This is a genomic window from Streptomyces sp. NPDC018693 (assembly GCF_044391385.1).
Taxonomy (GTDB): Bacteria; Actinomycetota; Actinomycetes; order Streptomycetales; family Streptomycetaceae; genus Streptomyces.
The window spans coordinates 83,785-132,847 of sequence record NZ_JBIRZZ010000007.1; the positions used below are offsets into that span (position 1 = coordinate 83,785).

The window sequence follows — 49,063 nt, forward strand, 5'->3', positions numbered from 1 at the left end:
GGGTGGGTGCGCAGCCCGGCGCTGCGGGGTGCCGCTGCGCCCACCCGTGCCGCCCCAGCGGCACGACTGCCCGCAGCTACGGCAGCGGCACGACTGCCCGCAGCTGTGCCAGGAGGCGTCAGGGGCGGGCGATGGGGGCCAGGGTGGCGTTGGTGAGGGCGGTGAGGGTCTTCGGGGAGAGTTCCACTTCCAGGCCGCGGCGGCCTGCGGAGACGCAGATGGTGGCGTGCGACTCGGCCGAGGTGTCCAGGACCGTGGGGAGTTTCCTGCGCTGGCCGAGGGGGGAGATGCCGCCGCGGACGTAGCCCGTGGTGCGTTCCGCGAGGGTGGGGTCCGCCATGGCCGCCTTCTTGCCGCCGACCGCCGCCGCCAGGGCCTTGAGGTCCAGGGAACCGGCGACCGGGACCACCGCCACGGTCAGGGTGCCGTCCACGTCGGCCACCAGGGTCTTGAAGACACGGTCGGGGGAGACGCCCATCGCCTCGGCCGCCTCCTCGCCGTAGGACGGATGGCTCGGGTCGTGGTCGTAGGAGTGGACCGTGAAGTCCGCCCCCGCCGCCGTGAGCGCCACCGTCGCGGGCGTACCACCGGACTGCTGCTTCTTCGACTTCTTCGCCACGTTCCCCAGCCGTTCCGAAATTCTTAATTCAGGCTCGTAGGGCCGCGCGTCAGATCCGACGCGGGCAACGACGGCAGACTACGGATGATCGCCGTCTCGGAGCGAAGGAGTTTCAGTTCGTCCCGCAGGCGGGAGGCCGTGTCGGGGGCCTGCAGCAACCGCTGCTTGGCGGGGGTGTCGAGCATCATCGCGGCGGCGACCAGGTACGAGACCACCGACGGCTCGTCGGGCAGCTCCGCGCCGGTCGACAGCGAGCGCTCCCGCGCGCCGGCGAGGCGCTTCTGGTACTGGCGGAACGCGCGCAGAACCCCCTTGGCGAGGGCGCCCGCCTCGTCGCCCGGCTCCTCCGGCAGCTCCTCCAGCTCAGCCGTGAGGAAGGCACCCGAGGCGTCCACCGACAGCAGCCGCACCCGCCGCGTCCCCGTCGCCAGCACCTCGAAGGTGCCGTCGGCATGCTCCCGGACGGTCGCCGCGTCCGCGACGCACCCCACGGAGTGGAACGCCTTGACCGGGTCCGGGCCGAAGCCCGCCGCCGGGCCGCGCTGCGGCAGCGCCGTCGGGTCCGGCATGCCGGGCGCGCTCGGCGCGACCTCGTGGCCGTCGCGGATGGCCACGACGGCGAACCGGCGCGGTTCCTCCTCGGGGGTCTTCAGCAGCTCGCGCATCATGGCGCGATAGCGCTCCTCGAAGACGTTCAGCGGAAGCACCAGACCCGGGAACAGCACCGAGTTCAGGGGGAAGAGCGGCAGACGGACGGTGGTCACGAGGTCAGAGCCTAGTGGTCCGGGGCGGCGCGGTGGTGCGGGGAGTGGGCGGCCAGGTGCTCCTGGTGACCGCCGGCCGGCCGGGGATGCCAGACGGGCAGGCCCCGCACGATCTCCTCACGGACGGTCAGGAAGTGGCCCAGCGGGTCGTCCGACACCCGGTCCCAGGGGAAGGAGGTGGCGTACGGGCCGAGCAGCCGCAGCTGCACCAGGGCGTCGTCGCGGCGGCCCAGCCGGGTCAGGACGTACACCAGGACGTTGCGGATCCCGGCCGGTCCGGGGTCGGCCGACGGGAGGCCGGCGGAGAGCACGATCGCCCGGTCGGCGGCCGCGTGCAGCCGCGCACGCGCCACCGCGGGGCCACAGCCGTCCGTCAGATAGGCGAAGGCCGCCTGCAGGGGCAGGGCCTGCACCAGGTGGTCGGCCGGCACGTCCTGTGCCGCGCGGTCGGCGAAGTCGAAGCACTCGCGGTGCGAGCCGTGCCAGTACGTGGCCAGATAGCGCAGGGCGGCCACATGGCAGCCGTAGTGGTGGGGCGCCCGGCGGACCGCCGCCTCCCACAGCTCGCCGAAGTACTTGTGGCCGGCCCGCGCCCCGCGCGCGTGGTCCAGCGCGATCCGCCACGGCACGGGATCGCTGTCGTACACCTGGGCGGCCGCCGTGATCAGCGGGCTCACCTCGCGCAGCAGTTCGGCCCGGGCCGGTGAACGCCAGGCGCGGGCCACCGCGAGCTGGGCGGCGACCAGCAGCACGTCCGGATCGTGCGGGGCGTCGGCCCGCCACTGCGTGAACCAGTCGGGGCGCGCGTGCGCGAAGGAGGCCAGGCGTACGGCGTACCGGTCGCGGTTCTCCCACTCGCCCCGCGCGCGCGTGGCGGCGAGCAGTTCGGCGGCGGTCCCGTATCCGTCCTGTCCGGCCGCGACCAGCGCGGGCCCGAGGCGGTCGTCCGGCGCGTCGAGCAGTACCTCGTCGTCGGCCGGCAGCCCGGAGGCGACGAGGTGCGGCACGGCCTTGGGCGCGCGGGCCGCGCGGATGAACGGGGGCAGCAGAGCCATGGTGTCGACCATTGAAAAGGCGCTGGTCGGAGTAGCGCCAGAGGGAAAAGCGAAGCCATGGAAAGTTGTACGACCCAAGGTCAAGGCCCGGTAAAAGGTGAGTCCCTCTCAGCCCTTCGGCCACACCCTCCCAGCCGGGCCCACGCTCAGCCCACGTCTGTCGGCCACACCCTCTCAGCCACGCCGCAGCAGCCGGGTCGCCCCCGCCGCCACCGTCGTCGCCAGGATCCAGCCCAGCAGGATCATCGCCGCCGACAGCCACTGCCAGCCGCCGCGCAGTTCCCAGCGGCCGGCCTGGCCCAGGTCGATGACCGGCAGCAGCAGGTCCAGCACGAACAGGGCGGGATTCCAGACCTGGTTGCGGTCCGGGTCGGCCGGCGGATGGCTGGCGCGGGCGAAGGCCACCGTGCCCGCCGCCCACAGCACGGCCATCCAGACGGCGGCCCGGCCCGGCCGGTACCCGTAGGCGACGGTCCAGTCCTGCGCGTACCCCCAGAGCTTCCCGGCCGGCGGCAGGGTGGTCCGGCGGTGGCGCTGCCTGGCGAGCAGCACCTCACGCGCGTCCTCGTCCTCCCCGGCCGCCCGCAGCACCGCCGCCAGCCGCTCGTACGGCTCCGGGTTGTACTCGGCGGTCGCCGCCGCCACCCACCTCAGCCGCACCTCCAGCGGGAACGGGCCCTGCGGCACCAGGTTCTCGTAGGAGAAGCCGCCCATGTGCAGCCGGCCGGGGCCCGGCCAGGCGCTCGCCCGGTCCACCAGATTGACCACCCGCGCCCCGGACAGCACGACCTTGCCGCGCTGCGGCCGCTCCCCGAGGAAGCGCAGCTCGGGCGTCTGCACCCGGCGCAGCGACAGCTCCTGGGCGTCGCTGAACACGAACCGGGCATCCTGCAGGTCGACCGCGTCCCCGAACCGCCCGTCGTCCAGCCGCGCCCCGCCCCGGCACTCGAACCGCTGGATCCGCGTCCCCTGCGCCGGTGTCGCCCCGCTCGGCGACTGCCCGCCCACACCCGCCGGCGTCAGATACAGCGTGCGCTCCACGGTCAGCTGCGGCGCGTTCAGCGCGAACCGCCCCTGCGGGTCGGCCAGCCGGGCCCCGCGCAGGCTCAGCGACACGCCGACCTTGGCGCTGCGCAGGCTCAGCTCGCCGTGCGTCTCCAGCAGTTCGGCCTGCAGATCCTGCCCCACGGTCATCCCGTCGCCGGCGATGGACCGGCCTGCCCGGTCGCGGTGCACGACGGCCATGTTGAGCAGCAGGTCCGTGCCGATCTGCGCGTCGGTGAGCCGGATGCCGTGCAGGAAGCGGCAGCGCGGCAGGTGCAGATCGCCCTCGGTGTGCAGCCGGGCGGCCTCCAGGCGCGGCACCGTGCAGTCCACCAGCCGCAGGGTCGTCAACCGGGCCTCCGGCAGCAGCACCTCCCGCTCGAAACGGCAGCGCTTCATTTCCACGTACGGCACGACCGTGCCGCCCGCCAGGTCGAGGGAGCCGCTGATCCGTACTCCGACCAGCTTCAGCGCCGACACCCGGCCGGCGAGCGCGGGCGGCCCGTCCAGCAGCAGCCAGGCGATGATCCGGGCCCGCACGGTCCGCTCCGGGCCCCACGGCCGCCCGCCGTGCGGGTCGTCCACGAGCGCGTCGCCGCTGCTCAGGTCATACACGCTGCCGTTGCGGAATGCCTGCCACATGCCGGCCTCGGCCGCGGTCAGGTCGTCCGGCAGCTCTCCGGCCCGGAGGCCGGCCCCCTCGGTCACGTCCGTCACTTCCTCCCCGGTTCCTCGCAGATCCGTCTGCTCGCACATGCGTTCATGCCCGCTGCGTGACGATCTGAACACACCGCGTGAAGCTGATCTTCCGGGTTTCGGCCACGTTCTGTATCAGCCATTGGAACGCGCGGACGGCTTGTCACAGCCGTCTGCGAGAATTGACACCGTGCTGCAACGACTCTCTATGGCCCGAATCGATCTGCGCGGCGACGCCCTTCCCGAGGGCCCCGCCCTGCGCGACCTGCTGCCCCGAGCCGACTTCGACGTTCAGGCCGCCCTGGAGAAGGTGCGTCCGATCTGCGAGGCCGTGCATCATCGGGGCGACGCGGCGCTGATCGACTTCGCCGAGAAGTTCGACGGCGTGAAGCTCGACCAGATCCGGGTCCCGCCCGCGGCCCTCACCCGCGCCCTGGAGGAACTCGACCCGGCCGTGCGCGCGGCCCTGGAGGAGTCCATCCGCCGCGCCCGTCTCGTCCACCGCGCACAGCGCCGTACGACCCACACGACCCAGGTCGTGCCCGGCGGCTCGGTGACCGAGAAGTGGGTTCCCGTCGAGCGCGTCGGGCTGTACGCGCCGGGGGGCCGGTCCGTCTACCCGTCGTCCGTCGTCATGAACGTCGTCCCGGCCCAGGAGGCCGGCGTCGAGTCCGTCGCGCTGGCCTCTCCCGCCCAGGCCGAGTTCGGTGGCCTGCCGCACCCGACGATCCTCGCCGCCTGCGCCCTGCTCGGCGTCGACGAGGTCTACGCCGCCGGTGGCGCGACCGCCGTCGCGATGTTCGCCTACGGCACCGAGTCCTGCCCGCCCGCCAACATGGTCACCGGCCCCGGCAACATCTGGGTGGCCGCCGCCAAGCGCTACTTCACCGGCAAGATCGGCATCGACGCCGAGGCCGGCCCGACCGAGATCGCGATCCTCGCGGACGACACCGCCGACCCGGTGCACCTCGCCGCCGACCTGATCAGCCAGGCCGAGCACGACCCGCTCGCGGCCGCCGTGCTGGTCACCGACTCCGTCCAGGTGGCGGAGGCCGTGGAGAAGGAGCTGGAGACCCAGGTCGCGGCCAGCAAGCACATCGACGACCGGATCGTGCCCGCGCTGAAGGGCAGGCAGTCCGCGATCGTCCTCGTCGACGGCGTCGAGGAGGGCCTGCGGGTCGTCGACGCGTACGGCGCCGAGCACCTGGAGATCCAGACGGCTCAGGCGTCCGAGCTCGCCGACCGCGTCAGGAACGCCGGCGCGATCTTCATCGGCCCCTGGGCGCCCGTCTCCCTCGGCGACTACGCGGCGGGCTCCAACCACGTCCTGCCCACCGGCGGCTGCGCCTGCCACTCCTCCGGCCTGTCCGTGCAGTCCTTCCTGCGCGGCATCCACATCGTCGACTACACGCGGGACGCGCTGGCCGAGGTCGCGCACCACGTGGTGACGCTGGCCGAGGCGGAGGACCTGCCGGCGCACGGCGCGGCGATCAAGGCCCGGTTTGTCGGAGACGAACAAATGTCGCGTGGTGGGAAGGTGCCCGAGAGCAAGTGAACGACGTAAGGATCGACGACCTTCCCGTACGGGACGAGCTGCGCGGCAAGTCCCCCTACGGCGCGCCCCAGCTGGACGTGCCCGTACGGCTGAACACCAACGAGAACCCGTACCCGCTGCCCGAGCCGCTGGTCGAGCGGATCGCCGAGCGCGTGCGGGAAGCGGCCCGGCACCTCAACCGCTACCCGGACCGGGACGCCGTCGAGCTGCGCACCCGGCTCGCCGAGTACCTGACGGACACGTCCGGTCACGAGGTGGGCCCGGCCAATGTGTGGGCGGCCAACGGCTCCAACGAGGTCATCCAGCAGCTGCTGCAGACCTTCGGCGGACCGGGCCGTACGGCGATCGGCTTCGAGCCGTCGTACTCGATGCACTCGCTCATCGCGCGCGGCACGGGCACCGGCTGGATCTCGGGCCCGCGGGGCGACGACTTCACCATCGACCTCGACGCGGCCCGCGCGGCCATCGCCGAGCACCGCCCGGACGTCGTCTTCATCACCACCCCCAACAACCCCACCGGCACCGCCGTCCCGCCGGAGACGGTCGTCGCGCTGTACGAGGCCGCGCAGGCCGCGAAGCCGTCGATGGTGATCGCGGACGAGGCGTACATCGAGTTCAGCCACGGCGACTCGCTGCTGCCGCTGCTCGAAGGACGGCCGAATCTCGTCGTCTCCCGCACCATGTCGAAGGCGTTCGGCGCGGCCGGGCTGCGGCTCGGCTATCTCGCCGCGCACCCGGCGGTCGTGGACGCCGTCCAGCTCGTACGGCTGCCGTACCACCTGTCGGCCGTCACCCAGGCGACCGCCCTGGCCGCCCTGGAGCACACCGACACGCTGCTGAAGTACGTCGAGCAGCTGAAGGCCGAGCGGGACCGGCTGGTCAGCGAGCTGCTCGCGATCGGCTACGAGGTCACGGCGTCCGACGCCAACTTCGTCCAGTTCGGCCGGTTCGACGACGCCCACGCCGTCTGGCGGCAGATCCTCGACCGGGGCGTCCTGGTCCGGGACAACGGCGTGCCCGGGTGGCTGCGGGTCACCGCCGGCACCCCCGAAGAGAACGACGCGTTCCTCGACGCGGTCCGTCAGCTGAAGAAGGAGAGCGCATGAACCGCGTAGGACGCGTGGAGCGGGTCACCAAGGAGACCTCGGTCCTCGTCGAGATCAACCTCGACGGCACCGGCCAGGTCGATGTGTCGACCGGCGTCGGCTTCTACGACCACATGCTCGACCAGCTCGGTCGGCACGGTCTGTTCGACCTGACCGTGAAGACCGAGGGCGACCTGCACATCGACTCCCACCACACCATCGAGGACACCGCCCTCGCGCTGGGCGCCGCCTTCAAGCAGGCCCTCGGCGACAAGGTGGGCATCTACCGCTTCGGCAACTGCACGGTCCCGCTGGACGAGTCGCTGGCCCAGGTGACCGTCGACCTCTCCGGCCGCCCGTACCTCGTGCACACCGAGCCCGAGAACATGGCGCCGATGATCGGCGAGTACGACACCACCATGACCCGGCACATCCTGGAGTCCTTCGTCGCCCAGGCCCAGATCGCGCTGCACGTGCACGTGCCCTACGGGCGCAACGCGCACCACATCGTGGAGTGCCAGTTCAAGGCGCTGGCGCGGGCCCTGCGGTACGCGTCCGAGCGCGACCCGCGCGCGGCCGGCATCCTCCCGTCCACGAAGGGCGCATTGTGAGCGACGCACGCGCGGCCACCGGGCCGCAGACGGCGACGATGGCCGCACCGCTGCGCCGCGCGGGCGGAGAAGCGAACGGAGGCGCACTGTGAACGGCCTGTCGACCGTCCTGATCGTCGTCGGTCTCTTCCTCGTCGGCGGAATCATCTCCTTCGTCAGGCAGGAGATGCCGAAGAGCCTCGTCGTGCTGCTGTCCATCGGTGCCGCGATGTGTCTCGTCGCCGGTGTCCTGAGGCTGGAGGTGTGGAATTGAGCGCTTCGCCGAAGAGCCAGAAGAAGGTCGTCGTCTTCGACTACGGCTTCGGAAACGTCCGCTCCGCCGAGCGCGCCCTCGCGCGCACCGGGGCCGCCGTCGAGATAACCCGTGACTACGACCGGGCCATGAACGCCGACGGGCTGCTGGTCCCCGGCGTCGGCGCCTTCGCCGCCTGCATGAAGGGCCTGAAGGAGGCCCGCGGTGACTGGATCATCGAGCGGCGCCTGTCCGGCGGCCGCCCGGTGATGGGCATCTGCGTCGGCATGCAGATCCTGTTCGCGCGTGGCATCGAGCACGGCGTGGAGAGCGAGGGCCTCGACGAGTGGCCCGGCGCGGTCGAACCGCTCCAGGCCGACGTCGTGCCCCACATGGGCTGGAACACCGTCGACGCCCCGGCCGACTCCGAGCTCTTCGCCGGCCTCGACGCGGACGCCCGCTTCTACTTCGTGCACTCCTACGCCGTCCACGACTGGACTCTGGAGACGCACAACGCCGTGATGCACGCCCCCAAGGTGACCTGGTCGACGCACGGCAAGCCCTTCGTGGCCGCCGTGGAGAACGGCGCCCTGTGGGCCACGCAGTTCCACCCCGAGAAGTCCGGCGACGCCGGAGCCCAGCTCCTCACCAACTGGATCGGAACACTGTGAGCAAGCTCGAACTCCTCCCCGCCGTGGACGTCCGTGACGGTCAGGCCGTCCGCCTGGTGCACGGCGAGTCCGGCACGGAGACGTCGTACGGCTCTCCCCTGGAGGCCGCCCTCGCCTGGCAGCGGGCGGGCGCCGAGTGGCTGCACCTGGTCGACCTGGACGCCGCGTTCGGCACCGGCGACAACCGTGAGCTGATCGCCGAGGTCACCAAGGCGATGGACATCAAGGTGGAGCTGTCCGGCGGCATCCGCGACGACGCCTCGCTGGCCGCCGCCCTCGCCACCGGCTGCACCCGCGTCAACCTGGGCACGGCCGCCCTGGAGACCCCGGAGTGGGTCGCCAAGGTCATCGCCGAGCACGGCGACAAGATCGCCGTCGGCCTCGACGTGCGCGGCACCACCCTGCGCGGCCGTGGCTGGACCCGCGACGGCGGCGACCTCTACGAGACGCTGGAGCGGCTCAACGGCGAGGGCTGCGCGCGGTACGTGGTCACCGACATCGCCAAGGACGGCACGCTCCAGGGGCCCAACCTGGAGCTGCTGAAGAACGTCTGCGCGGCCACCGACCGGCCGGTCGTGGCCTCCGGCGGCGTGTCGTCCCTGGACGACCTGCGTGCCCTCGCCGGGCTGGTACCCCTCGGTGTCGAGGGTGCCATCGTCGGGAAGGCGCTGTACGCGAAGGCGTTCACCCTGGAAGAGGCTTTGGAGGCTGTGTCGCGATGACGTCCGAAGCCGTACGGCGTGTGCAGAGCGGAAGTCCCTGGGAAGAGTCCTTCGGTTTCGCACGCGCCGTCGCGGTGGGCGACCGTGTGCTGGTGGCGGGCACCACGTCCTTCAAGGGCAGGGTGCTGTACGGGGAGGGCGACCCGTACGAGCAGGCGAGGGTGGCCTTCACCAGCGCCCTCGAGGCCATCGGCGAGCTCGGGCTCGGCGTCGGGCACGTGATCCGTACGCGCATGTATCTGACCCATGCCCGGGACGTGGACGCCGTGGGCCGCGCGCACAAGGAGCTGTTCGACTCCGTGCGGCCGGTCTCGACCCTGCTGGTCGTGGAGGGCTTCGTCGACCCGCGCATCCTGGTCGAAGTAGAACTTGAGGCATACAGAGGAGCCGTGGATTCATGACCCTGGCGGTCCGAGTCATCCCCTGCCTGGACGTGGACAACGGCCGGGTCGTCAAGGGTGTCAACTTCCAGAACCTGCGCGACGCGGGCGACCCCGTCGAGATGGCCAAGGTGTACGACGCCGAGGGCGCCGACGAGCTGACGTTCCTGGACATCACCGCGTCGTCGGGCAACCGCGAGACCACGTACGACGTGGTGCGCCGCACCGCCGAGCAGGTGTTCATCCCGCTGACCGTCGGCGGCGGCGTCCGCACGCCCGAGGACGTCGACAAGCTGCTGCGGGCCGGCGCCGACAAGGTGGGCGTCAACACCGCCGCGATCGCGCGCCCGGAGCTGATCCGGGAGATCGCCGAGCGGTTCGGCAGCCAGGTGCTGGTGCTGTCGGTGGACGCCCGGCGCACCGAGTCGGGAGCCTTCGAGGTCACCACCCACGGCGGCCGCCGGGGCACCGGCATCGACGCCGTCGAGTGGGCGCACCGGGCCGCCGAGCTGGGCGCCGGCGAGATCCTGCTGAACTCGATGGACGCGGACGGCACCAAGGACGGCTACGACCTGGAGATGATCCAGGCCGTGCGCAGGCATGTGACGGTACCGGTGATCGCGTCCGGCGGCGCCGGCAAGCTCGCCGACTTCGCGCCGGCCATCGAGGCGGGCGCGGACGCGGTGCTGGCGGCGTCCGTGTTCCACTTCGGCGACCTGCGGATCGGCGAAGTGAAGCAGGCGCTGAAGGAGGCGGGCCACCCCGTCCGCTGAGCGAGCCCGAGCCCCGGTCGTGGGTGGCCGGGGCTTTCTCACGGGAGGATGCGAAAGAGAAGTTGCGCAAAATCTATTGTGCAAGTTTCCTTTCGCATCTACCCTGAGGGCATGACAGACAGGGAGAGAGACCGCCGGATCACGGACGTGGGCACGCTCAAGGCACTTGCCCACCCGCTGCGGATGAAGCTGTACCGGGCCCTGACCATCGCCCGCACCGCGACCGCCTCACAGCTCGCCGAACAGGTCGACGAGGCCGTCTCCCTGGTGAGCTACCACCTGCGCAAACTCGCCGAGCACGAGCTGATCGAGGAGGCCGGGACGCAGAGCGCCGACGGCCGCGAACGCTGGTGGCAGCCCGCGTCCGAGGGGCTCAGCGTCCATGACGAGGACTTCCGGGACGCCCCGGAGAAGGCCGCCGCGCACACCGCCGCCAGCCGCCTCTTCTTCGAGCAGCGCGCCGACATGTACCGGCGCTTCCTCGACGAGCGCGCCCACTGGGGCGCCGCCTGGAACACGGCCTCCGACTCCTCCGAATGGCTGCTCCGGCTCACCCCCGACGAACTCGCCGAGCTGTCCAAGAAGATGTACGCCCTCGTGCGCACGTACGAGGAGCGCGGGCGCGCCGCCGTCGCCGCCGGTGACACCGAGGGCCGCGAGAACGTCGCGGTGCACACGTACGGCTTCCCCTTCCGGACCTGAGAGGACCCCCGTGCCGTCGACGCGCTCCGTCGCCGGGCGCGCTCCCGCCGTGGAACGCGCCGCACACCGCGATCCCAACGTCCTGCGCTGGCTCGGCGGATACGCCTCGTCCGCCATCGGCGACAACGTGTACTTCATCGCCCTGTCCTGGGCCGCCGTCCAGTCCGGTACGCCCGCCCAGGCCGGGCTCGTCACCGCTGCCGGCGCGCTGCCGCGCGCCGTGCTGATGCTGGGCGGGGGAGTGGTGGCCGACCGGTACGGGCCGCGCCGGGTGGTCCTCGGCAGCACCGGGGTGCGCTGCGTCCTCGTCCTCGCGGCGGCCGGGCTGCTCCTCGCCACCAGCCCCGGGCTGTGGGCGCTGGGTGCGGTGGCCGTCCTGTTCGGCGTCGTCGACGCCGTGTTCCTGCCCGCCGCCGGCGCCCTGCCCGCACGTATCACCGGGCGCGGCCAGCTCGCCCGCGTGCAGGGCATGCGCGGACTCGCCACCCGGCTCGCCAACGTCCTCGGCGGCCCCCTCGGCGGCCTCGGCGTCGCTCTGGGCGGCACCGCCGGCGCCTTCGGCCTCGCGACTCTCCTGATTGGCATGTCCCTGCCCTTGCTGCTGGCGGTGCGGGTCGGGCCACTGCCGCCGGATGACGTACGCGCGCGTGTCGGAGTCCTAGGTGAGGCGCGGGACGGGTCGCTGCCGCCGGAAGACGGCCCCGCCCGTGACGGCGTCCTGGCCGAGTTGCGCGACGGGCTGCGGCACATCCGGCGGGACCCGGTGTTGCGCCCGCTGGTGCTCGCCGCCGCGCTCAGCGACCTCGGCTTCGTCGGCCCTATGAACTTCGGCCTGGTTCTTCTCGCCGACCAGCGCGGCTGGGGCTCCGCCGGCATGGGCTGGGTGCTCGCCGGCTTCGGCGCCGGTGCCGGCGCGGCCTCGCTGCTGCTCACCTGGCGCGGCAGGGTACCCCGGGCCGGAGCGGTGACCGCCGCCTCCACCCTGCTCGCGGCCGTGGCCATCGGGGCGCTCGCCCAGGTGACGTCCGTCCTCGCCGCCACCGCCGTCGCCCTGCTCATCGGCCTGTCCGCCGGCCTGTCCGGCGCCCTGTGCGGCGCGCTCGTGCAGGCCAGGGCCGGTGCCGCCTACCTAGGCCGGGTCACCGCCGTCTGCACGCTGGTCGGCTTCGGCGTCGCCCCGCTCACCTTCCCCGTGGTCGGCTGGACCGTCGCCCTGTGGGGCACCGGCCCGGTCTTCGCGGTCTGCGCGGCGGTCAGCGGCCTCGGCGGGGTCGTCGTCCTGTGCGCCCCGGCGCTGTGGCGCGCCGAACTGCCCCGCTGACGCTTCACAGGGCCCCTCAGATGCCGAGCTGCTTGCTGCCGTGCAGCTTCTCGATCGCCTCGGCGTCACCGTCCAGGTCCACCTTGGCGGCGTTCTGCCGGCCGTACAGGAACAGCAGCAGCTCCGACGGCTCGCCGGTCACCGTGACCACCGGAGTGCCCCGGTTGGCGACCGCCGTACGCCCGTCCGGGCGGCGCAGCACCAGTCCGGTCGGGGCGCCGCGGCCCATCAGCCGGGACGTGCGCTCCAGCCGCGTCCACAGGGCGTCCTGGAACACCGGGTCGAGGTCGCGCGGCGTCCAGTCCGGCTGGGCACGGCGGACGTCCTCGGTGTGGACGTAGAACTCGATCGTGTTCGACATCTCCTCGACCTGCTTCAGCGCGAACGGCGAGAAGCGCGGCGGGCCGGTACGGATCAGCTGGATCAGCTCCTCGTACGGCTTGGCGGCGAACTCCTCCATCGCCCTGTCCAGACGGGAGGCGAGCTGCTTGATGAGGATGCCCGCGGCGGCGTCCGGGCGGCGCTCACGGACCACCACGTGCGCGGCCAGGTCGCGGGTCTGCCAGCCCTCGCAGAGGGTCGGCGCCTCAGGACCGGCGGTTTCCAAGAGATCGGCGAGAAGGAGCCGTTCACGCTTGGCGAAGGTCGACATGCAGTCAGCCTACGACCACCTACTCGGTCCGCCCAGTGGACACCGCCCCGTCACGGTCAGTGCCGCGCGGCACAATGGCACCCATGACCAGCAGGACCGGTATGCCCGCCCGTCGCCCGACCACCGCCCCTCAACAAGGCGCTTCGCGCCACGGTGCGCCCCCCAGCAGCCTTGATCCGGAGATCGCCGCGCGCCTCAGGCGCAGCCCCGACGGCCTCCTGCCCGCCATCGCCCAGCAGTTCGACACCGGAGAGGTGCTGATGCTCGGCTGGATGGACGACGAGGCGCTGCACCGCACCCTGACCACCGGCCGCTGCACGTACTGGTCCCGCAGCCGCCAGGAGTACTGGGTCAAGGGCGATACCTCCGGCCACTTCCAGTGGGTGAAGTCCGTCGCCCTGGACTGCGACGCCGACACCGTCCTCGTCCAGGTCGACCAGGTGGGTGCCGCCTGCCACACCGGCGCCCGCACCTGCTTCGACGCCGACGTGCTGCTGGGGGACGCCCCCAGCGGCCCGGCCGCCCCGGATCAGTAAGGTCAGCCGCCATGGACCTCGAGACCTTCCGCAAGCTGGCCACCGACCGCCGGGTCATCCCGGTCACCCGCAAACTCCTCGTCGACGGCGACACCCCCGTCGCGCTCTACCGCAAGCTCGCCGCCGAGCGCCCCGGCACCTTCCTGCTGGAGTCCGCGGAGAACGGCCGCTCGTGGTCCCGCTACTCCTTCGTGGGCGTGCACTCCGCCGCCACCCTGACGGCCCGCGACGGCCAGGCCCACTGGCTCGGAGCCCCACCCGTCGGCGTCCCCGTCGACGGCGACCCGCTGGCCGCCCTGCGCGCCACCATCGAGGCCCTGCACACCCCGCACCAGGAGGGCCTGCCGCCCTTCACCGGCGGCATGGTCGGCTACCTGGGCTACGACATCGTGCGCCGCCTGGAGAAGATCGGCCCCGGCGAACACGACGACCTGCGGCTCCCCGAGCTGACCATGCTGCTCACCAGCGACCTCGCCGTCATGGACCACTGGGAGGGCTCGGTCCTGCTGATCGCCAACGCGATCAACCACAACGACCTCGACACCGGCGTCGACGAGGCGTACACCGACGCCGTGGCCCGCCTCGACGCCATGGAGGCCGACCTGTCCCGGCCGGTCGCCCAGCCGCCCGCCGTCCTCCCGCCCTCGGAGCTGCCCGAGTACACCGCCCGCTGGGGCGGGGAGGACTTCCAGGGGGCCGTCGAGGACATCAAGGAGCGCATCCGGGCCGGCGAGGCGTTCCAGGTCGTCCCCTCCCAGCGCTTCGAGACGCCGTGCACGGCGAGCGCGCTCGACGTCTACCGGGTGCTGCGGGCCACCAACCCCTCCCCGTACATGTACCTGTTCCGCTTCCCCCACGGGGACGGAGATGCCTTCGACGTCGTCGGCTCCTCGCCCGAGGCCCTCGTCAAGGTCGAGGACGGCACCGCGATGGTCCACCCCATCGCCGGCACCCGGCACCGCGGCGCCACCCCCGCCGAGGACCAGGCCCTCGCCGACGAACTGCTCGCCGACCCCAAGGAGCGCGCCGAGCACCTCATGCTCGTCGACCTCGGCCGCAACGACCTCGGGCGGGTCTGCGAGCCCGGCTCGGTCGAGGTCGTGGACTTCATGTCCATCGAGCGGTACTCGCACGTGATGCACATCGTCTCCACGGTCACCGGACGCGTCGCGCGCGGCCGCACCGCCTTCGACGTCCTCACCGCCTGCTTCCCGGCCGGCACCCTCTCCGGCGCGCCCAAGCCGCGCGCCATGCAGATCATCGACGAACTGGAGCCGTCCCGGCGCGGCCTGTACGGCGGCTGCGTCGGCTACCTCGACTTCGCGGGCGACTCCGACACCGCCATCGCCATCCGCACCGCCCTGCTGCGCGACGGCACCGCCTACGTCCAGGCCGGCGCCGGCATCGTCGCCGACTCCGACCCGGTCGCCGAGGACCAGGAGTGCCGCAACAAGGCGGCGGCGGTGCTGCGCGCCGTGCACACCGCCAACCGACTCGGGAAATAGGCCGCTTCCCGGAAAATGGGGCGCGTATCACGTGAGCCCCGGGTGATGGTCCGCCCGGGGTTCAAGCGATAGTGGGTACGTGACTGCTGTACCTCACCCCCCTTCCGAAGCCGCCGCCTCCGCCCGGACCGGCCGCCGGACCCTCGCCGTCGCCCTGCTGTGCGGGGCGCTCGGCGCGGCCGTGGCGCTGCTCGCCACCCGGCAGCGCTGGGCGGAGGGCACCGCGACGGTGGCCGGCGGCGCCTTCCCCCTCACCGCCAAGGGCAGCGACGTCACCGGTGTCCCGGCGGCGCTCGCCATAGTGGGCCTGGCCGCCCTCGTCGCCGTCTTCGCCGTCCGCCGCACCGGCCGCCTCGTGGTCTCCGCGCTGCTCGCCCTGTCCGGCGTCGGCATCGTCACCGCGGCCCTGCTCGGCGCCACCGACAGCTCCGCCCTCGACGAGAAGGCCGCCCAGGCGTCCGGCGACACCTCCTCCACCGTGGCCGCCTTCAGCCACACCGGCTGGCCGTACGCCGCGGCCGCCGGCGGCGCCCTGATCCTGCTGGCCGGACTGCTCGCCCTGCGCTACGGCCGGCTGTGGCCCGCCATGTCCGGCCGCTACGAGCGCGGCGGCGCCCCCCGCCCGCGCCGCGCGGCCCGGCCTGCCGACCCCGAGCGGCCCGAGGAGATGTGGAAGGCCCTGGACCGAGGCGAGGACCCGACCGGCATGGATCCCGCCTGAACGCGGGACCTACGGCCCGGCCGACGGTCCCGATGTGGCGCATCAGACGTCAACAGGAACCACCCCGACCGTCCCGCACACGCACGCGTACGGGACAATGGACCCCGAGCGTCCCGCTCGGACCCACACGAAGCAACGAGGAGCAAGCAATGGCGGGCAGCAGCCACGGTCACACCCCGGCCGCCTGGACCGGTGTCATCATCGCCTTCATCGGTTTCTGCGCCGGGGGCGCCTTCATGGTGATGGCCAACCCGGTCGGCTTCTGGGCGAGCATGGTGGTGGTGCTCCTCGGTGGTGTCGTCGGCATGATCATGCGCGCCATGGGCCTGGGCCAGCCGAAAGAGGCCCACGCGGCGCCGCAGCCGGTAGCCACGCGCGAGCCGGCCGTCGCCGAGAGCTGATCACCCAGCCTTCCATGAGGGGCGGCCGGTCCCCCGACCGGCCGCCCCTCACGCGCGTCCCCGTCCCGCACCCGGCAGAATGCGAGGCGTGAACGCAACCCTGGCCGGGCGGCTCGCCCTTCCCCTGGGCACCCTCGCGGCCGTCGCCGGCGCCTTCGCGTACGTCGGGGCGGTCGACCCCAACGAGCCCGGCCACTACCCGGTCTGCCCGCTCCTGCGTGTCACCGGCATCTACTGTCCCGGCTGCGGCGGGCTGCGCAGCGCGCACGCCTTCGCCCACGGCGATCTCGCCGCCGCCCTGCAGAACAACGCGTTCGCCGTGCTCGCCTTCCTGGGACTCGCGGCGCTGTGGACCGTCTGGGTGGTCCACACGGTGCGCGGCCGGCCGCTGCGGATCGACCTCGGCCCGGTGCCCCTGTGGAGCCTCGGCGTGTTCCTGCTGGTCTTCACGGTTGTCCGGAACCTGCCCTTCGGCGGCTGGCTTGCTCCTTGATCACCGGGCGAACGTCCAGGTAGTGGGACCGTCGTCGGCCGGATGCGGGGCCCGCGCCCCGCTGCGGATACCATCGCAGTGACCATGGGTTTTCCCTGGGTCGCTGGAACTGTCCACCGTCTGGAAGGGGGCCGCTCGCGTGAGTGTGCTCGACGAGATCATCGACGGAGTCCGGGCCGACCTCGCGGAGCGGCAGGCGCGCGTCAGCCTCGACGAGCTCAAGGAGCGCGCGGCCAAGGCACCCGCCGCCAAGGACGGCGTGGCCGCCCTGCGCGGCGACGGCGTCAAGGTCATCTGCGAGGTCAAGCGCTCCAGCCCGTCCAAGGGCGCGCTGGCCGCGATCGCCGACCCGGCCGGCCTCGCCGCGGACTACGAGGCGGGCGGCGCGGCCGTCATCTCCGTCCTCACCGAACAGCGCCGCTTCGGCGGCTCGCTGGCCGACCTGGAGGCGGTCCGCGCGCGGGTGGACATCCCCGTCCTGCGCAAGGACTTCATCGTCACGTCGTACCAGCTGTGGGAGGCCCGCGCGTACGGTGCCGACCTCGCCCTGCTGATCGTGGCCGCCCTCGACCAGCCGGCCCTGGAGTCGCTGATCGAGCGCGCCGTCTCCATCGGCCTCACCCCGCTCGTCGAGGTCCATGACGAGGAGGAGGTCGACCGCGCGGTGGACGCGGGCGCCAAGGTCATCGGCGTCAACGCGCGCAACCTCAAGACCCTGGAGGTCGACCGCTCCACCTTCGAGCGCGTCGCCCCCGAGATCCCGGCCGGCATCGTCAAGGTCGCCGAGTCCGGCGTCCGCGGCCCGCACGACCTCATCGCCTACGCCAACGCCGGCGCCGACGCGGTCCTGGTCGGCGAGTCCCTGGTGACCGGCCGCGACCCGAAGACGGCGGTCGCCGACCTGGTCGCGGCGGGCGAACATCCGGCACTGCGCCACGGCCGCGGCTGACCGGACGGTAGGCTGAGCGCCGATGACGTACTCGACCACCCTGTCCGTAGCCCGGGACCCGTACGCCCGCCTCGCGCGCGGCTGCCGCCCCCGAGGCTGCCGCGCGCCCGCAAGACGTGTCCACGGCCGACGGGTGCGGTACGTCATCGGCGACGAGCCTGGACAGATCAACGGCCGTCGATGGCAGCGCCCCCTTCAGGGGCGCGGGGCTCTGTTGATTTGCGGCTACCGCCGCGCGGGCGCGACAAGCCACTGACGGCCCGCAGCCAGACAAACCCCGCCCCCACGGCGATTGGTGTCTTTCCACAATCTCACCGTGAGGTTTCCGCATGCCCAGCAACTTCTTCATTCCCGACCCGGAGGGCCAAGTCCCCAGCCCCGAAGGCTACTTCGGCGCCTTCGGCGGCAAGTTCATCCCGGAGGCCCTCGTCGCCGCCGTGGACGAGGTCGCCGTCGAGTACGACAAGGCCAAGCACGACCCCGAGTTCGCCCGAGAGCTCGACGACCTGCTGGTGCACTACACCGGCCGTCCGTCGGCGCTCACCGAGGTACCTCGCTTCGCCGAACACGCCGGAGGCGCTCGCCTCTTCCTCAAGCGTGAGGACCTCAACCACACCGGCTCCCACAAGATCAACAACGTGCTCGGCCAGGCCCTGCTCACCCGGCGCATGGGCAAGACCCGCGTGATCGCCGAGACCGGCGCCGGCCAGCACGGCGTCGCCACGGCCACCGCCTGCGCGCTGTTCGGCCTCGACTGCACCATCTACATGGGTGAGATCGACACCCAGCGGCAGGCCCTCAACGTGGCCCGGATGCGCATGCTCGGCGCCGAGGTCATCGCCGTGAAGTCCGGCAGCCGCACCCTGAAGGACGCCATCAACGAGGCGTTCCGCGACTGGGTCGCCAACGTCGACCACACCCACTACCTGTTCGGCACCGTCGCGGGCCCTCACCCCTTCCCGGCGATGGTCCGCGACTTCCACCGCGTCATCGGTGTGGAGGCCCGCCGCCAGCTCCTGGAGCGGGCCGGCCGGCTGCCCGACGCCGCCATCGCCTGCGTCGGCGGCGGCTCCAACGCCATCGGCCTCTTCCACGCCTTCGTCCCGGACACCGACGTACGTCTCATCGGCTGTGAACCGGCCGGCCACGGCGTCGAGACCGGGGAGCACGCGGCGACCCTCACCGCCGGCGAGCCCGGCATCCTGCACGGCTCCCGCTCCTACGTCCTGCAGGACGACGAGGGCCAGATCACCGAGCCGTACTCCATCTCGGCGGGCCTGGACTACCCGGGCATCGGCCCCGAGCACTCCTACCTCAAGGACAGCGGCCGCGCCGAGTACCGCGCGGTCACCGACGACGCGGCCATGCAGGCGCTGCGCCTGCTGTCGCGCACCGAGGGCATCATCCCGGCCATCGAGTCCGCGCACGCGCTCGCCGGTGCGCTGGAGGTCGGCCGGGAGCTGGGCAAGGACGGCCTGATCGTCGTCAACCTGTCCGGCCGCGGCGACAAGGACATGGACACGGCCGCCCGCTACTTCGGCCTGTACGACACCGACGCCGAGGTCGCGGCCAACGCCGCCGACACCGCCGAGATCGAGGGGGACGCCAAGTGAGCGGAAACATCCAACTGCTGGCCGACACCCTCGCGGCCGCCAGGACCGAAGGCCGTTCCGCGCTCATCGCCTACCTGCCGGCCGGGTTCCCGACCGTCGACGGCGGTATCGAGGCGATCAGGGCCGCCTTCGACGGCGGCGCCGACGTCGTCGAGGTGGGTCTGCCGCACAGCGACCCCGTCCTCGACGGCCCCGTCATCCAGACCGCCGACGACATCGCCCTGCGCGGCGGGGTGCGCATCGCGGACGTCATGCGCACGGTCCGGGAGGCGCACGGGGCCACCGGGAAGCCGGTGCTCGTCATGACGTACTGGAACCCCATCGACCGCTACGGCGTGGAGCGGTTCACCGCCGAGCTGGCCGAGGCGGGCGGCGCCGGGTGCATCCTGCCCGACCTGCCCGTGCAGGAGTCGGCGCTGTGGAGGGAGCACGCCGAGAAGCACGGCCTCGCGACGGTCTTCGTGGTGGCGCCCAGCAGCAAGGACGAGCGGCTCGCACAGATCACCGCGGCGGGCAGCGGCTTCGTCTACGCCGCCTCCCTGATGGGTGTCACCGGCACCCGGGAGTCGGTCGGCGCGCAGGCCCAGGACCTGGTCGAACGCACCCGCGCGACCGGCACAGAGCTGCCCGTCTGCGTCGGCCTCGGCGTCTCCAACGCGGCCCAGGCCGCCGAGGTGGCCGGCTTCGCCGACGGCGTGATCGTCGGCTCGGCCTTCGTCAAGCGGATGCTGGACGCCCCCGACCACGCGGCCGGCATCGAGGCCGTCCGCGCGCTGGCGGGCGAGCTGGCGAAGGGCGTGCGCGGCGAGCTCTGAGGCACGTCACCCGAAGGGGTGGACCTGGGGCCGGGGAGGCGCGGTGCGCCTCCCCGGTTCGTTTCCGGGGTGTGAGCGAGAAGAATCGTGACGGAAAGCGCACCGCCAGGGAGCGGCTGGCGGCCGAGCGTGACAAGCAGAAAGCGGCGGAGAAGCGCCGGCGGGCACTGATCGTGGGTGCGAGCGTCGTCTGTGTGCTGGGCCTGGCGGCCGTGATCGGTGTCGTCGCGGCGAACGCCGGCAAGGACGACGGCGGCGACAGCGCGGGCGGCCCGGTCGTCGCCCCCTCGGGCGCGCAGGGCGAGGACGCCCTGGCGATCCCGGTCGGCAAGGACGACGCCCCATCCACGCTCACCGTGTGGGAGGACTTCCGCTGCCCCGCCTGCAAGAGCTTCGAGGACACCTACCGCTCGACGATCCACGAGCTGACCGACGCCGGCAAACTCAAGGTGGAGTACCACCTGGCGACCATCATCGACGGCAACATGGGCGGCTCCGGCTCCCGCACGGCGGCCAACGCCGCGGCCTGCGCCCAGGACGCCGGGAAGTTCGCCGCCTACCACGACGTGCTGTATGTGAACCAGCCCGCAGAGACCGACGACGCCTTCAGTGAGAACAGCAGGCTGCTGGAGCTGGCCGGCCAGGTCGACGGCCTGGACACGCCCGCGTTCCGCACCTGCGTCGAGGACGGCACGCACAACAGCTGGGTCGCCAAGTCCAACGACGCCTTCCGCGCCGGTGGTTTCACCGGCACACCGACCGTGCTGCTGAACGGCGAGAACATCTACCAGGACCAGACGATGACGCCGGCCAAGCTGAAGCAGATGGTCGAGGAGGCCGCCCAGGGCTGAGTGCCCGCGCCCCCTGCCCGTTATGGACCCGTAGCCGGGCCGCCTGCCCCGGGCCCGGCCCGGCAGGGTAGCGTCGACCTTGCCATGGAACTTGCCTACATTCCCAGTCCGTCGCGCGGGGTGCTGTATCTCGGCCCCCTTCCGCTGCGCGGCTATGCGTTCTGCATCATCATCGGCGTCTTCGTCGCGGTCTGGCTCGGCAACAGACGCTGGATCGCCCGCGGCGGGCGGGCCGGCACGGTGGCCGACATCGCGGTCTGGGCGGTGCCCTTCGGCCTGATCGGCGGCCGGCTCTACCACGTGATCACGGACTACGAGCTGTACTTCAGCGAGGGCCGGGACTGGGTGGACGCCTTCAAGATCTGGGAGGGCGGCCTCGGTATCTGGGGCGCGATCGCGCTCGGCGCGGTCGGCGCGTGGATCGGCTGCCGCCGCCGGGGCATCCCGATGCCGGCCTACGCCGACGCCGTCGCGCCCGGCATCGCGCTCGCCCAGGCGATCGGGCGCTGGGGCAACTGGTTCAACCAGGAGCTGTACGGGCGGGAGACCGACCTCCCGTGGGCCGTGCACATCACCTCCTCCGCGGACGGCCGGGTGCCGGGCTACTACCACCCGACGTTCCTCTACGAGTCCCTGTGGTGCATCGGCGTCGCCGTGCTGATCATCTGGGCCGACCGGCGCTTCAAGCTGGGCCACGGGCGGGCGTTCGCGCTGTACGTCGCCGCGTACTGCGCGGGGCGGTTCTGGGTCGAGTACCTGCGCGTCGACGAGGCCCACGAGATCCTCGGCCTGCGGCTCAACAACTGGACCTCCCTGCTGGTGTTCCTGCTCGCGGTGACGTACATCGTCGTGTCGGCGAAGAAGCGGCCGGGGCGGGAGGAGATCGTCGAGCCGGGGGCTGTCGAGCAGGCGGCTCAGGAGAAGACCGAGGATTCAGAGTCCGACTCCGAGTCCGACTCGGAAGCTGAGGCCGAGACCGAGACCGGCTCCGACTCCGAGTCCGACTCCGAGGTGAAGGACGAGGCGGAGTCCACCAGCGGCAAGAAGAGTTGACGGCTGGTTCTACGGCGGTGAGGGCGTCCGGAGGTGTCCGGGCGCCCTCTGCGCGTGTCAGCGGTGGTGAGCGAGTGACAGGGTGCGGCGGGCCGCGGTGACCACCGCCGCGTCGACGAAGGTGCCGTCGGCAAGCGCCTGGGCGCCCTCCTCCGCCTCCGCCGCCTTGATGATCTGTTCCGCCTCGTCGATCTCCTCCGGGGTGGGGAGGTAGGCGCGTTCGATCACCGGGAGCTGGCGGGGGTGGATGGCGGACCGGCCCAGGAAGCCCAGGGTGCGGCCGTGGGCGCAGCTGGCGGCCAGGGTGTCCAGGTCGCGGGTGTCGGGGTGGACCGACTGGGGCGGTGGGGGCAGGGCCGCCGCCCGGGCCGCGACCACGACCCGGGAGCGGGGGTAGGCGAGGCCATGGTCGTCGCGGACGCCGAGGTCGGCCCGTAGGTCGGCCTCACCGAGGGCGATGCCGCTGACGCGGGGGTGGGCCGAGGCGATGGCGTAGGCGTGTTCGACGCCCAGGGCGGATTCCAGGAGGGCGTAGAGGGACGGGGCGTCGCCGTCCGTGGGGGTGACGGTCTGGGCGGTGCGGGTGATCTGGTGCGGGGTGGTCACCTTGGGCAGGCGCAGACCCGACAGGCCCGGGAGGGGGGCCAGGGTGTCCAGGTCGGCGGTGGCGTGCGGGCCGTCCAGGGCGTTGACGCGGACGTGGACCGGGACGGGCTGGGGGTCCGCGAGGCGTTCCGCGGTGGCCGCCCGCGCGTACTCCTTGCGGTCGGCGGCGACCGCGTCCTCCAGGTCGATGATCAGGACGTCGGCGCCCGCGGTGAGCGCCCTGGAGACCATCTGCGGACGGTCACCGGGGACGTACAGCCAGGTCAGGGGGTGTCTCACAGGGCGCCCTCCGTGCGCAGGGCGGCCTGCTCGGCCGGGGTGAGGCCCAGTTCGGTGAGGACGGCCTCGGTGTCCGCGCCGTGCGGGCGGCCGGCCCAGCGGATCGCGCCGGGGGTGTCGGACAGCCGGAAGAGGACGTTCTGCATGCGGAGCGGGCCGAGGTCGGGGTCGTCGAGGGTGGTGAGCGTGGAGAGGGCCGCGTACTGGGGGTCGGTCATCACGTCCCGTACGTCCTGGACGGGCGCGACGGCGGCCTGAGCCTTCTCGAAGGCCGCGAGGACCTCGTCGCGCGGGCGGGCGGCGATCCAGGTGCCGACCGCCTCGTCGAGGACGTCCGCGTGGGCGGCCCGTTCGGCGCCGGTGGCGAACCACGGCTCGTCGATCAGGTCGGGGCGGCCGACCAGGCGCAGCACGCGTTCCGCGATGGACTGGGCGGAGGTGGACACGGCGACCCAGGTGCCGTCGGCGGTGCGGTAGGTGTTGCGCGGGGCGTTGTTGGCGGAGCGGTTTCCGGTGCGGCGTTGGACGTAGCCGAGTTGGTCGTACCAGGTGGGCTGGGGGCCGAGGACGGCCAGGATCGGCTCGATGATCGCCATGTCCACGACCTGGCCCTCGCCGGTGCGGTCCCGGGCGGCCAGGGCGGTCATCACCGCGTACGCCGTGGTGAGGCCCGCGATGGAGTCGGCGAGGCCGAACGGGGGGAGCGTCGGGGGCGCGTCCGGTTCGCCGGTGATCGCGGCGAAGCCGCTCATCGCCTCGGCGAGGGTGCCGAAGCCGGGGCGGTGGGAGGAGGGGCCGAACTGGCCGAAGGCGGTGACGCGGGCCAGGACCAGCCGGGGGTTGGCGGCGGAGAGTTCCGCCCAGCCCAGGTCCCACTTCTCCAGGGTGCCGGGGCGGAAGTTCTCGATGATCACATCGGCCGTCCCGGCCAGGCGGAGGAGGGTGGCGCGGCCGCCGGGGGTGGAGAGGTTCAGGGTCATCGTGCGCTTGTTGCGGCCGAGGACCTTCCACCACAGGCCCACACCGTCCTTGCTGGGCCCATGGCCCCGTGACGGGTCGGGTTTCGCGGGGTGCTCGACCTTGATGACCTCGGCGCCGAAGTCGCCGAGCAGGGTGGCGGCCAGCGGGCCGGCGAAGAGGGTGGCGAGGTCGAGGACGCGCAGGCCGGTCAGCGGGGGCGTGTTCGTCACCGGGTCACCTGCGCTTCGATCTCGGAGCGGTACGGCATGGACGCGGAGGCGCCCGGTCGCTGGACCGAGAGGGCGGCCGCGGCGGCGGCCCAGGCGAGGGCCTGCCGGATCGGGCGGTTCTCGCCGAGCGCGACCGCGAGGGCGCCGACGAAGGTGTCACCCGCGCCGGTCGAGTCGACGGCGGTGACACGCGGGGCGGGCACGGTGACGGGTTCGTCGCCCCGGGCCGCGTACAGACAGCCCGCCGCGCCGAGCGTGACGACCACCTCCGGTACGGCGTCCAGCAGGACGGTGGCGGCCTCGTGCGGGTCGGTGCGGCCGGTGAGGGTGGCGGCCTCGTGCTGGTTGGGCACCAACAGGTCGGTGGCGGCGAGGAGTTCGGGCGGCAGCGGCCGGGCGGGGGCCGGGGTGAGGATCGTACGGATGCCGTGGGCGCGGGCGGCCTGGGCGCCGGCGACGACCGCCGTGACCGGGATCTCCAGCTGGAGGAGGAGTGCGTCGGCGGAGGCGATCAGGCCCTCGTCGCCGGGGACGAGATGGTCGAGGGTGCCGTTCGCGCCGGGGATCACGACGATCGCGTTGCCGCCCTCGTCGTCGACCACGATGTGGGCGGTGCCGGACGGGCCCTCGACCGTGCGGAGGTGGTCGGTGTTCACACCGGAGTGTTCGAGGGTGGAGCGCAGTCGGGTGCCGAAGGCGTCGTTGCCGACCGCGCCGATCAGCGAGACGGTCGCTCCCGCGTGGGCCGCGGCGATGGCCTGGTTGGCGCCCTTGCCGCCGGGGATCGTACGGAACTCCCGGCCCGTCACGGTCTCTCCGCGCTGCGGGGCCTTCTCGACGTACGCGACGAGGTCCATGTTCGTGCTGCCGAGCACGACGATGTCGGTCATGGGCGGGCTGCCTCCCGGTGGGTGAGGTGGGCCAGGGCGTCGAAGCCGGTGCCGTCGAAGCCGGTGATCGAGGTGGCGAGGCGGTTCTTGAGGGGGGCCGTCCAGTGGTCGGGGAGGGCTGCGGGGTCGCCGGTGAGCAGGCCGGCGATGCTGCCCGCCGTCGCGCCGTTGGAGTCGGTGTCCCAGCCGCCGGAGACGGCGCGGCTGATGGAGCCGGTGAAGTCGCCGTCGGCGTGGGTGAGGGCGGCGGCGATCAGGGCGGTGTTGGGGATGGCGTGGACCCAGTGGTGGGTGGGGGCGTGGGTGGCGTGGAGTTCGTCGACGACCGTGTCGAAGTGCTCGTGTTTCTCGGCCAGTTGGATGGCGTGGGTGATGGCTTCGGCCAGGCGGGAGCGCGGTGGGATCACCGTCAGGCCGGTGTGGAGTGCCGTGTGGATGTCGTGGGGGCCGGTGGCGGTGGCGGCCGTGGCGATGGTGGCCGCGGTGAACATCGCCGCGTAGACGCCGTTCGCGGTGTGGGTGAGGGTGGCGTCCCGGTGGGCCTGTTCGGCTGCGGCGGCCGGGGCGCCGGGGTTGGTCCAGCCGTGGACGTCGGCGCGGATGAGGGCGCCGATCCACTCCCGGAAGGGGTTGCGGTGGCGGGCGGTGTGGGGCGGGGCGATGCCGGAGAGGAGGTTGCGGTAGGCGATGCGTTCCGCGGTGAAGGTGCGGGCGGCGGGGAGTTCTTCCAGCCAGAGGGTCGCCACGTCGTCCGTGGTGAAGCTCCTGCCGTGGCGCTGGAGCAGGAGGAGGTTGAGCAGGGGGTAGTTGAGGTCGTCGTCCTCGGGCATGCCGTCGATGTTCTCGGCGAGGGAGGTCTGTGCCGAGCGGCGGTTCCAGGGGTGTCGTGTGAGGAGGTCGGCTGGGACTCCGTGGGCGGTGAAGTAGGTGGTGGGGGGCCAGTTGCCGGTGGACCTGGCCAGCCGGCGGATGGCGGTGAGGGGGAGTTTCTCGACCGGTTTGCCCAGGAGGCAGCCGATGGCTCTGCCCAGCCAGGCGGCTTCGAAGCGGGCCGGGGCGGGGGGTGCCGTGGGGGCGGGGTGACCGGCAGCAGGCTGGGTCAGTGATGTGATCTGCGGGAGATCGGTCGGTTCCTCGCACCGCAGCGTGCTGGGGAGGTCTGCCAGTTCGTCCAGCAGGTCCTCGGCCAGTTGGCGCAGGTAGGGGGATGCCTGCTGCTGGGACGCGCCCGCTCCGGCCGGGGCCTGCGAGCCGCCGGCCGCCTTCCAGCGGGCCGCGATGGCCGAGGGTTCCCGGCCGTCCAGGGCGGCCTGGCGGAGTTCGTGGCCCAGGAGGTCCTCCGGTTGGACCCAGGTCAGACGGAGCACGAGGGGCCTCCCAGGGTGGTGAAGGCCGACTCGTGGGTGCGGCGGCGGTCCACGTCCCTGGCGTGGATCTCGCGGGTCACCTCGGCCAGGGTCCGCGCGGGTTCCCAGAGGTCGAGGCGGCTGGCCTCCGCGACCTGCTTCGACCAGTCCTGCGGGGGCGGCGAGCCCAGGGCGCCCGCGAGCGCGCCGGCCATCGTGGCGATCGAGTCGCAGTCACGGCCGTAGTTCACCGCGCCCAGGACCGCCTGGCGGTAGTCGCCGCCCGACACCAGCAGCATGCCGAGGGCGACGGGCAGTTCCTCGATGGCGTGCAGACGGGAGGGGCGCCGGGCGCCGAGGGAGGGGTTGCGGTAGTCGGGGCCCACCGTGTCGTAGGGGGTGACCGCCTCGCGGAGGGGGGTGAGGGCCGACTCGAAGTCCCGGTGGCGGGCGGCTTTTTCGCAGACTTTCTCGATGGCCGCCCGGGTGCCGTCCTTGGCCAGGGAGAGGCAGGTGGTCACCACCGATTCCGGCGTCGCCTCAGGGCTGCACGCCGCCGCCACCGCCGCCGCGAAGACGCCGGCCGCCTCACGGCCGTACGACGACTGGTGGGCGCCCGACACATCCAGGGCCTCGGCGTACGCGGCGCGGGGGTTGGCCGCGTTGACCAGGCCCACCGGGGCCATGTACATCGCCGCGCCGCAGTTGACGATGTTGCCGACGCCGGCCTCCCGGGGGTCGACATGGCCGTAGTGGAGGCGGGCCACCAGCCACTTCTCCGCCAGGAAGACGCGCTGCAAGGGAAGCGCCTCGGCCTCCAGTTCGGGGATCCAACGGGGGTTCGTCATCAGGTCGGGGACCAGGTGGTCGGCGATCGCGTACGCGTCGAGGTGGTCGCGGACCCGGGCGTAGACCCTGATGAGCGCGTGGGTCATCAGGGTGTCGTCGGTGACGTGGCCGTCGCCCTTGTGGTACGGCGCGATGGGGCGGGCGGTGCGCCAGGCGTCGCCGTTCCAGGGGCCGACGATGCCGTGGACGCGGCCGCCGTGGCGTTCGAGGATCTGGGCGGGGGAGTAGCCCTCGACGGGGCCGCCGAGGGCGTCGCCGACCGCGGCGCCGACGAGGGCGGCTGTGATGCGTTCGTCCAGCATCTCTTGGTCGTTTTCCTCTGTTTTGGTCGTCATGGGCAGAATCATCCCCTTGGTGGCGGGGCTTGGGCGGCTTCCAGGAGTTCGGCGAGTTCCACCAGGTCGGTGCCGGTGAGGCGGGGGAGGGCGCAGCCGGAGAGGGTGCGGCATGTGGTGCGCCAGGAGTCGGGGATCGCGGTGCCGCCGCCCAGTGCGCCGGTCAGGGCGCCCGCCAGGGCGGGGGCGGAGTCGGCGACTCGGGAGAGGCAGGCCGCGGCTGGGACCGCTTCGGCGATACGGCCGTGAGCGGCGAGGGTGAGGGCCAGGGCGACCGGGACCGTCTCGGCCGCCGCGATGCCGTAGCTGTAGACGTGGTCGACGATCTGGTGTTCCAGGAGGGGGATCAGGGCGAAGGTGCTGTCGGCGGTGCGGGCGAGGTGCACGGCGTGGCGGGCGTTGCGGCCGATCTCGGTGGCCTCGGGGAGTTCGGTGAGGGCGGCCGTCACGCAGGTGTCGACGTCGGCGCCGGTGAGGGCGAGGGCGACGGCCGCGGCCATGGCGCGGGCGCCGTGTACTCCGTCGCCGTCCTGGGTGTAGCGGGCGTCGAACTCGGCGAGGTCGGCGGCACGGTGGGGGTCGCCGGGGTGGGCCACGGCCAGGACGCAGGCGCGGACGCAGGCGGCGTCGTCGAAGTAGTGGGGGTTGTCGTGGCCGGTGGCGGGTGGGCGCAGGCCGGTGGCGAGGTTGCCGAGGCCGGCGCGGACGGAGATGCGGGCGCGGAGGGGGAGGACGGCGGACTCGACCTCCGGGGCGCGGTTCGCCGCCGCGGCCACTTCGCCGGCGAGGGCGGTCCAGGTGAGGTCGATCGCGGCTCGGGTTCTGCGGTCTCGGGTGAGGTCGGGGAGGGTGGTGTCGTCGCCGGCGCGGAGGATGGACTCGGCGGTGAAGGCTGCCCATTCGGCGTCGTCGGAGGGGCCCAGGCGGAGGGGGTCGGGGGGTTGGTTGAGGGCGATGGGGACGGGGAGGGTGGTCGTCGCGTTGTGTTCGGCGAAGGTGTCGAGTTCTCGGGTGAGGCGGCGGGTCCAGTCGGGGAGGCGGGTGGCTCTGTGGCGGGCGGCCGGCCAGCCGGCGGCGTCGCCTGCGGCCAGGCCGAGGAGGAGGCCGAGGGTGCGCTGACCGGCCTCGGCTTCGCCTTCGGCCGATGTCCTCCCACCCACGCGCCACCCGTTTCCAGTGGGTGGAGGGGTGGAGGTCTCTTGTGGGGCGGTCTCGCCGTTGGCGGGTGCGGGTGGGTTGCGGGTGTGCTCGGCTTCGCCGTCGGGGGGCGAATCCGGGTCGGCTTCGGGTGTTGCTTCCGGGGCGGTCTCGGTGTGGGGGGTCGTGGGGCCGGCCGGGGTGTCCCAGGGGGTCGGGGGGCTCATCGGAGGGGGGCCGTGGGCGTGGGGGTCGAGGGCCACTTGGTGCTCTCCTCCGGGACCAGGAGTTCGGCCACGTCGAGGATGTGGTGGCCGGACATGGAGGGGAGGCAGGTGCCGCGGGCTGGGCCGATGGCCGAGGCCCAGTCGGCCGGGATCGCGGCGGTGCCCTCGGTGGCGCCGGCCAGGGCGCCGGCCACGGCCGCCGTGGTGTCCGCGTCGCGGCCCATGTTCACGGCCGTGAGGACTGCCTCGCGGAAGTCGCCGTCGGCCGCCGCGTAGGCCCCGAACGCGAGGGCGACGGCCTCGGGGGCCAGGTCGGTCCACGGGTAGCCGCCGATGACAACGGCCGAACGGACCGCCCGTTCGCCCCGGTGGGCGACCGCCACCGCCCGGCGCAGGGAGCGGGCCGTCCAGGAGTCGTCGGGGATGACCGCCAGGGCGGAGGCCACGACGGCGATGGTGGGCGCTCCCGCCATCGCCGCCGCGACCCCGGCCGCGACCGCCTGGCCGCCGTAGATGCCCTCGCCGTCGTGGCTGACCGAGCCGTCGATCGCGACCAGGCGGGCCGCCTCGGCCGGGCGGCCGGCCGCGAAGACGCCGAAGGGGGCCGCGCGCATGGCCAGGCCGTCGCTCCAGGCGTGGCGGTGCTGGGCCGAGATGGGGGCGGCGAGGCCCCGGCGCAGGTTCTCCAGCGTGCCGCGCTCGCTGAAGCCGGCGCCGCGGAACGGGCCCTCGTCGCGGTCGGCGATCCAGGCGTGCCAGGCCGCCTCCACATGGGCCGGGGTGAGCGCCGAGCCGTGGCGGGCGAGCAGCAGGCCCGAGAAGATCGCGTACTCGGTGTCGTCGGTGCCGGACGGCTTCTCGGCGACATAGCCCGTGATACGGCCCCAGCGGGCGCGGATCTCCGACGGTCTCATGTTCTCCGCCGGGGCGCCCAGGGCGTCTCCGACGGCCAGACCGAGCAGCGCGCCGCGGGCCCGGTCACGGAGTCCGGTGGCGCCGCCGGAAGCCGTCACCGTGGGGATGCAGGCGATCGATGTCATACCTCCGCCTCTCCTGACGGGCTCCGCGGGGGCGTGGAGCCCTTTGCGGATCTGTCCCACCATTGGCGGTTGACCGCAGCCTCCTGCGCCTCAGAGTCACCCGGTCGGGATGGGCGCGGGCGTTCGCCGAAATGAGTCCTCACCGACAAAACCGCAGGTAAGCGCAGCCTTTCCTTGCTGGCGGGGCCGGGGTGCGCGGCGTAGAGTCTGGAGTGTCGAAAAGTAGAATCAGTCCAGAGTTAGCTTTGGCTAAGCTTTCCGGGAGACCTCGCATGGCCCTCATCGAGACCGAGGCGGCGCTGCACGTGGCGCACCGTGACAACCACACGCACCGGGATGTGAACGGCGGGTGGCTGCGGCCCGCGGTGTTCGGGGCGATGGACGGGCTGGTCTCCAACCTCGCTCTGATGACCGGTGTCGCCGGCGGGGCCGTCGGCCGGGAGACCATCGTGCTGACCGGGCTCGCCGGACTGGCCGCCGGTGCCTTCTCGATGGCCGCCGGCGAGTACACCTCCGTGGCCTCCCAGCGTGAGCTCGTCGAGGCCGAGCTCGACGTCGAGCGGCGGGAGTTGAGGAAGCACCCCAAGGACGAGGAGGCCGAGCTGGCCGCCCTCTACGAGGCGCGTGGGGTCGAACCCGAGCTGGCCCGGCAGGTCGCCCGGCAGCTCTCGCACGATCCCGAGCAGGCCCTGGAGATACACGCCCGCGAGGAGCTGGGGATCGATCCGTCCGACCTGCCCTCACCGACCGTCGCCGCGGTGTCCTCCTTCGGGTCGTTCGCGCTGGGCGCCCTGCTCCCCGTACTGCCGTATCTGCTGGGCGCGAGCGTGCTGTGGCCGGCCGTGCTGGTGGCGCTGCTGGGCCTCTTCGCGTGCGGGGCAGTCGTGGCCAGGGTGACCGCGCGGACCTGGTGGTTCAGCGGACTGCGGCAGCTGGCGCTCGGCGGTGCGGCGGCCGGTGTGACGTACGCCCTGGGCAGTCTGTTCGGTACGGCCGTAGGATGAACCGGCTGATGCTACTTATGCGACGGGCCGCATAAGTAGCCGTTACTGACTGGTTTCGCATGCTTAACCACCGGGCATGAGCCGTAAGCGCTGTGGGCAATGACGCCTGCGGCGCACTCGCGGGGTGGGCGATGGCGCTCGCTGCCGTCTCCGGGTCGGCGGACAACGATCTGTCCCGTTCGGCCCCCACACACTTTCGGCCGTCCCTGACGGCCCCTGCCGCAACCGCGCGGCGTCCCGCATGTTGGAACGGAGTATCCGGTTCCCGAGAACCGCTCCATCATGTAACCTGCACGAAATTTTGCACCCACGTGCACCTTCGCAGAGGGCCAACGTCGTCCCTCGGCACCTCGCATATGCCAGATGACGACGACGGGAGAGCCGATGCGTACGCCGCGCCAGCCGTCCCAGCACTCCGCGAATGGCCAGAACTGGTCGTTCATGGATGCTCGCCCTGCTGCGCAGGGTATGTACGACCCCCGCAACGAGCGCGACGCCTGTGGCGTCGGCTTCGTGGCCACCCTCACCGGCGAGGCGAGCCACACGCTGGTCGAGCAGGCGCTGACCGTACTGCGCAACCTCGAACACCGCGGCGCCACCGGCTCCGAGCCCGACTCGGGTGACGGCGCCGGCATCCTCTCCCAGGTGCCCGACACCTTCTTCCGAGAGGTGGCCGGATTCGAGCTGCCCGAGGCCGGCTCCTACGCCGTCGGCATCGCCTTCCTGCCGGAGGAGGGGACCGCCGAAGCCATCTCGCAGATCGAGACGATCGCCGACGAGGAAGGGCTCACCGTCCTCGGCTGGCGTGAGGTTCCCGTCGCACCCGAGCTGCTCGGTGCCACCGCCCGGTCGACCATGCCGGCCTTCCGGCAGATCTTCGTCACCGACGGCGTCGCAGCGCCTTCCACGGGTATCGCCCTCGACCGCAAGGCGTTCGTCCTGCGCAAGCGCGCCGAGCGTGAGGCCGGCGTCTACTTCCCGTCGCTGTCCGCCCGCACGATCGTCTACAAGGGCATGCTGACCACCGGCCAGCTGGAGCCCTTCTTCCCGGACCTGTCCGACCGCCGCTTCGGCTCGGCCGTCGCCCTCGTCCACTCGCGGTTCTCCACGAACACCTTCCCGAGCTGGCCGCTCGCCCACCCGTACCGCTTCGTCGCGCACAACGGTGAGATCAACACCGTCAAGGGCAACCGCAACTGGATGCGCGCCCGCGAGTCGCAGCTCGTGTCCGACCTCTTCGGCGACAAGAACCTTGAGCGCGTCTTCCCGGTCTGCACCCCCGACGCCTCCGACTCCGCCTCCTTCGACGAGGTCCTGGAGCTGCTGCACCTCGGCGGCCGTTCCCTGCCGCACTCCGTGCTGATGATGATCCCGGAGGCGTGGGAGAACCACGACTCCATGGACCCGGCCCGGCGCGCCTTCTACCAGTTCCACTCCACGATGATGGAGCCCTGGGACGGCCCCGCCTGCGTCACCTTCACCGACGGCACCCAGGTCGGCGCCGTGCTCGACCGCAACGGTCTGCGCCCCGGCCGCTACTGGGTCACCGACGACGGCCTCGTCGTCCTCGGCTCCGAGGTCGGCGTCCTCGACATCGACCCCGCCAAGGTCGTCCGCAAGGGCCGGCTGCAGCCCGGCAGGATGTTCCTCGTCGACACCGCCGAGCACCGGATCATCGAGGACGACGAGATCAAGGCGCAGCTCGCCGCCGAGGCCCCGTACGCCGAGTGGCTGGAGGCCGGCGAGATCGAGCTGGGCGATCTGCCCGACCGTGAGCACATCGTCCACACCCACGCCTCGGTCACCCGCCGCCAGCAGACCTTCGGCTACACCGAGGAGGAGCTGCGCGTCATCCTCGCGCCGATGGCCCGCACCGGCGCCGAGCCGATCGGCTCCATGGGCACCGACTCGCCGATCGCCGCCCTCTCCGAGCGCCCGCGCCTGCTCTTCGACTACTTCACCCAGCTGTTCGCGCAGGTCACCAACCCGCCGCTGGACGCCATCCGGGAAGAGCTCGTCACCTCGCTCAGGAGCTCCCTCGGTCCGCAGGGCAACCTGCTCGACCCGACGGCCGCCTCCTGCCGTACCGTCGTGCTGCCTTTCCCGGTCATCGACAACGACGAGCTGGCCAAGCTCATCCACATCAACGCCGACGGCGACATGCCCGGCTTCAAGGCCGCGACCCTGTCCGGCCTGTACCGGGTGCACGGCGGCGGTGACGCGCTGGCCGCGCGCATCGAGGAGATCTGCGCCGAGGCCGACGCCGCCATCGAGAACGGCGCCCGGCTGATCGTCCTGTCCGACCGGCACTCCGACGCCGAGCACGCGCCGATCCCCTCGCTGCTGCTCACCGCGGCCGTCCACCACCACCTCATCCGCACCAAGCAGCGCACCCAGGTGGGCCTGCTGGTCGAGGCCGGTGACGTCCGCGAGGTCCACCACGTCGCCCTGCTCATCGGCTACGGCGCCGCCGCCGTCAACCCGTACCTGGCGATGGAGTCCGTCGAGGACCTGCTGCGCGCGGGCACCTTCATCAACGGCATCGAGCCGGAGAAGGCGATCCGCAACCTGATCTACGCCCTCGGCAAGGGCGTCCTGAAGGTCATGTCCAAGATGGGCATCTCGACCGTCGCCTCCTACCGCGGCGCCCAGGTCTTCGAGGCCGTCGGCCTGGAGGACGCCTTCGTCGAGAAGTACTTCGACGGCACCGCCACCAAGATCGGCGGCGTCGGCATCGACGTCATCGCCAAGGAGGTCGCCGCCCGCCACGCCAAGGCGTACCCCGCCTCCGGCATCGCCCCGGCGCACCGCGCGCTGGAGATCGGCGGCGAGTACCAGTGGCGCCGCGAGGGCGAGCCGCACCTGTTCGACCCGGAGACGGTCTTCCGCCTCCAGCACTCCACGCGCACCGGCCGCTACGACGTCTTCAAGCAGTACACCGACCGCGTCAACGAGCAGTCCGAGCGCCTGATGACGCTGCGCGGGCTGTTCGGCTTCAAGTCCGACCGGCCCTCGATCCCGGTCGACGAGGTCGAGCCGGTCTCCGCGATCGTCAAGCGGTTCTCCACCGGCGCCATGTCCTACGGCTCGATCTCGCGTGAGGCGCACGAGACCCTCGCCATCGCCATGAACCAGCTGGGCGGCAAGTCCAACACCGGTGAGGGCGGCGAGGACCCGGAGCGTCTGTACGACCCGGCGCGGCGCAGCGCCATCAAGCAGGTCGCCTCCGGCCGCTTCGGCGTGACCTCCGAGTACCTGGTCAACGCGGACGACATCCAGATCAAGATGGCCCAGGGCGCCAAGCCCGGCGAGGGCGGCCAGCTGCCCGGCCACAAGGTGTACCCGTGGGTCGCCAAGACCCGTCACTCGACACCGGGCGTCGGCCTGATCTCCCCGCCGCCGCACCACGACATCTACTCCATCGAGGACCTGGCCCAGCTGATCCACGACCTCAAGAACGCCAACCCGCAGGCCCGCATCCATGTGAAGCTGGTCTCCGAGGTCGGCGTCGGCACGGTCGCGGCCGGTGTGTCCAAGGCGCACGCGGACGTCGTACTCATCTCCGGCCACGACGGCGGCACGGGTGCCTCGCCGCTGACCTCGCTGAAGCACGCGGGCGGCCCCTGGGAGCTCGGCCTCGCCGAGACCCAGCAGACCCTGCTGCTCAACGGCCTGCGCGACCGGATCGTCGTGCAGACCGACGGCCAGCTGAAGACCGGCCGTGACGTGATCATCGCCGCGCTGCTCGGCGCCGAGGAGTTCGGTTTCGCGACCGCGCCGCTCGTCGTCTCCGGCTGCGTCATGATGCGCGTCTGCCACCTGGACACCTGCCCGGTCGGCATCGCCACCCAGAACCCGACGCTGCGCGACCGCTTCTCCGGCAAGGCGGAGTACGTGGTGAACTTCTTCGAGTTCATCGCGCAGGAGGTCCGCGAGCTCCTCGCCGAGCTGGGCTTCCGCTCCATCGAGGAGGCCGTCGGCCACGCCGAGGTCCTCGACGTCGAGCGCGCCGTCGACCACTGGAAGGCACAGGGCCTGGACCTGGAGCCGCTGTTCCACGTGCCGGCGCTGCCCGAGGGCGCGGTCCGCCACCAGCTGATCGCTCAGGACCACGGCCTGGAGAAGGCGCTCGACAACGAGCTGATCAAGCTCGCCGCCGACGCCCTGGCCGCCGACTCGGCGGACGACGCCCAGCCGGTGCGCGCGCAGGTCGCCATCCGCAACATCAACCGCACGGTCGGCACCATGCTCGGCCACGAGGTGACGAAGAAGTTCGGCGGCGCGGGCCTGCCCGACGACACCATCGACATCACCTTCACCGGCTCCGCCGGCCAGTCCTTCGGCGCCTTCCTGCCGCGCGGTGTCACCCTGCGCCTGGAGGGCGACGCCAACGACTACGTCGGCAAGGGCCTGTCCGGCGGCCGCGTCATCGTCCGCCCGGACCGGGGCGCCGACCACCTCGCCGAGTACTCCACCATCGCGGGCAACACCCTCGCGTACGGCGCGACCGGCGGCGAGCTGTTCCTGCGCGGTCGTACCGGCGAGCGGTTCTGCGTCCGCAACTCCGGCGCGCTGGTCGTCTCCGAGGGCGTGGGCGACCACGGCTGCGAGTACATGACCGGCGGTCACGCGGTGGTCCTCGGCGAGACGGGCCGCAACTTCGCGGCGGGCATGTCCGGCGGTATCGCCTATGTGATCGACCTCGACCGCGACAACGTCAACGTCGGCAACCTCGACGCGATCGAGGCGCTGAGCGACGACGACAAGCAGTGGCTGCACGACGTGGTGCGCCGCCACGCCGAGGAGACCGGCTCCACGGTCGCCGAGAAGCTCCTCGCGGAGTGGGACGACGCGATCCAGCGCTTCAGCAAGATCATCCCCAGCACGTACAAGGCAGTGCTCGCCGCCAAGGACGCCGCCGAGCGAGCCGGTCTCTCCGAGTCCGAGATCACCGAGAAGATGATGGAGGCGGCGATCAATGGCTGACCCGAAGGGCTTTCTGAACCACGGCCGTGAGGTCGCCAGGTCCCGCCCCGTCGAGGAGCGGCTCAAGGACTGGAACGAGGTCTACGTCCCCGGCTCCCTGCTGCCGATCATCAGCAAGCAGGCCAGCCGCTGCATGGACTGCGGCATCCCGTTCTGCCACAACGGCTGCCCGCTCGGGAACCTGATCCCCGAGTGGAACGACTACGCCTACCGCGAGGACTGGTCGGCCGCGCAGGAGCGCCTGCACGCCACCAACAACTTCCCGGAGTTCACGGGTCGCCTGTGCCCCGCTCCGTGCGAGTCGGCGTGCGTGCTCGGCATCAACCAGCCGGCCGTCACCATCAAGAACGTCGAGGTCTCGATCATCGACAAGGCGTGGGAGACCGGGGACGTCGCCCCGCAGATCCCGGAGCGCCTGTCCGGCAAGACCGTCGCCGTCATCGGCTCGGGCCCGGCCGGTCTGGCCGCCGCCCAGCAGCTGACCCGGGCGGGCCACACCGTCGCCGTCTACGAGCGCGCGGACCGCATCGGCGGCCTCCTGCGCTACGGCATCCCCGAGTTCAAGATGGAGAAGCGGCACATCAACCGCCGTATCGAGCAGATGCGCGCGGAGGGCACCCGCTTCCGTACGGGCATCGAGATCGGCCGCGACCTCAAGGCGACCGACCTGAAGAAGCGGTACGACGCGGTCGTCATCGCCGCCGGTGCGACCACCGCCCGTGACCTGCCGGTCCCCGGCCGCGAGCTCAAGGGGGTGTACCAGGCGATGGAGTACCTGCCGCTGGCCAACAAGGTCCAGGAGGGCGACTACGTCACCTCCCCGATCTCGGCCGAGGGCAAGCACGTCGTGGTCATCGGCGGTGGCGACACGGGTGCCGACTGCGTGGGCACCGCCCACCGCCAGGGTGCGGCCTCCGTCACGCAGCTGGAGATCATGCCCCGCCCGAACGACGAGCGGAACCCGGTCTCCCAGCCGTGGCCGACCTTCCCGATGCTCTACAAGGTCACGTCCGCGCACGAGGAGGGCGGTGAGCGGGTCTACTCCGTCTCCACCACCCACTTCGAGGGCGACGAGGACGGCAACGTCCAGTGGCTGCATCTGGTCGAGGTCGAGTTCGTCGACGGCAAGCTGACTCAGAAGCCGGGCACCGAGCGCAAGATCCCCGCCCAGCTGGTCACGCTGGCCATGGGCTTCACCGGCACCGACCAGGAGAACGGCCTGGTCGAGCAGTTCGGCCTGGAGCTGGACGCCCGCGGCAACGTCGCCCGTGACGCCGACTTCCAGACCAATGTGCCGGGCGTGTTCGTCGCCGGTGACGCGGGCCGCGGCCAGTCGCTCATCGTGTGGGCGATCGCCGAGGGCCGCTCGGCCGCGCGTGGCGTGGACCGGTTCCTGACCGGCGCCAGCGACCTGCCGGCGCCGATCCGCCCGACGGACCGGGCCCTGATGGTCTGACGGCCATTCAATGAACGTCCCGTACAACGGCGTACGGAACACTGGTGGCGCCTGCCCAACTGTCCCCGACCGGACGACCGGGCAGGCGCCGCCGCATAGGCTGGGTCCGTGATCAGTCTCAGCAAGGTCCAGGAGAGCGCGCCCGCGCTGGTCAGCCTCTACAAGACCGCCGGTGTCTCGCTCACCAGGCACGGCCTGGCGGGGGAGCGGGCCGCCGTCTACCTCGTCGTCGACTACTCCGGTTCCATGCGGCCGTACTACAAGGACGGCAGTGTGCAGGCGCTCGCCGACCGGGTGCTGGGGCTGTCGGCCCATCTCGACGACGACGGCCGGGTCCCGGTCGTGTTCTTCTCCACCGACGTCGACGCCGAGACGGACATCGCGCTCGCCGACCACCAGGGGCGCATCGACCGGATCGTGGCCGGGCTCGGGCACATGGGGAAGACCAGCTACCACGTGGCGATGGACGCGGTCATCGACCACTACCTCGACAGCGGCTCCACGGCGCCCGCGCTGGTCGTCTTCCAGACCGACGGCGGCCCGGTCAACCGGCTCGCCGCCGAGCGCTATCTGTGCAAGGCGGCCGCACTGCCGCTGTTCTGGCAGTTCATCGGCTTCGGCGACCCGGACAGCAAGCAGTTCGACTATCTGCGCAGGCTCGACGAGCTGCCCGTGCCGCAGAAGCGGATCGTCGACAACGCCGGCTTCTTCCACGCCGGCCACGACCCGCGGACGGTGCCGGACGCCGAGCTGTACGACCGTCTGGTGGGCGAGTTCCCGAAGTGGCTGGCGGCGGCGCGGGCGCAGGGCATCGTGCGGGCCTGAGTCGCCCAGCCGGAGGATTCCCGCGCCGTCAGAGAGCAGCCTGCTCGCCCCGCCGACCGAGCCGTACGACCATGCCACCCTCAGGACATCCGACGGGAGGCCGCTCATGGGCGACGGTGCACGACCGCAGGGCAGGGCCGGTCGGGGTGAGCGGGTCGCGGGGTGGGCCGACGGGCGGCTCGGCGTGCTGGCGGTGGCCAAGTCGGAGATGCGCAAGGTGTTTCCCGACCACTGGTCGTTCCTGCTCGGTGAGATCAGCCTCTACAGCTTCGCGGTGCTGATCCTCACCGGCGTCTACCTCACCTTCTTCTTCGAGCCGAGCAGCGCGGAGGTGGTCTACAGCGGTGTCTACGAGCCGCTGAACGGCGTGCTGATGACCCGGGCGTACGAGTCCACGCTGGACATCAGCTTCGAGGTGCGCGGCGGGCTGCTGATGCGGCAGGTCCACCACTGGGCCGCGCTGGTCTTCGTCACCGCCATGCTCACCCACATGATGCGGGTGTTCTTCAGCGGCGCCTTCCGCAAGCCGCGCGAGGTCAACTGGCTGTTCGGCTGGACCCTGCTGATGCTGGGCATCATCACCGGCCTGACCGGCTACTCCCTCCCCGACGACCTGCTGTCCGGCACCGGTGTGCGCTTCGCCGACGGGGCGATCCTGTCCCTCCCGATCGTCGGCACGTATCTGGCGTTCTTCCTGTGGGGCGGGCAGTACCCCGGCGACGACTTCATCGCCCGGCTCTATCCGATCCACATCCTGCTGCTGCCCGGCATCATGCTGGGCCTGGTGACCGCCCATCTGTTCCTGGTCTTCTACCACAAGCACACCCAGTTCCCCGGGCCCGGCCGCAGCGAGCGGATCGTCACCGGTATGCCCTTCCTGCCGGTGTACATGGCCAAGGCGGGCGGCTTCTTCTTCCTCGTCTTCGGGGCGCTGACGCTCATGGGGGGCATCGCCACCGTCAACCCCGTGTGGGCGTACGGCCCCTACCGGCCGGACCTGGTCACCACCGGCGCCCAGCCCGACTGGTACCTCGGCTTCTCCGAGGGGCTGATCCGGGTGATGCCCGCCTGGGAGATCAACTTCTGGGGGCACACCCTGGAGCCGGGCGTGTTCATCCCCTTCATGCTGTTCCCGCTGGTCCTGCTGCTGATCGGCCTGTACCCGTTCTTCGAGGCATGGGTCACCGGTGACCGACGCGAGCACCACATCCTGGACCGGCCGCGCAACGCGCCCGTCCGCACCGGCCTCGGCGTGGCCTGGCTGAGCCTGTACGCGGTGCTGCTGATCGGCGGGGGCAACGACATCGTGGCCCTGCGTCTGCATCTGTCCATCAACACGATCACCTGGTTCGTGCGGATCGCTGTCTTCGTCGTGCCGGTCCTCGCCTTCGTGATCACCAAGTGGGTCTGTCTCGGCCTCCAGCACCGCGACCGGCAGAAGGTGCTGCACGGCCGGGAGACGGGCACCGTGAAGCGGCTGCCGAACGGCGAGTACACCGAGGTCCACGAACCTCTCACGCAGGACCGGCTGTTCACTCTCACCCAGCATGAGCAGCACGTGCCCTACGAGGTCGGCCCGCTCGTCGACGCGGGCGGTGTGCGGCGGCCCGTGACACTGTCCCAGCGGGTGCGGGCGCGGCTGGCGCGGGCCATGTTCGGCCCCGGCACCCGGGTGCCCAAGCCGACGCCGGAGGAGTACCGGGAACTCACGCGCGGCCACTGAGGACCACGTCCCGGCACTCGTGCGGGGCACCCCACGCCGTGCGCAGCGCGGCGGCCCGGGTGAGCCACAGCGACAGGTCGTACTCCGCGGTGTAGCCGATCGCGCCGTGCAGCTGGAGTGCCGTACGGGCGGTGGCGTACGCGGCCTCGCAGGCGGCGACCTTGGCGGCGGCCACGTCGGCGGGGGCCAGGGTCAGCGCGGCGCCGAACACGAGGGGCCGGGCGAACTCCAGCGCGGTCCGCGCGTCGGCGAGACGGTGCTTGACGGCCTGGAACGACCCGACGGGCACCCCGAACTGGCTGCGCTGCCCCACATACCCGACCGTCCTGTCGAGCAGCGCCAGCCCGACGCCGAGCGCCTGCGCGGCGGTCGCCAGCCGAGCCCAGCCGACGGCGCGCGCCAAGGCGGCGCCGACGTGGGGACCGCACGCGAGCAACTCCCCACCGGTCGGCAGAAAACTCAGCCGACGCGCGGGATCCGGGGTGGGGCGCGGCGCGGCCTCGGCCGGCGGCAGCAGCCACACCTCGTCACCCCCCACGCCCCTCAGCCGCACCTCAGCCACATCCGCGTCCAGCGCGTACGGCCCCTGCGTCAACGTGGCGATCACCTCGCCGCGGGTCAGGGCGGGCAGCAACTGCTTGGCCGTGGCGTCCGCCGGCGGGTCGAACGCGGGACCGACGGGGTGGGTGGTGGTGCCGGAGTCGTCCGGGTGGTGCGGCCCTTGTGGCAGTGTGGCGGCCGTCTTGCCTTCGGCCGTGTTCGGCGGCGGGTGTTTGGCCGTGGCGTCCGCGGGTGGGTCGGGTGGGGCGTCTGCGGGTGGGTCGGGCCGGGGGTCGGCGGGGCTGGTGGTGTGGCCGGTGTCGCCCGGGTCGGGTGCGGCGCCGGGATCGTCCGGGGTGTGGGGGCCTCGTGTCGGTGTGATGATCGTCCTGGCCGTCAGGTGGTCGGTGGCCGCGGCCGCGGGTTCGTTCAGAGCGGGATCCTCCAGGGCCGTGAGCAGGGTGGCCGTCGCGATTGTCTCTGTCAGGGGGCCCGGGACCGCGTGGCGGCCCAGTTCCATGAAGGCGACGGCGAGGTCCACGGGCCGGGGGCCGAGCCCCTCGTACGCCTCCGGGACCGCCAGCGCGAACACGCCCGCCTCGGCGATACGGCGCCACAGCGCGCGGCCGCTCCTGGGGTCGCCCCGGCTCCAGTCCCGTATCACCGACGGGGTGTCGGCCGCCGTCAGCAGCGCGTCCAGGGAGGCGGCGAAGGCGCGCTGTTCGGGGTCGAGGCGGAAGCGCATCAGCGGCGTCCCTTCGGCAGGCCCAGCAGGCGCTCGGCGATGATGTCGCGCTGGATCTCGTTGGTCCCGGCGTAGATCGGGCCGGCCAGGGCGAACAGCCAGCCCTCGGACCAGGCGGTGTCCGCGAACCCGCCCTCCTCGCCGAGGAGATCGAGCGCCGTCTCGTGCAGCGCGATGTCGTACTCGGACCAGAAGACCTTGTTCAGGCTGGACTCCGGGCCGATCGACTCGCCGTCGAGGAGGCGGCAGGCGGCGGCGTACGCGAAGAGCTGGTAGGCGCGGGCGCCGATCAGGGCGTCCGCCACGCGCGGCGCGGTGCTCTGCGGGCTGCCGCGGGAGCGCCAGAGGCGGTGCAGCCGGTCCGCGGCGGCGAGGAAGCGGCCCGGGGAGCGGAGCATCAGCCCGCGTTCGTTGCCCGCCGTCGACATCGCGATCCGCCAGCCCTGTCCGGGCGCGCCGATCACGTCCTCGTCGGGCACGAACACCTCGTCCAGGAACAGCTCCGCGAAGGCGGGCTTCCCGTCGAGGCGGCGGATGGGGCGGACGGTGACACCCGGGGCACGCAGGTCGAACATCACGTAGACCAGCCCCTGGTGGGGCTTCCGCCCGTCCGGGTCGCTGCGGAAGAGGCCGAACGCGCGGTCCGCGAAGGCCGCCCGTGAGGACCAGGTCTTCTGCCCGCTCAAGCGCCAGCCGCCCGCCGTGCGCACCGCCCGCGCGCGCAGCGCCGCCAGGTCGGAGCCGGCCTCGGGCTCCGACCACGCCTGCGCCCAGACGACCTCGCCGCGCGCCATGGGCGGCAGGACCCGGGCGCGCTGCTCCTCGGTGCCGTGGTCGAGGAGGGTGGGGGCGAGCAGCGAGACGCCGTTCTGGCCGACCCGGCCCGGGGCGCCGGAGGCGTGGTACTCCTCCTCGAAGAGCAGCCAGCGGATCAGGCCGCAGTCCCGGCCGCCGTACTGCGCCGGCCAGTTCACCACCGACCAGCGGTCCGCGGCCAGTTCGGCCTCCCACGCGCGGTGCGCGGCGAAGCCCTCCGCGGTCTCCAGGGAGGGCAGGGGCGTGCGCGGGACGTGCGCGGCCAGCCAGGCGCGGGCCTCGGCGCGGAACGCCTCGTCGGCCGGGGAGAGCGTGAGGTCCACGGCCACCCTCCTTCCCTGGACGGTCCCTGACCAGAGTTTGCCTAACAAGTGTTTGGTAGGTTAGCGTGCTGTCATGACCAACGTCGAGGCTCCGGCGTACGTTCCCGGACACGGCCTGCTCGGCGGACGCACCGCCGTCGTCACCGCCGCCGCCGGCACCGGCATCGGCGGGGCCACCGCCCGCCGCCTCCTGGAGGAGGGGGCCCGCGTGCTGATCAGCGACGCCCACGTCCGGCGGCTCAAGGAGCACGAGGCCGAGCTGGCCGCCGAGTTCGGCGCGGACGCGGTCGGCGCGGTGCCGTGCGACGTCACCGACGAGGCCCAGGTGCGCGGGCTGTTCGAGACGGCGGTGCGGGAGCACGGGCGCCTCGACGTGTTGGTCAACAACGCGGGCCTCGGCGGGACGTCACCGCTGGTCGACATGACGGACGAGCAGTGGTCGCGGGTGCTCGACGTCACGCTGAACGGCACCTTCCGGTGCACCCGGGCGGCGCTGCGCCTGATGAGGGACACCGGGGGTGTGATCGTCAACAACGCCTCCGTCGTGGGCTGGCGCGCCCAGGCCGGGCAGGCGCACTACGCCGCCGCGAAGGCCGGCGTGATGGCGCTGACCCGCTGCGCGGCGGTGGAGGCGGCCGCCTACGGAGTCCGGGTCAACGCGGTCTCGCCGAGCCTGGCCATGCACCCCCACCTGGCCAAGGTGACCTCCGCCGGACTGCTGGAGGAGCTCACCGCCCGCGAGGCCCTCGGGCGGTACGCCGAGCCGTGGGAGGTCGCCAACGTGATCGTGTTCCTGGCGTCGGACTACTCGTCGTACATGACCGGCGAGGTCGTCTCCGTCAGCAGTCAGCGCGCCTGAGGCAGGGGGCGAGAATGTGCGCGTGCCTACGAAGAAGAAGCCCCAGGTGACCGCCGTGAGCAAGCCCGCGGCCGCCACCGCCCAGGCCCGCCGCCGCGAACTCCTCGAAACCGCCGCCGAGGTCTTCGCCGAACAGGGCTACAACGCCACCACCGTACGCAAGATCGCCGACCACGCGGGCATGCTCGCGGGCAGCCTCTACTACCACTTCGACTCCAAGGAGTCGATGCTGGAGGAGATCCTGCGGACCTTCCTCGACGAGCTGTGGGACGGCTACGACACCGTCCTGGGCGCCGACCTCGGCCCGCGGGAGACCCTTCAGGCCCTGGTCACCGAGTCGTTCCGGGAGATCGACCGGCACCGCGCCGCCGTCGCGATCTACCAGAAGGAGAGCCGGCAGCTCGTGGCGCAGGAGCGGTTCGCGTTCCTCGCCGAGTCCCAGCGCAGGTTCGAGAAGGCGTGGCTGGCCACGCTGGAGCGCGGCGTCGCCGCCGAGGTCTTCCGGGCCGACCTCGACGTCCGGCTCACCTACCGGTTCGTGCGGGACACGGTGTGGGTCGCCGCGTCCTGGTACCGGCCCGGCGGACAGCACAGCCCCGAGGAGATCGCCCGCCAGTACCTGTCGATGGTGCTGGACGGAATCGCCGTACGCGAATAGCCCTTAACTGTCAGGGAGTTGCCATGGCCGAGGCATTCATCGTCGAAGCGGTCCGCACGCCGGTCGGGCGGCGCGGGGGAGGGCTCAGCGGGGTCCACCCGGCCGACCTGGGCGCACATGTGCTGAGGGAGCTGATAGCCCGCTCGGGCGTCGACCCGGCCGCCGTCGAGGACGTCGTGTTCGGCTGCCTGGACACCGTCGGACCGCAGGCCGGGGACATCGCGCGGACCTGCTGGCTGGCCGCCGGACTGCCCGAGGAGGTGCCCGGCGTCACCGTCGACCGGCAGTGCGGGTCCTCCCAGCAGGCCGTGCACTTCGCGGCGCAGGGCGTGCTGTCCGGCACCCAGGACCTGGTCGTCGCGGGCGGCGTGCAGAACATGTCGCAGATCCCGATCGCCTTCGCGACCCGGCAGGCCGCCGAACCCCTCGGCTTCACCCAGGGCCCCTTCGCGGGCAGCGAGGGCTGGCGCGCCCGGTACGGGGAGAAGCCGGTCAACCAGTTCGTCGGCGCCGAGATGATCGCCGCCAAGTGGGGCATCAGCCGACGCGACCAGGAGGAGTACGCGCTGCGCTCGCACCAGCGGGCGATACGGGCCATCGACGAGGGCCGCTTCCTCCGCGAGACCGTCCCCCACGGGCAGGTCTCCGTCGACGAGGGCCCCCGCCGGGACACCTCCCTGGAGAAGATGGCCGCGCTGAAGCCGGTCATCGACGGCGGCACCGTCACCGCCGCCTGCTCCTCCCAGGTCTCCGACGGCGCCGCCGCGCTGCTGCTCGCCTCCGAGCGGGCCGTGCGCGAACACGGGCTCACCCCACGCGCGCGCGTGCACCACCTCTCCGTGCGCGGCGAGGACCCCATCCGCATGCTCACCGCCCCCATCCCGGCCACCGCCCACGCCCTGAAGAAGACGGGGCTCACCCTCGACGCCATCGACCTCGTCGAGATCAACGAGGCGTTCGCGCCCGTCGTCCTCGCCTGGCTGAAGGAGACCGGCGCCGACCCGGACAAGGTCAACGCCAACGGCGGCGCGATCGCCCTGGGCCACCCCCTGGGCGCCACCGGCGCCAGACTGATGACGACCCTGCTGCACGAACTGGAGCGCACCGGCGGCCGATTCGGCCTGCAGACCATGTGCGAGGGCGGCGGACAGGCGAACGTGACGATCATCGAACGGCTGTGAGCCGCCGCCGCGCCTCCTCGGCCTCCTCCATGATCCGCGCCACCAGCTCCGCGCACGACGGCAGGTCGTCGATCACCCCGGCGACCTGCCCGGACGCCATCACGCCGAGATCCGTACGGCCGTCCACCATCGACGCCCTGAGCAGCATCGGGGTGTTCGCGGCGAGCAGGACCTGGCTCCAGGTCAGGTCCTTGCCGTGTCGCATGGCGAGGCCGTCGTGGAGCATACGGCGCCAGGTGAGGCCGGACAGCCCGCGGAAGGCGGCCGCCGCGCGCACCGCCCGCAGGAGGGCGCTCGTACGGCCCGAACGCTCCAAGGCGTCGACCAGGTCCGTACGGAGCATGCGGTGGGGCAGGCCGTCGACCGCTCTCGTCACGGTCACGTCCTTCGCCGTGGCCGCCAGATACCGCGCCTTCACCGCGTCCGGGACCGTCGAGTCCGAAGTGAGCAGGAACCGCGTGCCCATGGCCACCCCGGCCGCCCCGTAGGCCAGCGCCGCGACCAGGCCCCGCCCGTCGAAGAAGCCCCCCGCCGCCACGACCGGGATCCGCACCGCGTCCACCACCTGCGGCAGCAGCACCGTCGTCGCCACCTCACCGGTGTGGCCGCCGCCCTCGCCGCCCTGCACGATCACCGCGTCCGCGCCCCAGGCCGCGACCTTCTCGGCATGCCGCCGCGCGCCGACGGTCGGGATCACCACCACTCCGGCCCCCTTGAGCTCGGCGATCAGCTCCGGGGCGGGCGCGAGGGCGAAGGAGGCCACCCGCACGCCCTCGTCGACGATCAGACGGACCCGGTCGGCTGCGTCCGAGGCGTCGGCGCGGAGATTGACCCCGAAGGGCGCGTCCGTACGGGACCGGACCTCACGTATCGCCTCACGCAGCCGGTCGACGGTCATCGTGGCCGAGGCCAGGACACCGAGGGCGCCCGCGTTCGCCGTCGCGGAGACCAGGCGGGGGCCGGCCACCCATCCCATGCCGGTCTGCACGATCGGGTACCGGACTCCGACCAGCCGGGTGAGCGCGGTCCGCATCAGCGGTCCACCTCCCGCGCGCGGGTGTTCTCCGGATCGATCACCTCGCGGATCAGGCGCAGTTCCCCGGGGGTGGGGTCGCGGGTGTACGGCACCCCGTCCGGGACGGCGAGCGCGAAGCCGGTCGCCTCGACGACGTCCTCGACGCTCACCCCGGGGTGCAGCGAGGCCAGCCGCATCGAGCGGTCGGGGGTGGCGAAGTCGAAGACGCCCAGGTCGCTGACGACACGCGGGATGCGGTGGAAGCGGGCGCCGGCCGCACGGTCGTGGCCCACCCCGCACACCATGTCGACCTTCTCGACGAACACCCGCCGGGAATGCCGCGGGACCCAGTAACTGGTCGGGTTGTTGAGAGTGTTGACGGGGGCGCCGCGCACCCCGAGCAGCTGGCGCCTCGGCGCGGCCCAGTCGCCGATGCAGGAGATGTTCTGGTTGCCGTACCGGTCGAGCTGGCTCGCACCCATCATCACGTGCCGGCGGCCGCCGGTGACCAGCGTCAGATGCCCGCGGTAGGGCAGCCAGCCCTCCGGCGTGCCGTCCGGGCGGACGATCAGCGCCTCGCCGTCGGTCAACAGCAGGTCGGGTGAGAAGGTGAGCCGGGCCAGGCGGGCGCCGAGGGCGGGGATCAGGCCCATGGGACTGGCCAGCACCTCCCCGTTGCCCCGCCACGCCTCGGCGCAGGCGATCACGCAGTACTCGCTCCGCGTCGCGGTCATGTCGTCGTCCTCCCGTGGAGGTACCGCTCGGCGAACTCCGGCCAGGGTGTGGTCGCGTACTCCCGCTGGGCGGCCTCGTCCCGCCCGTAGTCCGGGGCGCAGGACGTGAAGTGCGCGCCGTTCGGCGCCTCGATCACGCCCGTCACCGTGTGCCGCTGGATCAGCAGGGTCTGCGGTGCCGCGCCCCTGGTCAGCTCGGCCGTGTCGACGACCCGCTCGCAGGAGACGTAGGCCGTGTCCGCCGCCGCGCAGAACAGGTCGTCGAAGTACGGGTCCGGGCCCAGATACTGGCCGTTGCCCAGCCGATCCGCGCGGTTGACGTGGACCAGGGCCGCGTCCAGGCGCAGGGCGGGCATGGCGACGAACGTCTCCCCGTCGTCGTACGGCGAGGTGACCGTCCGCAGACCGGGGTTGACCCGCATCACGTCGGAGCCGAGCCCGGCCCGCACCGGCAGGAACGGCAGCCGGTTCGCGGCCGCGTGCAGTCCCCACATGAACATCGCCTCGTCGACCTCCATGAGGTCGAGGACGCCCTTCTCCCGGGCCGCGCGGTAATGCGGTTCGAGCGGGATCGAGTCCAGGGTGACGAAGGCGGCGACCAGCCTGCGGATCCGTCCGGCGGCAGCGAGCATGCCGACGTCCGGGCCGCCGTACGACACGACCGTGAGGTCGGTGACGGGGGAGCGGAGCAGGGCGCGCACCAGGGCCATCGGCTTGCGCCGCGAACCCCAGCCGCCGATGCCGAGGGTCATGCCGCTCTCCAGCCGGGCGACGGCCTCCTCGGCGGTCATCGTCTTGTCAGCCACCGGAGCCGCCCTTCCCCGACCCACCCGTCCCGAACCCGCCGCGCACCCGCTCGCCCACCCCGCTGAGCTCGGCCTCGAAGGTGAACCCCTGCTCGAAGCGGTAGCTGCGGCGCACATCGACCGGGTCGATGCCGTTGATGGCGGCCTTGGCCAGCCGCAGCAGCAGGCCGTCCTTCGCGGCGATCTGCCCCGCCAGCTCCAGTGCCGCGCCGCGCTGCCGCCCGCGCGGCACCACCCGCCACACCGACCCGTGCGCCAGCAGCTCGGCCGCCGTGACCGTACGCGACGTGTAGTACAGCGCGCGCATCAGATGCCGCGGGACCAGCCGGGCCAGATGGGTGGCCGCGCCCAGCGCGCCCCGGTCCAACTCGGGCAGCCCGAAGACGGCGTCCTCGCTCGCCACGATCGCGTCCGCGTTGCCCACCAGGCCGATGCCCCCGCCCAGACAGAAGCCCTGCACCGCCGCCACCACCGGCACCTCGCACTCGTACACCGCCGCGAACGCCTCCGCGCAGCCGGAGTTGGCGCCGAGCAGGGCCGGCCGCCCCTCCGCCTGGATCTCCTTGATGTCCACGCCCGCGTTGAAGCCCCGCCCCTCGGCGGCCAGCACCACGCACCGGACCTCCGGATCGCGCCCCGCGGCCCGCACCGCGTCGGCGAGCGCGAACCAGCCGGCCACCGGCAGGGCGTTCACCGGCGGAAAGTCGACCGTGACGACGGCGACCCCGCTCTTTCCGGCCTTTCCGATCTCTTCGGGCCCTTTTTCCGGGAACGAGGTGGAGACACCCATGGCCGCATCAGCTACCTTTCCACCAAACGTTTGTTAGGTGAAGGGTAGCGTCGGATGAGCCTGCACGGGAAGGTCGCGGTCGTCACGGGCGGTACGCGCGGTGTCGGCGCCGGCATCGCGCGGGCCCTCGCCGAGGCCAGCGCACGGGTCGTCGTCTGCGCCCGCAGACCCCCCGAAGCACCGTCGCACGACATCGAGTTCACGCCCCTCGACCTGCGCGACCCACCCGCCGTACGCGCCTTCTTCGACGCCCTGCCCCGCCTCGACGTCCTGGTCAACAACGCGGGCGGCACACCGTACCGACGGCTCACGGACGCCGACGCCGAACGGCACGCGCGCGTGGTCGAGCTGAACCTCGTCGCCCCGCTGACGGCGTCCCTCGCCGCCCACGGGCACCTCCGGCGCGCCCGGGGATCCATCATCATGATCGGCAGCGTCAGCGGCAGCCGCCCCTCACCGGGCACCGCCGCGTACGGCGCGGCCAAGGCAGGGCTGGAGAACCTGGCCCGCTCGATGGCCGTGGAGTGGGCGCCGGAGATCCGCGTCAACACACTGGTCGTCGGCATGGTCCGCACCGAACTCTCCCACCTGCACTACGGCGGCGAGGACGGCATCGCGGCGATCGAGCACACCGTCCCGCTCGGCCGCCTCGCCCACCCGGCCGACGTCGGCGCGGCCGCCGCCTTCCTCGCCTCCGACGCCGCCGCCTACATCAGCGGCGCCTCACTGCTCATCCACGGCGGCGGCGAGCAGCCGGCGTTCCTGAACGCCGCCACGGTCAACAAGGAGGAGTGAGATGGGCCGAGGTATCTGCGGTGGCCGGGTGGTTGTCGTCGTGGGCGCGGGCCGGGGTCGTGGCCGGGTGTACGGCGAGTGGCCGGTGT

General features: G+C 72.4%; 48 protein-coding genes. 30 read left to right on the forward strand and 18 right to left on the reverse strand.

What is annotated here, in order from left to right; genetic code table 11:
• Positions 1 to 118 precede the first annotated feature (118 nt).
• From ybaK to ACH5AC_RS19870, 4 genes are all read right to left on the reverse strand, one after another.
• Positions 119 to 619 (reverse strand): Cys-tRNA(Pro) deacylase, encoded by a 501-nt coding sequence (gene ybaK, locus ACH5AC_RS19855; protein ID WP_398863230.1) that lies wholly within the window; start codon positions 617 to 619, stop codon positions 119 to 121.
• A 23-nt stretch (positions 620 to 642) separates the two neighbouring features.
• Positions 643 to 1,383, reverse strand: coding sequence for an LON peptidase substrate-binding domain-containing protein (locus ACH5AC_RS19860; RefSeq protein WP_398863231.1), 741 nt, complete (start codon positions 1,381 to 1,383; stop codon positions 643 to 645).
• Between the two features lie 11 nt (positions 1,384 to 1,394).
• Positions 1,395 to 2,450, reverse strand: coding sequence for a hypothetical protein (locus ACH5AC_RS19865; protein WP_398863232.1), 1,056 nt, complete (start codon positions 2,448 to 2,450; stop codon positions 1,395 to 1,397).
• Positions 2,451 to 2,612: 162 nt separating this feature from the next.
• Positions 2,613 to 4,190, reverse strand: coding sequence for an oxidoreductase (locus ACH5AC_RS19870; RefSeq protein WP_398863559.1), 1,578 nt, complete (start codon positions 4,188 to 4,190; stop codon positions 2,613 to 2,615).
• A 196-nt stretch (positions 4,191 to 4,386) separates the two neighbouring features.
• Between ACH5AC_RS19870 and hisD the strand changes: the two genes are divergently transcribed.
• From hisD to ACH5AC_RS19920, 10 genes are all read left to right on the forward strand, one after another.
• Complete coding sequence (gene hisD, locus ACH5AC_RS19875) at positions 4,387 to 5,733, forward strand: histidinol dehydrogenase (RefSeq protein ID WP_398863233.1); 1,347 nt, start codon at positions 4,387 to 4,389, stop codon at positions 5,731 to 5,733.
• On the forward strand, positions 5,730 to 6,839 hold the full coding sequence (locus ACH5AC_RS19880) for a histidinol-phosphate transaminase (RefSeq protein ID WP_398863234.1): 1,110 nt from the start codon (positions 5,730 to 5,732) through the stop codon (positions 6,837 to 6,839). The genes hisD and ACH5AC_RS19880 overlap by 4 nt, the downstream gene beginning before the upstream one ends.
• Positions 6,836 to 7,429 (forward strand): imidazoleglycerol-phosphate dehydratase HisB, encoded by a 594-nt coding sequence (hisB, locus tag ACH5AC_RS19885; RefSeq protein ID WP_037889654.1) that lies wholly within the window; start codon positions 6,836 to 6,838, stop codon positions 7,427 to 7,429. Before ACH5AC_RS19880 ends, hisB begins: the two co-directional genes overlap by 4 nt.
• 88 nt (positions 7,430 to 7,517) lie before the next feature.
• Entirely contained in the window at positions 7,518 to 7,682 is a 165-nt protein-coding gene (locus ACH5AC_RS19890) for a hypothetical protein (RefSeq protein ID WP_398863235.1), read from the forward strand.
• On the forward strand, positions 7,679 to 8,332 hold the full coding sequence (gene hisH / locus ACH5AC_RS19895; protein ID WP_398863236.1) for an imidazole glycerol phosphate synthase subunit HisH: 654 nt from the start codon (positions 7,679 to 7,681) through the stop codon (positions 8,330 to 8,332). Before ACH5AC_RS19890 ends, hisH begins: the two co-directional genes overlap by 4 nt.
• Positions 8,329 to 9,054, forward strand: a complete 726-nt coding sequence (gene priA, locus ACH5AC_RS19900) for a bifunctional 1-(5-phosphoribosyl)-5-((5-phosphoribosylamino)methylideneamino)imidazole-4-carboxamide isomerase/phosphoribosylanthranilate isomerase PriA (RefSeq protein WP_398863237.1) — start codon at positions 8,329 to 8,331, stop codon at positions 9,052 to 9,054. The genes hisH and priA overlap by 4 nt, the downstream gene beginning before the upstream one ends.
• Positions 9,051 to 9,455, forward strand: a complete 405-nt coding sequence (locus ACH5AC_RS19905; protein WP_398863238.1) for a RidA family protein — start codon at positions 9,051 to 9,053, stop codon at positions 9,453 to 9,455. The genes priA and ACH5AC_RS19905 overlap by 4 nt, the downstream gene beginning before the upstream one ends.
• Positions 9,452 to 10,207: an imidazole glycerol phosphate synthase subunit HisF gene (gene hisF / locus ACH5AC_RS19910; protein ID WP_398863239.1), complete on the forward strand. Its 756-nt coding sequence runs from the start codon at positions 9,452 to 9,454 to the stop codon at positions 10,205 to 10,207. The genes ACH5AC_RS19905 and hisF overlap by 4 nt, the downstream gene beginning before the upstream one ends.
• Positions 10,208 to 10,318: 111 nt before the next feature.
• The gene (locus tag ACH5AC_RS19915) at positions 10,319 to 10,909 is read left to right on the forward strand and encodes a helix-turn-helix domain-containing protein (protein ID WP_398863241.1); all 591 of its coding nucleotides are present in this window, start codon (positions 10,319 to 10,321) and stop codon (positions 10,907 to 10,909) included.
• A 10-nt stretch (positions 10,910 to 10,919) separates the two neighbouring features.
• On the forward strand, positions 10,920 to 12,230 hold the full coding sequence (locus ACH5AC_RS19920; RefSeq protein WP_398863242.1) for an MFS transporter: 1,311 nt from the start codon (positions 10,920 to 10,922) through the stop codon (positions 12,228 to 12,230).
• 16 nt (positions 12,231 to 12,246) lie between these two features.
• Here ACH5AC_RS19920 and ACH5AC_RS19925 read toward each other — a convergent pair whose 3' ends face one another.
• Complete coding sequence (locus ACH5AC_RS19925) at positions 12,247 to 12,882, reverse strand: TIGR03085 family metal-binding protein (RefSeq protein ID WP_398863243.1); 636 nt, start codon at positions 12,880 to 12,882, stop codon at positions 12,247 to 12,249.
• 101 nt (positions 12,883 to 12,983) lie between these two features.
• On the opposite strand from ACH5AC_RS19925, the gene hisI reads away from it, so the two are divergent.
• The 11 genes from hisI to lgt all read left to right on the forward strand — a co-directional run bounded on the left by hisI (position 12,984) and on the right by lgt (position 21,819).
• Positions 12,984 to 13,418, forward strand: coding sequence for a phosphoribosyl-AMP cyclohydrolase (gene hisI / locus ACH5AC_RS19930; protein ID WP_398863560.1), 435 nt, complete (start codon positions 12,984 to 12,986; stop codon positions 13,416 to 13,418).
• 11 nt (positions 13,419 to 13,429) lie between these two features.
• The gene (locus tag ACH5AC_RS19935; protein ID WP_398863244.1) at positions 13,430 to 14,923 is read left to right on the forward strand and encodes an anthranilate synthase component I; all 1,494 of its coding nucleotides are present in this window, start codon (positions 13,430 to 13,432) and stop codon (positions 14,921 to 14,923) included.
• A gap of 79 nt (positions 14,924 to 15,002) precedes the next feature.
• Entirely contained in the window at positions 15,003 to 15,644 is a 642-nt protein-coding gene (locus tag ACH5AC_RS19940) for a TIGR02234 family membrane protein (protein ID WP_398863245.1), read from the forward strand.
• A gap of 149 nt (positions 15,645 to 15,793) precedes the next feature.
• Positions 15,794 to 16,045 carry an HGxxPAAW family protein gene (locus ACH5AC_RS19945; RefSeq protein ID WP_398863246.1) on the forward strand — a complete coding sequence of 84 codons (252 nt, stop codon included), beginning with the start codon at positions 15,794 to 15,796 and terminating at the stop codon, positions 16,043 to 16,045.
• A 79-nt stretch (positions 16,046 to 16,124) separates the two neighbouring features.
• A complete protein-coding gene (locus ACH5AC_RS19950) occupies positions 16,125 to 16,538 on the forward strand; it encodes a DUF2752 domain-containing protein (RefSeq protein ID WP_398863247.1) in 414 nt (137 codons plus the stop codon).
• Between the two features lie 139 nt (positions 16,539 to 16,677).
• On the forward strand, positions 16,678 to 17,487 hold the full coding sequence (trpC, locus tag ACH5AC_RS19955) for an indole-3-glycerol phosphate synthase TrpC (RefSeq protein WP_398863248.1): 810 nt from the start codon (positions 16,678 to 16,680) through the stop codon (positions 17,485 to 17,487).
• 22 nt (positions 17,488 to 17,509) lie between these two features.
• A complete protein-coding gene (gene trpM / locus ACH5AC_RS19960) occupies positions 17,510 to 17,743 on the forward strand; it encodes a tryptophan biosynthesis modulator TrpM (RefSeq protein WP_398863249.1) in 234 nt (77 codons plus the stop codon).
• 73 nt (positions 17,744 to 17,816) lie between these two features.
• Complete coding sequence (gene trpB / locus ACH5AC_RS19965) at positions 17,817 to 19,100, forward strand: tryptophan synthase subunit beta (RefSeq protein ID WP_398863250.1); 1,284 nt, start codon at positions 17,817 to 17,819, stop codon at positions 19,098 to 19,100.
• Complete coding sequence (gene trpA, locus ACH5AC_RS19970; RefSeq protein ID WP_398863251.1) at positions 19,097 to 19,915, forward strand: tryptophan synthase subunit alpha; 819 nt, start codon at positions 19,097 to 19,099, stop codon at positions 19,913 to 19,915. The genes trpB and trpA overlap by 4 nt, the downstream gene beginning before the upstream one ends.
• Positions 19,916 to 19,986: 71 nt before the next feature.
• Positions 19,987 to 20,766: a DsbA family protein gene (locus tag ACH5AC_RS19975; RefSeq protein ID WP_398863252.1), complete on the forward strand. Its 780-nt coding sequence runs from the start codon at positions 19,987 to 19,989 to the stop codon at positions 20,764 to 20,766.
• Positions 20,767 to 20,850: 84 nt separating this feature from the next.
• Complete coding sequence (gene lgt / locus ACH5AC_RS19980; protein WP_398863254.1) at positions 20,851 to 21,819, forward strand: prolipoprotein diacylglyceryl transferase; 969 nt, start codon at positions 20,851 to 20,853, stop codon at positions 21,817 to 21,819.
• Positions 21,820 to 21,876: 57 nt separating this feature from the next.
• On the opposite strand, the gene ACH5AC_RS19985 is transcribed toward lgt, so the two are convergent.
• Genes ACH5AC_RS19985 through ACH5AC_RS20015 form a run of 7 tightly spaced genes read right to left on the reverse strand, consistent with a single transcriptional unit; the run spans position 21,877 to position 29,718 of the window.
• A complete protein-coding gene (locus tag ACH5AC_RS19985; RefSeq protein WP_398863255.1) occupies positions 21,877 to 22,704 on the reverse strand; it encodes an HpcH/HpaI aldolase/citrate lyase family protein in 828 nt (275 codons plus the stop codon).
• The gene (locus ACH5AC_RS19990) at positions 22,701 to 23,894 is read right to left on the reverse strand and encodes a CaiB/BaiF CoA transferase family protein (RefSeq protein WP_398863256.1); all 1,194 of its coding nucleotides are present in this window, start codon (positions 23,892 to 23,894) and stop codon (positions 22,701 to 22,703) included. The genes ACH5AC_RS19985 and ACH5AC_RS19990 overlap by 4 nt, the downstream gene beginning before the upstream one ends.
• On the reverse strand, positions 23,891 to 24,784 hold the full coding sequence (rbsK, locus tag ACH5AC_RS19995) for a ribokinase (protein WP_398863259.1): 894 nt from the start codon (positions 24,782 to 24,784) through the stop codon (positions 23,891 to 23,893). Before rbsK ends, ACH5AC_RS19990 begins: the two co-directional genes overlap by 4 nt.
• Positions 24,781 to 26,151 carry an ADP-ribosylglycohydrolase family protein gene (locus tag ACH5AC_RS20000; RefSeq protein ID WP_398863260.1) on the reverse strand — a complete coding sequence of 457 codons (1,371 nt, stop codon included), beginning with the start codon at positions 26,149 to 26,151 and terminating at the stop codon, positions 24,781 to 24,783. Before ACH5AC_RS20000 ends, rbsK begins: the two co-directional genes overlap by 4 nt.
• Entirely contained in the window at positions 26,139 to 27,314 is a 1,176-nt protein-coding gene (locus tag ACH5AC_RS20005) for an ADP-ribosylglycohydrolase family protein (protein WP_398863261.1), read from the reverse strand. Before ACH5AC_RS20005 ends, ACH5AC_RS20000 begins: the two co-directional genes overlap by 13 nt.
• Positions 27,315 to 27,322: 8 nt before the next feature.
• The gene (locus ACH5AC_RS20010) at positions 27,323 to 28,678 is read right to left on the reverse strand and encodes an ADP-ribosylglycohydrolase family protein (protein WP_398863262.1); all 1,356 of its coding nucleotides are present in this window, start codon (positions 28,676 to 28,678) and stop codon (positions 27,323 to 27,325) included.
• A complete protein-coding gene (locus tag ACH5AC_RS20015) occupies positions 28,675 to 29,718 on the reverse strand; it encodes an ADP-ribosylglycohydrolase family protein (RefSeq protein WP_398863263.1) in 1,044 nt (347 codons plus the stop codon). Before ACH5AC_RS20015 ends, ACH5AC_RS20010 begins: the two co-directional genes overlap by 4 nt.
• A 272-nt stretch (positions 29,719 to 29,990) precedes the next feature.
• Between ACH5AC_RS20015 and ACH5AC_RS20020 the strand changes: the two genes are divergently transcribed.
• The 5 genes from ACH5AC_RS20020 to ACH5AC_RS20040 all read left to right on the forward strand — a co-directional run bounded on the left by ACH5AC_RS20020 (position 29,991) and on the right by ACH5AC_RS20040 (position 39,712).
• Entirely contained in the window at positions 29,991 to 30,722 is a 732-nt protein-coding gene (locus tag ACH5AC_RS20020; protein ID WP_398863264.1) for a VIT1/CCC1 transporter family protein, read from the forward strand.
• Between the two features lie 384 nt (positions 30,723 to 31,106).
• Positions 31,107 to 35,708, forward strand: a complete 4,602-nt coding sequence (gltB, locus tag ACH5AC_RS20025; protein ID WP_398863561.1) for a glutamate synthase large subunit — start codon at positions 31,107 to 31,109, stop codon at positions 35,706 to 35,708.
• Positions 35,701 to 37,164 carry a glutamate synthase subunit beta gene (locus ACH5AC_RS20030; protein WP_398863265.1) on the forward strand — a complete coding sequence of 488 codons (1,464 nt, stop codon included), beginning with the start codon at positions 35,701 to 35,703 and terminating at the stop codon, positions 37,162 to 37,164. Before gltB ends, ACH5AC_RS20030 begins: the two co-directional genes overlap by 8 nt.
• A 108-nt stretch (positions 37,165 to 37,272) precedes the next feature.
• A complete protein-coding gene (locus ACH5AC_RS20035) occupies positions 37,273 to 37,989 on the forward strand; it encodes a vWA domain-containing protein (RefSeq protein WP_398863266.1) in 717 nt (238 codons plus the stop codon).
• Positions 37,990 to 38,095: 106 nt separating this feature from the next.
• Positions 38,096 to 39,712, forward strand: a complete 1,617-nt coding sequence (locus ACH5AC_RS20040; protein WP_398863267.1) for a cytochrome bc complex cytochrome b subunit — start codon at positions 38,096 to 38,098, stop codon at positions 39,710 to 39,712.
• Here the strand turns inward: ACH5AC_RS20040 and ACH5AC_RS20045 are convergent.
• Positions 39,696 to 40,997, reverse strand: a complete 1,302-nt coding sequence (locus tag ACH5AC_RS20045) for an acyl-CoA dehydrogenase family protein (RefSeq protein WP_398863268.1) — start codon at positions 40,995 to 40,997, stop codon at positions 39,696 to 39,698. The genes ACH5AC_RS20040 and ACH5AC_RS20045 overlap by 17 nt on opposite strands.
• Positions 40,997 to 42,136, reverse strand: a complete 1,140-nt coding sequence (locus tag ACH5AC_RS20050; RefSeq protein ID WP_398863269.1) for an acyl-CoA dehydrogenase family protein — start codon at positions 42,134 to 42,136, stop codon at positions 40,997 to 40,999. The genes ACH5AC_RS20045 and ACH5AC_RS20050 overlap by 1 nt, the downstream gene beginning before the upstream one ends.
• 73 nt (positions 42,137 to 42,209) lie before the next feature.
• Between ACH5AC_RS20050 and ACH5AC_RS20055 the strand changes: the two genes are divergently transcribed.
• The 3 genes from ACH5AC_RS20055 to ACH5AC_RS20065 are packed head-to-tail and all read left to right on the forward strand — an operon-like array spanning position 42,210 to position 44,834.
• Positions 42,210 to 42,995 (forward strand): SDR family oxidoreductase, encoded by a 786-nt coding sequence (locus ACH5AC_RS20055; RefSeq protein WP_398863270.1) that lies wholly within the window; start codon positions 42,210 to 42,212, stop codon positions 42,993 to 42,995.
• Between the two features lie 22 nt (positions 42,996 to 43,017).
• Positions 43,018 to 43,653, forward strand: coding sequence for a TetR/AcrR family transcriptional regulator (locus tag ACH5AC_RS20060; protein ID WP_398863271.1), 636 nt, complete (start codon positions 43,018 to 43,020; stop codon positions 43,651 to 43,653).
• Between the two features lie 23 nt (positions 43,654 to 43,676).
• On the forward strand, positions 43,677 to 44,834 hold the full coding sequence (locus ACH5AC_RS20065) for an acetyl-CoA C-acetyltransferase (RefSeq protein ID WP_398863273.1): 1,158 nt from the start codon (positions 43,677 to 43,679) through the stop codon (positions 44,832 to 44,834).
• Here the strand turns inward: ACH5AC_RS20065 and ACH5AC_RS20070 are convergent.
• From ACH5AC_RS20070 to ACH5AC_RS20085, 4 genes are read right to left on the reverse strand one after another with little or no spacing between them, the layout of a single operon-like run.
• Complete coding sequence (locus ACH5AC_RS20070; RefSeq protein WP_398863274.1) at positions 44,818 to 45,867, reverse strand: NAD(P)H-dependent flavin oxidoreductase; 1,050 nt, start codon at positions 45,865 to 45,867, stop codon at positions 44,818 to 44,820. The genes ACH5AC_RS20065 and ACH5AC_RS20070 overlap by 17 nt on opposite strands.
• Positions 45,867 to 46,583, reverse strand: a complete 717-nt coding sequence (locus ACH5AC_RS20075) for a CoA-transferase subunit beta (protein WP_398863275.1) — start codon at positions 46,581 to 46,583, stop codon at positions 45,867 to 45,869. The genes ACH5AC_RS20070 and ACH5AC_RS20075 overlap by 1 nt, the downstream gene beginning before the upstream one ends.
• Complete coding sequence (locus tag ACH5AC_RS20080) at positions 46,580 to 47,389, reverse strand: CoA transferase subunit A (protein WP_398863276.1); 810 nt, start codon at positions 47,387 to 47,389, stop codon at positions 46,580 to 46,582. The genes ACH5AC_RS20075 and ACH5AC_RS20080 overlap by 4 nt, the downstream gene beginning before the upstream one ends.
• Positions 47,382 to 48,179 (reverse strand): enoyl-CoA hydratase family protein, encoded by a 798-nt coding sequence (locus ACH5AC_RS20085; protein WP_398863277.1) that lies wholly within the window; start codon positions 48,177 to 48,179, stop codon positions 47,382 to 47,384. The genes ACH5AC_RS20080 and ACH5AC_RS20085 overlap by 8 nt, the downstream gene beginning before the upstream one ends.
• A 54-nt stretch (positions 48,180 to 48,233) precedes the next feature.
• On the opposite strand from ACH5AC_RS20085, the gene ACH5AC_RS20090 reads away from it, so the two are divergent.
• On the forward strand, positions 48,234 to 48,974 hold the full coding sequence (locus ACH5AC_RS20090) for an SDR family oxidoreductase (RefSeq protein ID WP_398863278.1): 741 nt from the start codon (positions 48,234 to 48,236) through the stop codon (positions 48,972 to 48,974).
• The last annotated feature ends 89 nt before the right edge of the window (positions 48,975 to 49,063 follow it).

What these genes read in the sequence shown, in the direction of transcription:
- ACH5AC_RS19865 (WP_398863232.1), bottom strand. Translation starts at nt 2,450, where the DNA reads ATGGTCGACACCATGGCTCTGCTGCCCCCGTTCATCCGCGCGGCCCGC.
- hisD (WP_398863233.1), top strand. Translation starts at nt 4,387, where the DNA reads ATGGCCCGAATCGATCTGCGCGGCGACGCCCTTCCCGAGGGCCCCGCC.
- hisB (WP_037889654.1), top strand. Translation starts at nt 6,836, where the DNA reads ATGAACCGCGTAGGACGCGTGGAGCGGGTCACCAAGGAGACCTCGGTC.
- ACH5AC_RS19905 (WP_398863238.1), top strand. Translation starts at nt 9,051, where the DNA reads ATGACGTCCGAAGCCGTACGGCGTGTGCAGAGCGGAAGTCCCTGGGAA.
- hisF (WP_398863239.1), top strand. Translation starts at nt 9,452, where the DNA reads ATGACCCTGGCGGTCCGAGTCATCCCCTGCCTGGACGTGGACAACGGC.
- ACH5AC_RS19915 (WP_398863241.1), top strand. Translation starts at nt 10,319, where the DNA reads ATGACAGACAGGGAGAGAGACCGCCGGATCACGGACGTGGGCACGCTC.
- ACH5AC_RS19925 (WP_398863243.1), bottom strand. Translation starts at nt 12,882, where the DNA reads ATGTCGACCTTCGCCAAGCGTGAACGGCTCCTTCTCGCCGATCTCTTG.
- hisI (WP_398863560.1), top strand. Translation starts at nt 12,984, where the DNA reads ATGCCCGCCCGTCGCCCGACCACCGCCCCTCAACAAGGCGCTTCGCGC.
- ACH5AC_RS19935 (WP_398863244.1), top strand. Translation starts at nt 13,430, where the DNA reads ATGGACCTCGAGACCTTCCGCAAGCTGGCCACCGACCGCCGGGTCATC.
- ACH5AC_RS19945 (WP_398863246.1), top strand. Translation starts at nt 15,794, where the DNA reads ATGGCGGGCAGCAGCCACGGTCACACCCCGGCCGCCTGGACCGGTGTC.
- ACH5AC_RS19950 (WP_398863247.1), top strand. Translation starts at nt 16,125, where the DNA reads ATGCGAGGCGTGAACGCAACCCTGGCCGGGCGGCTCGCCCTTCCCCTG.
- trpM (WP_398863249.1), top strand. Translation starts at nt 17,510, where the DNA reads ATGACGTACTCGACCACCCTGTCCGTAGCCCGGGACCCGTACGCCCGC.
- trpB (WP_398863250.1), top strand. Translation starts at nt 17,817, where the DNA reads ATGCCCAGCAACTTCTTCATTCCCGACCCGGAGGGCCAAGTCCCCAGC.
- lgt (WP_398863254.1), top strand. Translation starts at nt 20,851, where the DNA reads ATGGAACTTGCCTACATTCCCAGTCCGTCGCGCGGGGTGCTGTATCTC.
- rbsK (WP_398863259.1), bottom strand. Translation starts at nt 24,784, where the DNA reads ATGACCGACATCGTCGTGCTCGGCAGCACGAACATGGACCTCGTCGCG.
- ACH5AC_RS20005 (WP_398863261.1), bottom strand. Translation starts at nt 27,314, where the DNA reads ATGACGACCAAAACAGAGGAAAACGACCAAGAGATGCTGGACGAACGC.
- ACH5AC_RS20010 (WP_398863262.1), bottom strand. Translation starts at nt 28,678, where the DNA reads ATGAGCCCCCCGACCCCCTGGGACACCCCGGCCGGCCCCACGACCCCC.
- ACH5AC_RS20015 (WP_398863263.1), bottom strand. Translation starts at nt 29,718, where the DNA reads ATGACATCGATCGCCTGCATCCCCACGGTGACGGCTTCCGGCGGCGCC.
- ACH5AC_RS20020 (WP_398863264.1), top strand. Translation starts at nt 29,991, where the DNA reads ATGGCCCTCATCGAGACCGAGGCGGCGCTGCACGTGGCGCACCGTGAC.
- gltB (WP_398863561.1), top strand. Translation starts at nt 31,107, where the DNA reads ATGCGTACGCCGCGCCAGCCGTCCCAGCACTCCGCGAATGGCCAGAAC.
- ACH5AC_RS20030 (WP_398863265.1), top strand. Translation starts at nt 35,701, where the DNA reads ATGGCTGACCCGAAGGGCTTTCTGAACCACGGCCGTGAGGTCGCCAGG.
- ACH5AC_RS20040 (WP_398863267.1), top strand. Translation starts at nt 38,096, where the DNA reads ATGGGCGACGGTGCACGACCGCAGGGCAGGGCCGGTCGGGGTGAGCGG.
- ACH5AC_RS20045 (WP_398863268.1), bottom strand. Translation starts at nt 40,997, where the DNA reads ATGCGCTTCCGCCTCGACCCCGAACAGCGCGCCTTCGCCGCCTCCCTG.
- ACH5AC_RS20055 (WP_398863270.1), top strand. Translation starts at nt 42,210, where the DNA reads ATGACCAACGTCGAGGCTCCGGCGTACGTTCCCGGACACGGCCTGCTC.
- ACH5AC_RS20065 (WP_398863273.1), top strand. Translation starts at nt 43,677, where the DNA reads ATGGCCGAGGCATTCATCGTCGAAGCGGTCCGCACGCCGGTCGGGCGG.
- ACH5AC_RS20070 (WP_398863274.1), bottom strand. Translation starts at nt 45,867, where the DNA reads ATGCGGACCGCGCTCACCCGGCTGGTCGGAGTCCGGTACCCGATCGTG.
- ACH5AC_RS20075 (WP_398863275.1), bottom strand. Translation starts at nt 46,583, where the DNA reads ATGACCGCGACGCGGAGCGAGTACTGCGTGATCGCCTGCGCCGAGGCG.
- ACH5AC_RS20085 (WP_398863277.1), bottom strand. Translation starts at nt 48,179, where the DNA reads ATGGGTGTCTCCACCTCGTTCCCGGAAAAAGGGCCCGAAGAGATCGGA.
- ACH5AC_RS20090 (WP_398863278.1), top strand. Translation starts at nt 48,234, where the DNA reads ATGAGCCTGCACGGGAAGGTCGCGGTCGTCACGGGCGGTACGCGCGGT.